At 68.6% G+C, this 57671-nt stretch carries 32 protein-coding genes (2 of these 32 cut by a window edge); 16 read left to right on the forward strand and 16 right to left on the reverse strand.

Annotated elements, in window-relative coordinates; translation table 11 throughout:
- Together ABZS29_RS28860 and ABZS29_RS28865 are read right to left on the reverse strand one after the other, a co-directional pair.
- A protein-coding gene (locus tag ABZS29_RS28860; protein ID WP_355466438.1) for a flavin monoamine oxidase family protein crosses the window boundary here: on the reverse strand, nt 1–1393 show its 5' portion. The gene continues 191 nt to the left of window position 1, outside the view; 1393 of the gene's 1584 nt are visible here — the first part of the coding sequence; the start codon lies at nt 1391–1393; the stop codon falls past the left edge of the window.
- Nucleotides 1394–1507: 114 nt separating this feature from the next.
- Nucleotides 1508–2284 carry a serine protease gene (locus ABZS29_RS28865; protein WP_355466440.1) on the reverse strand — a complete coding sequence of 259 codons (777 nt, stop codon included), beginning with the start codon at nt 2282–2284 and terminating at the stop codon, nt 1508–1510.
- 186 nt (nt 2285–2470) lie between these two features.
- On the opposite strand from ABZS29_RS28865, the gene ABZS29_RS28870 reads away from it, so the two are divergent.
- The 5 genes from ABZS29_RS28870 (at nt 2471) to ABZS29_RS28890 (ending at nt 19220) form a co-directional block, all read left to right on the forward strand.
- Nucleotides 2471–12565, forward strand: coding sequence for a calcium-binding protein (locus ABZS29_RS28870; RefSeq protein WP_355466441.1), 10095 nt, complete (start codon nt 2471–2473; stop codon nt 12563–12565).
- A 77-nt stretch (nt 12566–12642) separates the two neighbouring features.
- On the forward strand, nt 12643–14760 hold the full coding sequence (gene glgX, locus ABZS29_RS28875) for a glycogen debranching protein GlgX (RefSeq protein ID WP_355466443.1): 2118 nt from the start codon (nt 12643–12645) through the stop codon (nt 14758–14760).
- Entirely contained in the window at nt 14757–17162 is a 2406-nt protein-coding gene (treY, locus tag ABZS29_RS28880) for a malto-oligosyltrehalose synthase (RefSeq protein ID WP_355466445.1), read from the forward strand. The genes glgX and treY overlap by 4 nt, the downstream gene beginning before the upstream one ends.
- Before the next feature lie 4 nt (nt 17163–17166).
- On the forward strand, nt 17167–18891 hold the full coding sequence (treZ, locus tag ABZS29_RS28885; RefSeq protein WP_355466447.1) for a malto-oligosyltrehalose trehalohydrolase: 1725 nt from the start codon (nt 17167–17169) through the stop codon (nt 18889–18891).
- A 149-nt stretch (nt 18892–19040) separates the two neighbouring features.
- Entirely contained in the window at nt 19041–19220 is a 180-nt protein-coding gene (locus tag ABZS29_RS28890) for a hypothetical protein (RefSeq protein ID WP_355466449.1), read from the forward strand.
- Between the two features lie 48 nt (nt 19221–19268).
- On the opposite strand, the gene ABZS29_RS28895 is transcribed toward ABZS29_RS28890, so the two are convergent.
- The 6 genes from ABZS29_RS28895 to ABZS29_RS28920 all read right to left on the reverse strand — a co-directional run bounded on the left by ABZS29_RS28895 (nt 19269) and on the right by ABZS29_RS28920 (nt 27554).
- Nucleotides 19269–21398 (reverse strand): DUF3488 and transglutaminase-like domain-containing protein, encoded by a 2130-nt coding sequence (locus ABZS29_RS28895; protein ID WP_355466451.1) that lies wholly within the window; start codon nt 21396–21398, stop codon nt 19269–19271.
- The gene (locus tag ABZS29_RS28900; protein WP_355466453.1) at nt 21395–22531 is read right to left on the reverse strand and encodes a DUF58 domain-containing protein; all 1137 of its coding nucleotides are present in this window, start codon (nt 22529–22531) and stop codon (nt 21395–21397) included. The genes ABZS29_RS28895 and ABZS29_RS28900 overlap by 4 nt, the downstream gene beginning before the upstream one ends.
- A 7-nt stretch (nt 22532–22538) precedes the next feature.
- Complete coding sequence (locus tag ABZS29_RS28905; RefSeq protein WP_355466455.1) at nt 22539–24554, reverse strand: fibronectin type III domain-containing protein; 2016 nt, start codon at nt 24552–24554, stop codon at nt 22539–22541.
- A gap of 29 nt (nt 24555–24583) precedes the next feature.
- Nucleotides 24584–25546 carry a MoxR family ATPase gene (locus tag ABZS29_RS28910; RefSeq protein ID WP_355466456.1) on the reverse strand — a complete coding sequence of 321 codons (963 nt, stop codon included), beginning with the start codon at nt 25544–25546 and terminating at the stop codon, nt 24584–24586.
- A gap of 68 nt (nt 25547–25614) precedes the next feature.
- Nucleotides 25615–26892, reverse strand: coding sequence for a HAMP domain-containing sensor histidine kinase (locus tag ABZS29_RS28915; RefSeq protein ID WP_355466458.1), 1278 nt, complete (start codon nt 26890–26892; stop codon nt 25615–25617).
- Complete coding sequence (locus tag ABZS29_RS28920; protein ID WP_355466460.1) at nt 26889–27554, reverse strand: response regulator transcription factor; 666 nt, start codon at nt 27552–27554, stop codon at nt 26889–26891. The genes ABZS29_RS28915 and ABZS29_RS28920 overlap by 4 nt, the downstream gene beginning before the upstream one ends.
- A gap of 62 nt (nt 27555–27616) precedes the next feature.
- Between ABZS29_RS28920 and ABZS29_RS28925 the strand changes: the two genes are divergently transcribed.
- From ABZS29_RS28925 to ABZS29_RS28940, 4 genes are all read left to right on the forward strand, one after another.
- A complete protein-coding gene (locus tag ABZS29_RS28925) occupies nt 27617–28888 on the forward strand; it encodes a hypothetical protein (protein WP_355466462.1) in 1272 nt (423 codons plus the stop codon).
- Nucleotides 28885–29532 carry a helix-turn-helix transcriptional regulator gene (locus ABZS29_RS28930; protein WP_355466464.1) on the forward strand — a complete coding sequence of 216 codons (648 nt, stop codon included), beginning with the start codon at nt 28885–28887 and terminating at the stop codon, nt 29530–29532. The genes ABZS29_RS28925 and ABZS29_RS28930 overlap by 4 nt, the downstream gene beginning before the upstream one ends.
- Nucleotides 29532–31172, forward strand: coding sequence for an AAA family ATPase (locus ABZS29_RS28935; RefSeq protein ID WP_355466466.1), 1641 nt, complete (start codon nt 29532–29534; stop codon nt 31170–31172). Before ABZS29_RS28930 ends, ABZS29_RS28935 begins: the two co-directional genes overlap by 1 nt.
- Nucleotides 31173–31268: 96 nt before the next feature.
- Nucleotides 31269–32078 (forward strand): SAM-dependent methyltransferase, encoded by an 810-nt coding sequence (locus ABZS29_RS28940; protein WP_355466468.1) that lies wholly within the window; start codon nt 31269–31271, stop codon nt 32076–32078.
- Between the two features lie 29 nt (nt 32079–32107).
- Here ABZS29_RS28940 and ABZS29_RS28945 read toward each other — a convergent pair whose 3' ends face one another.
- Genes ABZS29_RS28945 through ABZS29_RS28960 form a run of 4 tightly spaced genes read right to left on the reverse strand, consistent with a single transcriptional unit; the run spans nt 32108 to nt 36931 of the window.
- On the reverse strand, nt 32108–34315 hold the full coding sequence (locus ABZS29_RS28945) for a fibronectin type III domain-containing protein (RefSeq protein WP_355466470.1): 2208 nt from the start codon (nt 34313–34315) through the stop codon (nt 32108–32110).
- 55 nt (nt 34316–34370) lie between these two features.
- Entirely contained in the window at nt 34371–35690 is a 1320-nt protein-coding gene (locus ABZS29_RS28950) for a protein kinase (RefSeq protein WP_355466472.1), read from the reverse strand.
- Between the two features lie 30 nt (nt 35691–35720).
- Nucleotides 35721–36317, reverse strand: coding sequence for a hypothetical protein (locus ABZS29_RS28955; protein ID WP_355466474.1), 597 nt, complete (start codon nt 36315–36317; stop codon nt 35721–35723).
- The gene (locus ABZS29_RS28960) at nt 36317–36931 is read right to left on the reverse strand and encodes a hypothetical protein (RefSeq protein ID WP_355466475.1); all 615 of its coding nucleotides are present in this window, start codon (nt 36929–36931) and stop codon (nt 36317–36319) included. Before ABZS29_RS28960 ends, ABZS29_RS28955 begins: the two co-directional genes overlap by 1 nt.
- 199 nt (nt 36932–37130) lie before the next feature.
- Between ABZS29_RS28960 and eccD the strand changes: the two genes are divergently transcribed.
- Complete coding sequence (eccD, locus tag ABZS29_RS28965; RefSeq protein ID WP_355466477.1) at nt 37131–38513, forward strand: type VII secretion integral membrane protein EccD; 1383 nt, start codon at nt 37131–37133, stop codon at nt 38511–38513.
- Nucleotide 38514: 1 nt separating this feature from the next.
- On the forward strand, nt 38515–39939 hold the full coding sequence (gene eccB / locus ABZS29_RS28970; protein WP_355466479.1) for a type VII secretion protein EccB: 1425 nt from the start codon (nt 38515–38517) through the stop codon (nt 39937–39939).
- 66 nt (nt 39940–40005) lie between these two features.
- On the opposite strand, the gene ABZS29_RS28975 is transcribed toward eccB, so the two are convergent.
- Genes ABZS29_RS28975 through eccCa form a run of 3 tightly spaced genes read right to left on the reverse strand, consistent with a single transcriptional unit; the run spans nt 40006 to nt 45920 of the window.
- Complete coding sequence (locus tag ABZS29_RS28975; protein ID WP_355466481.1) at nt 40006–41487, reverse strand: hypothetical protein; 1482 nt, start codon at nt 41485–41487, stop codon at nt 40006–40008.
- Complete coding sequence (locus tag ABZS29_RS28980) at nt 41487–41900, reverse strand: hypothetical protein (RefSeq protein ID WP_355466483.1); 414 nt, start codon at nt 41898–41900, stop codon at nt 41487–41489. The genes ABZS29_RS28975 and ABZS29_RS28980 overlap by 1 nt, the downstream gene beginning before the upstream one ends.
- Nucleotides 41901–41960: 60 nt before the next feature.
- On the reverse strand, nt 41961–45920 hold the full coding sequence (gene eccCa, locus ABZS29_RS28985) for a type VII secretion protein EccCa (RefSeq protein ID WP_355466485.1): 3960 nt from the start codon (nt 45918–45920) through the stop codon (nt 41961–41963).
- Nucleotides 45921–46074: 154 nt separating this feature from the next.
- Here eccCa and ABZS29_RS28990 point away from each other — a divergent pair, with 154 nt between their 5' ends.
- On the forward strand, nt 46075–46380 hold the full coding sequence (locus tag ABZS29_RS28990) for a hypothetical protein (protein ID WP_355466487.1): 306 nt from the start codon (nt 46075–46077) through the stop codon (nt 46378–46380).
- 27 nt (nt 46381–46407) lie between these two features.
- Nucleotides 46408–46719 carry a hypothetical protein gene (locus ABZS29_RS28995; protein ID WP_355466489.1) on the forward strand — a complete coding sequence of 104 codons (312 nt, stop codon included), beginning with the start codon at nt 46408–46410 and terminating at the stop codon, nt 46717–46719.
- A 50-nt stretch (nt 46720–46769) separates the two neighbouring features.
- On the opposite strand, the gene mycP is transcribed toward ABZS29_RS28995, so the two are convergent.
- Complete coding sequence (gene mycP, locus ABZS29_RS29000; RefSeq protein WP_355466491.1) at nt 46770–48065, reverse strand: type VII secretion-associated serine protease mycosin; 1296 nt, start codon at nt 48063–48065, stop codon at nt 46770–46772.
- 119 nt (nt 48066–48184) lie between these two features.
- On the opposite strand from mycP, the gene ABZS29_RS29005 reads away from it, so the two are divergent.
- The 3 genes in view from ABZS29_RS29005 to ABZS29_RS29015 are tightly spaced (each overlapping or abutting the next) and all read left to right on the forward strand, a layout consistent with a single transcriptional unit that may run on beyond the window.
- Nucleotides 48185–48598, forward strand: coding sequence for a YbaB/EbfC family nucleoid-associated protein (locus tag ABZS29_RS29005; protein WP_355466493.1), 414 nt, complete (start codon nt 48185–48187; stop codon nt 48596–48598).
- On the forward strand, nt 48598–48948 hold the full coding sequence (locus tag ABZS29_RS29010; protein ID WP_355466494.1) for a hypothetical protein: 351 nt from the start codon (nt 48598–48600) through the stop codon (nt 48946–48948). Before ABZS29_RS29005 ends, ABZS29_RS29010 begins: the two co-directional genes overlap by 1 nt.
- On the forward strand, nt 48945–57671 hold the 5' portion of the coding sequence (locus tag ABZS29_RS29015) for a hypothetical protein (protein WP_355466496.1). Its footprint extends 48 nt past the window's final position; only the first 8727 of its 8775 coding nucleotides appear in the window; its start codon is at nt 48945–48947; the stop codon falls past the right edge of the window. The genes ABZS29_RS29010 and ABZS29_RS29015 overlap by 4 nt, the downstream gene beginning before the upstream one ends.

Raw genomic sequence — 57671 nt, forward strand, 5'->3', positions numbered from 1 at the left:
ACTTCGTGCCGGCCCAGTTCACCGAGAACGCCGCCTCGATCTCCTGGCCGTACACGGGTCCGTGCATCTTGGTGCCTTGGGCAACGGCTCGCTCGAGCCGGGCCGCGGGTGAAAGGGCGCCGTACGTGTTCGCGTTCGTGCCGGTGTTGTAGTAGCCGATCACCGTGCCGCGGGGACCGTGGAAACCGGTCGACGGATACCACGTGTTGCCGGTGTCGAGGCTGCTGTTGGTGATGCCGCCGTAGATGCGCAGGTCCTCTTCCCACCACCGGCGGCGGTACTCGATCCCGATCTTTCCGGCGTTGCTCGGCCGGGCGTACTTCAGGGCGTCGACGACGGGCGTCGGCAGGTTGGACGGGATCTTCGCGGCGATGTGCGGTGGCAGCGAACAGATCGCGAAGTCGGCCGTGAGGACCCGCGGCCGGGACCCGGTCGTGTAGGTGACCTGGACGCCGGTGCTGGTGTTGCGCAGTCCCAGCACCTCGGCGCCGTACTGGATCTTCTCCCGGCCGATCGCCCGCTCGAAGGCGTACGGGATCCGGTCCATCCCGCCGACCGGCTGGAACATCATCATCGCCTGGTCCCAGCCGAACTCGAACGAGAAGTAGTTCCCGACGCCGCTCGCGAAGACATCACTCAGCGCGTACGGCGATTCCGTCGTACCGGCTTCGGTCCCGGCGCCCGGCTCGACGGTGTAGCCGCGACGGCCGTCGGTCCCGGTGTACTTGAAGCCGCCGGCCTTGTCCGAGATCGAGCCGAAGCTGGTCAGGAAGCCGATCAGCGCCTGCTTGTCGGTGCTGGTCAGGTAAGAGTCGAGGGCGCCTTGATCGGTCGCCTTCGCGAGCAGTTCGGAGACGTAGCCGTAGACATCGGCCTTGGCGGTGCGGTGCCGGATCGGCTTGTTGGACAGGGCTGTCGTGCCCTCGCGGTAGAGATAGGCGTCGGCGTTCTGGTTGACGAACGGCTCGATTGCGACGCCGAGTTCGCGGCAGTAGTCGAGTGTCACGTGGTGCTGGGGGATCCGTCCCGGACCAGCGTTCATGTACTGCCCGGGCGAGAACCGCGCGCGCTGGGTCGTGCCGGTCAGGTCGGTCTCGGACGTCCCGCCGCGGACGGTCCAGTTCCGGCCGCCCGGTCGTTGCCGGGCTTCGAGCAGAGTCACCCGGTAGCCGGCCTTCAGGAGTTCGTACGCCGAGGTCAGGCCGGAGATTCCGGCCCCGAGAATCACGACGTGTTTGCGTGGCCGGCCGTTCAGATCGGCTCGCGTCGGGGCGGCGAACGCGGGGGTCTCGGCCAGTCCGGTCAGACCGAGGGCGGACATCGTCGAATAGAGCACACCGGCACCACCGGTCATGCCGACCTGTTGCAGGAACTGACGTCTGGTCTGCGCCATGCCTTCTCCTCACCGGGCAACGGGGTTGTTGACCAGAAAGGTAAGGACAAAGTGTTGTCGCGCTGTGTCCGAGCGATGACGTCCTGACGCCGGTACTGACAGGTATGTTTCGCCTTAACGAACCTGTTCCAGCAGCGTCTTGGCGACCGGTGCGATCTCCGCATAAACCCCGGGATACCGCGGTTCGGCGCAGCCCTTGCCCCAGGAGACGAGGCCGAGCAGGCGCCCGTTCAGCACGAGCGGTCCGCCGGAGTCGCCTTGGCAGGCGTCGCCGGTGCCGTCCAGGAAGCCCGCGCAGATGTTCGCGGCCGCGGTGTACCCGTTCTCGGTGTAGCCGTCGATGCCCGCGCAGGTCGCGTCCCCGAGGTCCGGTACGGCGAGCTTCTGCAGCGTGTCCTCCGGCCCGGTCCCGGAGGTATTGCCCCAGCCGTACACCGTCGGTACGACGCCGCGCCGGTCCGCCTTCGCGCTCGTCTCCAACCCCAGCACCGGTACGCCGGTCATCGGCTTCGCCAACGTCAGTACGGCGAAGTCGTTGCGGTTGTTCTCCGTGTCGTACTTCGGGTGAACCCAGACCTTGCTGACCGCGGAGAACCGCCCGACCTCGAGATCGGTCAGGGAAGCCCGCCCCTGAATCACGCCGTACGACGATGCTGCTTGGCCGGCGCAGTGTGCCGCGGTCAGCACCTTGTCCGGGGCAACGAGGACCCCGCCGCACCAGCGCTTGGACTCACGTACCGCGGCCTTGTTGGTGAGCACCACGGCCCACGGCGCCTCGGCCGCACTCGCTAGCGTCCCGCCGACCACGAGCGGCTTGATGCGCTCCGCGGCCGCGGTCCCCGTCGTACTCAGCAACAACACCGCGATCAGTGCGACAGCCCGCTTCACCATGACGGCGAATCTACTCCATGTGACGAGACGGCCACGGTAAGTGGTGACCTGATGCCTGCCCCAAAGGGCACTTGAAGTATTGCCAGGATCAATTCAGCCGCTTACGGTCAGTAGGCGGCTGGGGGGTCGCCCACTGCGCGACCTAGGGGGAAGCGCGGATCCAAGGGCCGCGGGGGTGCACAAAACATGGGGATGTTCCGTCGTGCTCGTTTGCTCGTCCAATCCCGGCTGACGGCGCTCCTTGCCGCGTTCAGCCTGCTGATCGGGATGATCGTCTACACGCCGTTGCCGGCCCGCGCGGCCGAGGCCGGGGTCGACGACCTCCTGGCGATGCTCGGCTCCGGCGGTGAGGCGAACAGCCTGGCCGCCTGGACCTCCGGACTGGCCGGAGTCGACAAGCTCAAGGCGCAACTGCCGCTGGTGGGCGCGAGTCCCGGTGGACTGCTCGGGCTGAACGACTTGGTTGCCAAGGGCATCGCGGACGAGCTGAAGACCGCGACCGACTTCGGCGACCTCGAGGTCGATCGGCCGATCACCATCGACGGTGATCGCAGCGGCCGGCTGAAGACCTCGGTCAGCGACCTCGGCGACGGCAAGCGACTCGACATCGTCGCGACGGTGGATCGCACCGTGACCAAGCAGGATCTGCGGGTCAGCAGTGCCACGCCGAAGGTCGAGCTGGCGGTGTCGGACGGCATCACGGTCAGCCTGAAGTCCCGCTTCGCGCTCAGCGTGGTCTGGACCGGCGTCGCCGACGACAAGGTCTACCTGGTTCGGTCGAGCAGCACCCCGCGACTCGACGTGGACGCGCACGCGACGATCGACAACGCGACCGCGGCGGCCGCGATCGGCATCCTCGGGGTCTCGCTCACCGGCTCGTCACTCGATGTCGACGCCCACTTCGCGGGCACGGTCGGGGACCCGGACAACGACGGCAAGCTGTTCTTCGGCGCCACCGGCGAGCTCGGTCAGCAGGGCTCACTCGACGGCCTGTTCAGCATCGGCCTGGACTCGCTGGGCTCGCAGCCGATCGACAACTCCGACGAGAACACCCGCGGTTCCGTGCACGCCGAGTTCAAGCTCGGCGCCGCGGCCACCGCGCTCCCCGCCATACCGCTGCCCACCACCATCAGTACGACGATCAAGGTCGACTGGAACGACATCGGAACCGGCGCTCCGGTCGTCGACGCACCGGATCTCGCCGCCACCGTCGGCCGCTTCCAGAACATGAGTCTGAAGGACCTGGCCGAGGGGCTCGCGCAACTTGTCGCGACGATCACCGCCGTGCAGAAGGCGAAGTTCGACCCGGACAAGGACGGCGACCTGCCGACCGTCGGCGACCTGGACCTGCCGTTCATGAAGGGCACGCTGTCCGACGCGATCCAGGCCAACCAGGTGCTCAAGGACTTCCTGGCGGCGAACACTGTGCCGTCGCCTGGCCAGAAGGGCTTCGTCGAAGGGGTCACCGACCCCGCGCAGGCCGGTCAGCCGACGTTCACCTCGCTCCAGGACCTCTTGCACAAGCTCGACACCGCGACCGGTATCGACCTGAGCGACCTGGACTGGGACGCGGCAGCGAGCAAGCTGGCCATGACCCTGAGCATGTCCGACTCGAAGCCGCAGACCGCCCTGGACGCGATCAGTGTCCTTGCCTCGGGCAACAAGGCGACCTACGACACCAAGACGTTGACGGTGACGGGTGCCGGCTGGGAGCCGGACCAGTGGCTGGGCCGCCGCGTGGTGGCCGGTACGTCGGCCGGTGAGGTGGCGAGCAACGACGCGAGCACGATCACGCTGAAGCAGGACTGGATCGGCGGCAAGCCGCTCAAGGACACGCCGTACGTGATCGCGGGGATGGAGCCGCACACCGGTGCGGTGAGCTTCGCGAACAAGGTCGACGAGGGCGGGAAGGGGATCGTCAACGCCAACGCGGACCAGACGTTCGCCAAGGTCACGCCGTCGTACCGCACGAAGCTGACCGTCGTGCTGGATCTGCAGGACCCGCGGACCGGCCAGGCCTGTGTCGGCTTCCTGGGCAGCACCAAGCCGTGCCCGTTCACCCAGGAGAGCGGTCCGCTGAAGACCGTCGTACCGGCGTTGCCGCTGAACACGGATCGGGTGCTGATCCGGACCGGCTCGGAGCTGTTGTCGGCCGACTTCCCGATCGACACCGCGGTCGACCTGAGTGCGAACGCAGGCTTCTTCAAGGTGCTGCTCAAGGGTCAGCTGAAGGTCTGCAACTCGTCGCTGCCGGCAACGTGTTCAGGCGGTACGGCGACCGGCAGCATGCTCACCATCGGCCTCAAGAACCAAGGCGACCTGCGGATCTCCGAACTGTTCAAACAGCTCGTCGACTCGCCCGCCACGCTGCTGGATGTCGATGTGAACGTCCGCGCGTACGGCGATGTCGCGGTGACCGTGCCGGGGGCCGAGCAGTTCCTGCCCGCCGGTGCGACCACGACGTTCAAGGCCACCTGGACGGACCTGACCAAGCCGAACACCATGTCCATCGACACGAGCGACCTCAGCGAACTCTTCACGCTGGACTTCGACGCGGCCGACCCGAAGGCGCTCTTCACCGCACTGATCAAGACGCTGCAGACGCTGTCGCAGCAACTCGCGCAGGCCAACACCACGGCGGGCTCGGGCGTGTACGACAAGGAGATTCCTGGCCTCGGCAAGTCGCTGCGCGACCTGCTGGTCAGCGACGAATCGAACGCAGGATCGGGCGTTTCGTACGGCGCGAACACGCTGACCGACGCGACGCGCAAGGACGCCGAGGTGTTCCCGCAGTCGCTGGTCGGCCGGTCGATCGTGGCCGGTTCCCAGGTCGCGATCGTGCAGTCGGTCTCCGATGACGGCAAGACGCTGACGATGACGAAGCCCTGGGCGCCCGCGCCCGCCGCCGGTACGGCGTACATGATGCGCTCGGCGTTGGACGACGTCACGGACCAGCTGCTGGCGAACACGCCGGACAGCCTGCAGGACGCGGTCGAGCTGCTGAACAAGGCACTGGGTACCGACAGCGTGAAGTTCCGCTACCTGGAGTCGAACAACGAGCCGAACCTGGTTCTCGACGTGGACTGGAAGCGGAAGTACCGCGCGGGCTCGCCGATCAGGTTGGCGCTGGGTTCGCTGGGCCAGACCTTCGCCGGTGCCCAGGCCAGCGGCCTGGCTCAGGTGGAGGTCGACGGCCGGGTCAAGGTCGGTCTGGTGATGCCGTTGAAGGCCGGTGAAGGTCCGGCCGACGCCGCGTCGCTGAAGGTGCTCGAGGACTCGAGCATCAGCCTTGGTGCCAAGGCGAAACTCGAGAACGGCGTCGTCCAGGGCGTGATCGGTCCGCTGACGATTGCCCTCGGCAACCCGGCCGTCGATGCGCCGGCGAATGAGAAGGCGCAGGCCAGGGCCGACCTGAGCGTCGCGCTGGCCAAGAGCGGCGCGGCCGCGGACACTCCAGTCTCGTTCAGCGCCTTCATGACCGCGGTCGGCGTGAACTTCAACGCCTCCAACGGCACGGTGAACTGCGGCGAAACGCTCACGACCCCGCTGATGGTCTGCGGCAACCTGCCGATCTACCTGAACAACACCGGCACCGACGCGGGCTGGACGGCGATCGGCCAGATCGCGCTGCGGGTTCCTGACTCGACCGACCCGGCGACGCTCGCCGACCTGACCGGCACGCTGCCCGCGCCCGATGACGCCAAGCAGAAGCTGGAGTTCCCGACCGATCTGGGCGACCGGATCGGCGCGGCCCTCCTGGACTTCAAGAACTTCGGTGACGGGATCGAGGGCTACCTGGCCGCGGTCGAGCAGGCCTTCCGGACCGCGAGCCTGGAGGGCAAGCTGCCGCTGGTCGGCGACGACCTGCAGCAGGGCGCCAACTTCATCGGCGACCTGCGCGCGAAGCTGCGCGCGTCGATCTGGAACGAACTTCCGGGTGGTGGCCGGCCGGCCAACTCCAAGGAGTTTGCGGACTTCATCAACACCAAGCTGGCGACGGCGCTCGCCGAGGTGAACATCGCGGCGGCCGACGTCAAGGTGACGTTCGACTGCTCCGAGGCGCTCGCGGTCTGCCCGCTGGACAAGATCACCGGCGCCTACCTGGAGTTCACCGCACAGCGTGGAAAGGTCAGTCAGGACCTGGGCTGTGTGGACGACGGTGCGCCCAAGCCCTGCTTCAAGACCGACATCCCGCTGGACATCGGCGTACCGGGTCTGGCGCTGCGCCAAGGCAAGGAAGGCACGAAGGGGATCAGCGTCGCAGCCGGCTTCGCGCTGCACGTCCGCCTCGGCCTGACCAGGCAGGACGGGTTCTTCATCAACACCCACGACGGCTGGGGCCCGGACAAGAAGGCGATGCCCGAGCTGCAGGTCGGGCTGGCCTTCGATCTGCCGGAGTCCATGGTCGCAGAGCTCGCCTTCATCAAGATCAACGTCGCCAAGGCCGAGGGCGAGGGACACACCCCCGAGAAGCCGTTGTTCGCCGGGGCGTTCCAGGTCGACCTGAAGGCTCCCGGCGACACCAGCTGCTTCAAGGGTGACGAGCCGGCCTGTACGCCGACGGACAACAAACTGAAGTTCGCCGACCTGGGGAAGACCGACGGGCTGTTCGGGACCGCGATCAAGGGCACCTTCGATCTGGACTGGAACCTCGAGGCGGACGTGCACTCCGCGTTCCCGGGGATCAGGGCGAACTTCCAGCTCAAGTGGGTCTTCGACAATCAGGCGGCGGATGCGTTGCCGACGCCATACATCGCGTTCAAGGACGTGGGAATCAGCGCGGGCAGCTTCTTCGAGGGTCTGCTCGGTGACGTGGTCAAGGAGATGAAGCGGGTCACCGGGCCGCTGCAGCCGGTGATGGACACGCTGTACGCGCCGATTCCGGTGCTGTCCGACCTGAGCCGGATGGCCGGCGGTGACGACGTCACGCTGATGACGCTGGCGAAGGCCTTCAGTACCTTGGCAGACGGCCCGAAGCTGGAGTTCGTCGACACGATCAAGGCGGTGGTCGAGTTCATCAACCGGCTGCCGAAGTGCAGTCCGAACAAGGACAACGACTGCTACGTCCCGCTCGGTGACTTCGAGATCGCCGGGGACAAGGCACTCACCACCAGCAGTTCACCGACCACCGCGGACAAGATGTACGCGAAGGTGACCGAGAAGTCGCCGACCGACATCAAGACCGCGCTGAACACCAAGAACCAGAACCCGGACGCGGCCGGTCACAAGATCTTCGGTGGCGCGGGCCTGGCTCCGGAGAAGGGTGACGCGGAGAAGTCCGGCATCAAGTTCCCGATCCTCGAGAAGCCGCAGAACGCGTTCAACCTGCTGATGGGCGGTGACGTCACGCTGGTCGAGTTCGACTCCGGTCCGCTGACGCTCGGCTTCAGCTGGCGGCAGTCGTTCGGCCCGGTCTACGCACCGCCGCCGGTCTTCGTCACGCTGGCCGGTTCGGCGTCGGTGAGTCTGCGGATCGTCGCTGGCCTGGACACCTACGGCATCCGCAAGGCGGTCGAGGCGCAGCAGAACGGCGCTCCGGTCGAGGCTGTCGACGTACTGGACGGGCTGTTCTTCAAGACCGTCGACGACTCCGGCGCACCGCTGCCGGTGGTGCAGCTGACCGGTGAGATCGCGGCCGGTGCCGCGGTCAGCGCGGTGATCATCACCGTCGGCATCGAAGGTGGTCTGCGCCTGACCATCGGCTTCTCCTGGAACGATCCGAACAAGGACGGCAAGTTCCGGGTCAGCGAGTTCCTGCACGCGGCGCTGAACAACCCGCTGTGTCTGTTCACGGTCAGCGGCCGGTTGTCGCTGTTCCTGCGGGTCTACATCACCATCGGCGTCAGTATCTTCTCGGTCTCGTTCAGCTTCACGCTGGCCGACGTGACGTTGCTCGACTTCTCGGTGGCGCCGGACTGTGAGCCGCCACCGCCGCGACTCGGCGGAACAACTGACGACGGCACCCTCGTGGTCTTCGCCGGCCGCTGGGGCAAGGACGCGCAGCGCGGCAAGCCCTGGACCAACGACGCGAAGGCGGTCGAGAAAGACACCGTCAAGGTCATCTCGCTGCACTACGCGCAGACCAAGGCCGACCCGACCGGTGCCGACGGAGGCTTCGACGGCTTCGCCGTTCAGATGCTCGGCGAGCAGCGTGAGTACCTGAACCCGAACCTGAAACGGGTCGTGGTCGACGGTGAGGGCTACAACAAGCCGATGGCGATCACGTTCATCGGTGACGGCAAGAAGACCACCGACGAGAACGCCGGCAAGACTCCGGCGGTCTTCGACAAGGACGCGGTCGTGATCGGCGGCAAGCAGGCCGATGTGATCACCACCGGACGCGGCCTCTCGTACGTCGACGGCCGGGAAGGCGACGACATCATCGTCACCGGGGACACCGGCGGTACGGCGTCCAAGGCCGTGGTCGCGGGTGGTCCGGGCAAGGACACCATCACGGTCGGGAACGGCGACGACAAGGTGGCCGGCGACGCGTCGCTCGGCACGGCGCGCTTCGAGAAGGACGTCAAGCACAACGAGCAGGACGGCAACGGGACGAGCAAGCTGGGCGACGTGATCAACTGGAACACGATCGCGACGGTCGACCCGACCGCACCCGCGGCAGCCGACGGTCCGGAGCCGGGCGACGACTCGATCGGCCTCGGCCTGGGCACGAACCGGGTCCGCGGCAACGCCGGTGCGGACAAGGTCGCGGTCGCGGCCGACGCGCCGGACGGTTCGCGCAAGGCCGGGATCAACACGCTGATCGGTGACGACGGCAGCGACCGGCTCACCGGCGGTTCGAACGCGGACCGGATCTTCACCGCGGCCGAGGGCGAGTTCGACCACGACACGGCCGGCCCGCCCGACCTCAACGCGATCAACACCGTCGACACCGGCACCGGCAACGACCAGGTCTGGGGCAGCGCCGCGGTCGAGACCGTGACGAGTCACTCGCTGGGCGATCAGGGCGCGACGATCCGGGGCGGCGGCAACAACGACGTACTGACCGGCGGCTACGGCACCGACACCGTGTACGGCGGTCCCGGTGACGACTACGTGATCGCGGAGCCGGCAACCGTCGGCGACGTGACCGGCGTCGACAAGGTGAACGGCGTCGAGTTCGGCCCGCTCCGCCAGGTCGGCAAGCAGCCGTTCCCGCCTAGCGTCCAATCGAACAGCAAGACGCTGGTCGGTGGCCTGGGCAACGACCACATCATTGGTGGCGACGGGCCGGCGACGATCTTCGGTGACACCCGGATCGACGCCGAGAAGTGTGCTCCAGGTGCGTCGGTCGCGTCCGATCCGGTGGCTGAGAAGACCAAGTCCGCGACGGGTGACGGTAACGACCGGATCCTCGGCGGTGCGGCCGTCGACACGGTCTCGGCGGGCGGTGCCGACGACCTCGCTGAGGTTGCCGGAGGCAACGATCTTGTCTGCGGCCAGGAAGGCAAGGACACCTTGCGCGGCGGCGACGACGCCGACCAGCTGTGGGGTGGCTCGGACGCCGACATCCTGTACGGCGACGCCGGGGCCGACCAGGTCTTCGGCAACATCGGCGACGACGTCGAGTACGGCGGCCTGGACGCCGACGTGGTCGAGGGCAACAACGGCAAGGACTGGATCACTGGCGGCGCCGGCAACGACGTCCTGTACGGCGGAACCCGGGCCGCGGGCCGCACCGACACCGGCGACGACGACCTGTACGGCGATCTCGGCAACGACCGGCTGATCGGCGACAACGGCACCGTGGGTGAGCTCGCCGTACCGCTCGACCTCGACGGCGCGACCCCGGCCGCCGGAACCGGTGACCGGATCCGCGGTGGTGACGGCGACGACACGGCGTATGGCGGTCTGGGCAGCGACATCGTCGACGGCAACGGCGACAACGACCACCTGGAGGGCAACAACGCCTCTGACGTGGTGCACGGCAACGCCGGTGAGGACGCGATCGCGGGCGGCTCGTTCGAACAGGCCTCGGCCGGCGTCGGACGTCCCGACGAGGGGGACCTGCTCTTCGGTGACGACGGAGCTGACCTGCTGACCGGTGACAACGCGATCCTCGCGCTGACCACCGACCCGGCGGCGACGACTCCGGTGACTCGGCAGCGTGGGTTCGCACTGGGCCACGTGGTGACGCTGCTCGACCTGGGGCTGACTCCGGCGGCCAACACCTCCGGAAACGACCAGATGTCCGGTGGCGGCGGTCAGGACGTGCTCTACGGCCAGGGCGGTGCTGACCGGGCCAAGGGCGACGGTGAGGACGACTACGTAGAGGGTGGTCAGGCAAGCGACTGGATCGAGGGTGATCTGGCCGACGACGACCTGGTCGGCGGTAGCTCGACGCCACTGGCCGGTGCGACCGGTCAGCTCGACACGGCGGACGCCATCTTCGGTGGTCCGGGCGACGATGTGGTCTCCGGTGACAACGCCGCCGTACTGCGTCCTGCTGCCGGTCAGACGCCGACTCGGGTCACTGTGCGACTCGGCTCAGCCGGTACGCCGATGACGCCGCGGATCGTGAACCGGCTCGACCTGTCGGCACTACCGCCGGCAGACCGGTTCGGCGCGGACCGGATGTCCGGTGGCGACGGTGTGGATGTTCTGTACGGCCAGGACGGTGGTGACTTCGTCTCTGGTGGTGCACGGGCGGACTACGCCGAGGGCAACGGCGGTGCGGACGTCCTGCGCGGCGACCTGTCGCTGGCCGGGGACTCGCCGTTCACTACCGTCCAGCCGCTCGCGGACCCGGGCTGGCCGGGCAGTGCGAGTGCGGCGGCACTACTCGAGGGGGCGCTGGCACCTGACGGTCAGGACGACCTGATCGGTGGCAGCTCGGCCAAGGGCTTCCGGGACACCGGGGACACGGTCGAGGCCGACGGCGCGGACGACGTCGTACTGGGTGACAACGGATCGCTGATCCGCACCATCACCGGCGCGACCGAGCGCGTCTATGCGGATCGGTACCCGAACGGCACACCGCCGGCCGGTGCGACCGTGGCCCGGACGCACGATCCGGACCTGGGCGAACCGAGCACGCGATTCTGCACCGAGGCGCAGGCGACCTGTGAGGTCGCAGGAGCCTTCGGAAACGACACCCTGTACGGCGAGGCCGGTGACGACGGAGTCTGGGGTCAGGACGGTAACGACACCATCTTCGGCGGCGCGGACGACGACGACCTGTACGGCGAACTGGGTGACGACACCGTCTCCGGTGAGGCTGGTGAGGACGCGATCCTCGGCGACCGCGGCGGCGTGGTGAACCAGTACCTCGACACCGGCGACAGCCCGGCGCAGTTCACCTTCACGATGAACTCGCCGCCGGCCGAGACCTACGTCGGCTTCCGGCGCGCGGCGTACGACCGCCGGGTCGACCTGGAGCACGACGTCGACGGCGACCAGTGGATCGGCGCCTCGACCGCCGCCGAGATGCCGCACGACGGCATCACGGTGGGTGGCCGGGACCGGCTCCGCGGTGGCTCTGGTGCGGACAACATCCACGCCGGGTACGGCGACGACCTCGCCAACGGGGACAGCGGCGGCGACCAGGTGTTCGGCGCCGACGGTGAGGACGTGCTGTGGGGCGGTAAGGGCTGTGACCCGGTCCTCGACGCGGCCACGCCGGACTGCCAGAAGAATGGCGTGTTCGACCCGGATGCGCGCGGGACGAACGACCGGTTCGTCGACCACATCTTCGGTGGGGTCGGGGAGTCGGACGCGGCGAAGAAGGATGTGGTCGGGTCGGACATCCTCGACTTCAACCCGCGCGGCGCCTTCCCGGGCAACTGCGCGCCGGGCGACTGGCCGGTCACGACCGGCAAGGTGACGGTCGACCCGTGCCTGTGGTTCCAGTGGACCGGCAAGGACGACGACACAGCCGATCCGGCCACGCTGGTGAACAACAACCACCACCAGGGCACGGACTGGATCTACGGCGGCTGGGACCGCGACGTGATGCAGGCCGACGTCGCGGAGAACGGGCCGAACCCGGGTGACCGCCTGATCGACTGGAACGGCGCCTACAACCTGTTCACGCACTGCAACGCTGCGTACGGCGGCTTCAACGACATCCGGCAGCACTCCCCGGCGATGCAGGACTACCTGACCCTGCTGGCCTGGGGCTCGGGCGCCGGTCGCGCGGCCACCGACGTCACCACGGCCGGCACCTCGGCGTACCGGGAACTGGCCTTCGCCTACAACCCCGACTACGGCGGCCACGCCGTCGGACCCGCCTATCCGGGCACTCCGGGTCACTTCGACGACCCGGTGGCCTGCTCGGACTGAGTGCGACTGAGTGAACCTTTGGCGCAAATCACCCCCGGCATGCGTGTAAGCAGGCCGGGGGTGGCTACTGTCTCTAGGTGCAGAAATGGCCTGGTCGTCCTTATCCCCTCGGAGCCACGTACGACGGCTCCGGGACCAACTTCGCGCTGTTCTCGGAGGTGGCCGAACGCGTTGATCTGGCGCTGATCGGTGACGACGGCTCCGAGCAGCTGGTGCAGCTGACCGAGGTGGACGGGTTCGTCCACCACGCGTACCTGCCGGCGGTGCAGCCGGGCCAGCGGTACGGCTTCCGCGTGCACGGCCCGTTCAACCCGGCCGAGGGGCATCGGTGCAACCCGTCGAAGCTGTTGCTGGACCCGTACGCGAAGGCGATCGACGGGCAGGTCGACGGCGACGAGTCGCTGTTCAGCTACCGGTTCGGCAACCCCGGTGAGCTGAACACGATGGACAACCGGGAGCACACGATGCTCTCGGTGGTGACGAACCCGTTCTTCGACTGGGGCAACGACCGCCCGCCGGGGCACGCGTACCACGAGACCGTGATCTACGAGGCGCACGTGAAGGGTCTGACCAAGACCCACCCGGGGCTGCCGGAGGAGATCCGCGGCACGTACGCCGGGATCGGGCACCCGGCGCTGATCGAGCACCTCAAGCAGCTCGGGGTGACCGCGATCGAGCTGATGCCGGTGCACCAGTTCGCCCAGGACGGGCACCTGCAGGAGCGCGGGCTGACCAACTACTGGGGTTACAACACGATCGGCTTCTTCGCTCCGCACAACGCCTACTCGTCGCTCGGCAGCCGCGGTCAGCAGGTGACCGAGTTCAAGACGATGGTGCAGGCGCTGCACGAGGCGAACATCGAAGTGATCCTCGACGTCGTTTACAACCACACCGCCGAGGGCAATGAGATGGGCCCGACCCTGTCGTTCAAGGGCATCGACAACGCGGCGTACTACCGGCTGGTGGACGAGGACAAGTCGCACTACTACGACACCACCGGCACCGGTAACAGCCTGTTGATGCGCCACCCGCACGTGCTGCAGCTGATCATGGACTCGCTGCGGTACTGGGTGACCGAGATGCATGTGGACGGGTTCCGGTTCGACCTGGCCTCGACGCTGGCGCGTCAGTTCCACGAGGTCGACCGGCTGTCCGCGTTCTTCGATCTGGTGCAGCAGGATCCGGTGGTGAGTCAGGTGAAGTTGATCGCCGAGCCGTGGGACGTCGGCGACGGTGGTTATCAGGTGGGCAACTTCCCGCCGCTGTGGACGGAGTGGAACGGCAAGTACCGCGACACCGTCCGCGACTTCTGGCGGGGTGAGAAGTACACGCTGGCCGAGTTCGGCTCGCGGCTGACCGGTTCGTCGGACCTGTACCGCGACGACAGCCGGCGACCGCTGGCGAGTATCAACTTCATCACCGCGCACGACGGTTTCACCCTGCGCGACCTGGTCTCGTACAACGAGAAGCACAACGAGGCGAACGGTGAGGGTGGCGCCGACGGCGAGGGCCACAACCGCTCCTGGAACTGTGGCGCCGAGGGGCCGACCGACGATCCCGGCGTGCGCAAGTTGCGGGCCAAGCAGCAGCGCAACTTCCTCACCACGTTGCTGATCTCGCAGGGCGTTCCGATGCTCGCGCACGGCGACGAGCTGGGCCGGTCCCAGAGCGGCAACAACAACGTCTACTGCCAGGACAACGAGCTGGCCTGGGTGAACTGGGACCTCGACGAGGAGCAGCAGGACCTGCTGGAGTTCACCGGCGACCTGGTCCGGCTGCGCAACGAGCACCCGGTCTTCCGGCGCCGCCGGTTCTTCCACGGCGACCAGGGCGTCGACGGGCTCGGCGACCTGGTCTGGTTCACGCCGGAGGGCAAGGAGATGCAGGACGGTGACTGGAGCCGCGACGACGCCCGGGCGGTGGCCGTCTTCCTCAACGGGGACGCGATCTCCGAGCCGGATCCGCGCGGCGAGCCGGTGGTCGACGACTCGTTCCTGATCCTGCTGAACAGCAACCACGAGCCGGAGGAGTTCCTGCTGCCCGGTGCCGAGTACGGCGAGACCTGGTCGGTGGTGGTGGACACGGTCCGGCCGACCGGCCGCGCCGAGGAGGGTGAGCATCCGGCCGGCAGCACGATCCGTCTCGAGGACCACGGCATGCTGGTGCTGACCCGGCCGCGACGGACCGACGGATGAGCGGGATCCCCCAAGCGACCTACCGGTTCCAGTTGCGGGCCGAGTTCGGGTTCGAGGACGCGGCCGAGATGGTCCCGTACCTGAGCAGCCTCGGGATCTCGCACGCGTACCTGTCGCCGATCCTGCAGGCGGCACCCGGCTCCACCCATGGGTACGACGTCGTCGACCACAGCCGGTTGTCGGAAGAGATGGGTGGTCGGCCGGCGTTCGAGCGGCTCTCGGCCCGGCTCGCCGAGCACCGGATGGGCGCGATCGCCGATGTGGTCCCGAACCACGTCGCCGTTCCGACGCCGGCTCGGCTGAACAAGGCGCTGTGGTCGGTGCTGCGGGACGGCCCGGGTTCGCCGTACGCGGAGTGGTTCGACGTGGACTGGGGTTCGGGGAACCAGCCGCTGCTGATGGCGGTGCTGGGGCAGCGATTGGGCAAGGTGCTCGCCGACGACGAGCTCTCGGTCGATGGCGACGTACTGCGGTACTACGACCACGAGTTCCCGCTGCGGCCGGGGACCGAGCACCTGCCGATCGCTGAACTGGTGACCGAGCAGTGGTACCGGCTGGCGCACTGGCGAGTCGCGGACGAAGAGCTGAACTATCGGCGCTTCTTCGACGTGGACACGCTGGCTGCGGTCCGGGTGGAGACGCAGGACGTCTTCGAAGCCACGCATGCCTTGCTCTTTGAGCTCCTGCAGTCCGGGAAGCTGAACGGCTTCCGCATCGACCACCCGGACGGTCTGGCTGACCCGCGCGGCTACCTGCGCCGGCTGGCCGAGCGGACCGGTGGTGCGTGGGTTGTGGTGGAGAAGATCCTCGAAGGTGATGAGGAGTTGCCGCCGGACTGGCCCTGCGCGGGCACGACTGGTTATGACGCGCTGCTGCGCGTGGGCGGCCTGTTCGTCGACCCAGCCGGCGCAGCGCCCCTTGCTGCACTGCACTCCGAGCTCACCGGTGAGCCGGCCGACTTCACCCCGGTAGTGACTGAGGCGAAGCGAGAGATCGTCAAACACGGCCAGTACGCCGAGGTGCACCGCCTGGTCGAGTTGCTGGCTCGCATCTGCCAGGACGACGTCAGACTGCGTGATCACACCCGGCGGGCGTTCCACGAGGTTGTGGCCGAGCTGCTCGTCCACTTCGACATCTACCGCGCGTACGTCGTACCGGGGGAGCAGCCGGCGCGGACCGCCGTACGGGCGCTGGAACGCGTTGCGGCCAAGGCGCGCGAGCATCTGGACGAGGATCGGCAGGAGACGCTGGAGGTCGTGCTCGACCTGCTGCTCGGTCGCGAGACCGGTACGGCGAGCCGGATCGACGAGCATGCACGTCATGAGCTGATCGTGCGGTTCCAGCAGACCTGTGGTCCGGTGATGGCCAAGGGCGTCGAGGACACCGCGTTCTACCGCTGGTTCCGGCTCTCGTCGCTCAACGAGGTCGGTGGTGATCCGGAGCACTTCGGAGTGACGCCGGAGGAGTTCCACGCGTTCTCCGCGCAGCTGAACCGGCGCTGGCCGCGGACCATGACGACGCTGTCCACCCATGACACCAAGCGTTCCGAGGACGTGCGGGCGCGGCTGGGTGTGCTGTCCGAGCAGCCTGCCGCGTGGGCCGAGGCCGTGCGGGAGTGGCGGCGGCTGTCCGAGGACCACCGCAGTCCGCTGCTCGACGGGAGCACTGAGTACCTGTTCTGGCAGACCCTCTTCGGCACGTGGGACAACGGACCGATCGCGGTCGACCGTATGCAGGCCTATCTGCAGAAGGCGATCCGCGAAGCCAAACGGCACACCACCTGGACCGAGAACGACGAAGAGTACGAGCAGGCCGTCGCAGACTTCGCGACCGCGGTCCTCACCGATGATGCAGTGCTCGAGTCCGTACGGCGCTTTGCGGCGAAGCAGACCGAGTTTGTCCGCGCGGCGACGCTCGGCCAGAAGCTCGTGCAGCTGACGATGCCCGGCGTACCGGATGTGTACCAGGGCACCGAGCTGGTGGACCTGTCGCTGGTCGACCCGGACAACCGGCGCCCGGTCGACTACGAGCACCGGATCGAGCGGTTGCGCAGGTTGGACGAGGGCGCCAAGCCGGAGGACCTGTCCGACGAGAAGCTGCTCGTGACCGCACGGGCGCTGCGACTGCGGCGGCAGTACCCGGAGGCGTTTGCCGGTGGTTACACCCCACTGCCCACGTCGAACGGGCACGCGGTCGCGTTCGCTCGTGGCGACGAGGTCATCACCATCGCCACCCGGCTGCCGGCCGCTCTGCACCGGCTGGGCGGTTGGGGCGACAGCACCGTCGTACTGCCGAGTGGGCAGTGGAAGAACGTGTTGACCGGACGAGACGTGGGTAACGGAGCAGCTCGGATTCAGGAGCTGCTGGAGGATCTCCCGGTAGCGCTGCTCGTGAGGAGCTGAGCACTTGCACACCTTCACCGTTTGGGCGCCGGAGGCAACCTCCAGCGTCGACCTGGTTCTGCGAGACGGCGTACTGCCGATGCACTCCGGCGGCGACGGCTGGTGGTCGCGTGAGGTGGTCGAAGCACACCACGGCACGGACTACGCGTTCTCGGTCGACGCTAGTGAGCCTCTGCCGGATCCACGCAGCCCTTGGCAGCCCGACGGTGTCCACGGCTTCAGCCGAGTCTTCGACGCAGACCGCTTCCAGTGGACGGACAGCGAGTGGTCCGGGCGTGATGTGCGCGGAGCGGTCTTCTACGAGCTCCACATCGGCACCTTTACTCCCGAGGGCACGCTGGCCGCGGCAACCGAGCACCTGGACTACCTGGTGCTGCTCGGTGTCGAGGTCGTCTCGCTGATGCCAGTGGCCGCGTTCCCCGGCCGCCACGGCTGGGGCTACGACGGTGTCGACCTGTACGCCGTCCACGAGCCGTACGGCGGTCCGGAAGCGCTGCAGGCGTTCGTGAATCGCTGTCACGAGGTCGGACTGGCCGTCTGTCTGGACGTGGTCTACAACCACCTCGGACCGAGCGGGAACTACCTTGACTCGTTCGGTCCGTACTTCACCGATCGCCACACCACGCCGTGGGGCCCGGCGGTCAATCTCGACGACACGGGCAGCAACGAAGTTCGCCGGTTCATCTGTGACAACGCGCTTCGGTGGTTCCGTGACTTCCACATCGATGCACTGCGGCTCGACGCGGTACATGCGTTGCTGGACGAGAGTCCGACGCACCTGCTGGCGCAGCTGTCGACCGAAACCGCCAGTCTGTCCGAGGAGCTCGGCCGGCCGCTCGGACTGGTAGCGGAGTCCGATCTGAACGACCCACAGATGGTGGACCCGGTCTCCGAAGGCGGCCGGGGGATGACCGCGCAGTGGAACGACGACTTCCACCATGGGCTGCACGCGCTGCTGACCGGTGAGAGCGCCGGGTACTACGCCGACTTCGCCGAGCCCGGCGTGTTCGCGAAGGTGCTGACGCAGGTGTTCCTGCATGACGGCGCCTATTCGTCCTTCCGTGGGAAGGACTGGGGGCGTCCGGTCGACCCGGCCCGGCATCGCGGCGGCCAGTTCCTCGCCTACACGTCCGACCACGACCAGATCGGCAACCGGGCGCTCGGTGATCGGCCCGCACTGACACCGGGTCAGTACGCGATCGGGGCCGCGCTGGTGCTCACATCGCCGTACACGCCGATGTTGTTCATGGGGGAGGAGTGGGGTGCGTCCACGCCGTGGCGCTACTTCACCGACCACGAGGAGCCGCAGCTGGCGGAGGCCGTCCGGACCGGCCGGCGGCAGGAGTTCGCGGCCTTCGGCTGGGACGCCGAGGAGATCCCGGACCCACAGGATCCGGCCACCTGGCGCAGCTCGGTCCTGAACTGGTCCGAGGTGGACGAGTCGCCACATCGCGAGCTGCTGACCTGGTACCGCGACCTGCTGGCGCTGCGGGCCCGGACGCCGGAGCTGAAGGACGACAGCCTCGGCTCGGTGAGTGTCGTCGAGGGTCCGGAGTGGCTGGTGGTCAGCCGCGGCGACCTGCGGATCGCGGTCAACCTCGCCGCGGCGGAGGCCGTCGTACCGGTGGAAGGGGCGTCGTATTCGCTGCTGTCCTTCGGTACGCCGGAGCTGCTCGGCGACGCGGTCAAACTGCCGGGGCATTCGGTAGCGATCGTTCTGATCCGCTGAATCTCTCGTATTTGCTGCCGAAACGAACAGAAGACCGCGTTCGAGTTTGTTCTTCGGTGTCGATTTCCGGAATCGCTTGTGTCCGGACTCTCCGTGTCGGAGTGTTGAATTCGCCAGCAGCGCAAGCGGGGGGCGACGGGAGGACACAGATGACAGTCGGAGGCGTCGACACCTACTACGACTACGACGAGAAACAGTGGAAGAGCCGAAGGCTCGGCGGCGGCCCGGTGGCCCGCGGCCCCGTCTGCCCGGCACCACGGAGCACCGATGCGGCAGCGGCCCAGCACGATCGCCGGCCAGCCGCCCACGACAAACCCAAACGCAGCTGAACAATCTCTGAGGGTGGCACGGCCCGCCAGACCAGGTCACTCCAACAGCTATTTCTGACGCGGCCCTGGAAGCAGGGTGCGAAGTTCGAGTGCGGCCTGGAACCGATCCAGCCACGGCCGGGAGCGGAGTGCCCGGCGGACGGCGTGGACACCGGTCCAGGCCTGCCCGGCCACGTCTGGCGTGGTCGGGCCACCTGACCAAAGAGCGTGATCGACGGCGTGCGCGATGGTCGCGATTCCCGGACCGGTGTCCGGGAGGTCCCGGGCCGCGTGCGCGAGATCCCGAACCGTCATCCCGGCCGTCACCGGGATGCCGTGGGCGCGCAGGCGGTCCCGGGCCTCGGCCCAGGCGCCGACCACCGCAGCACTGCCCACGCGTCGGCGACGCCGGAGCGCCCGCATCTGCTTGAGCAGCGGTACACCGAGCAGCCAGAGCAGCAGTAGCACCGCCGAGCCCGCGAACACCGTGGCCAGCGGGAGCTGGAAGTCGCCGGAGTTGGCCGCATCCGTCTCGTCGCCGGGCGGCGGCGTCGTCTCGGGATCCTGAATCTCCTGGATCTTCGGGACGGACTTGCGCGCCTGCTCGGTGATCGACGCCGTCGACCCGGAGGAGTCCGAGCTGCCGGTCTTCGCGCCGACCGCCGGGTCGAGCGGCCACCAGCCGACACCGGCGACCGCGACCTCGGGCCAGGCGTAGGCGTCCTTGTTGGTCACCGTGTACCAGCCGGCCGCGTCGGGTTTCGCGGGTGCCCGGAAACCGACCACGAGCCGGGCCGGAATCGAGTTCTGCCGGGCCAGAGTGACGTACGCGGCGGCGAACTGTTCGCTGCTGCCGACGGTCCCGGGCTTGTCCAGGAACTCCTTCAGCCGCGGCCAGCTGTAGCCGGTCGGCGGTGTGCCGGAGTCGTCCGCGAGCTTGTAGCGGTCCCGGAAGTACTTCTCCAGGGCGATCGCCGTCTCCATCGTGGCGCGCTTGCCGGCCAACGGGTTGCGGTCGGCGATCTCGGGCGGGATCGGGCCCATGTCGTTCAGTCCGCCGGGGGCGGTGCTGTCGACACCCGCCCTGGTCAGGTAGTTCGCGTCGATCTCTGGTTCGGCCCAGGTGAGGTTGTAGTAGTCGGGTCGTTCCGGCACGACCAGCGTGCTCCCGATCGGTTCCACCTGCGGGTCGGTGGCGTTGCCGACGGTCTCGGGCAGCAGCTGGCCTGGCAGCCAGGGCCCGTCCAAGGCCTCGTCCGGACGAATCAACGCGCGGCGCGGCATCGTGTTCACCCGTACCTCGGGACCTGGGGCGAGTTGGGCGCCCATTCGCAGCAGCGGGTGGTCGGTCGTCCAGTTGACGCCGTCGAAGCTGTCCAGCGCGACCAGCCGCCAGCGGTCGACAGGCTCGGACGTCTGGTACCTGAATACCACCTTGTCCCGGGCGTCCGGACTGAGCCGACGCGCAAGCTCGTCGAGCGGACTGGCCTGCCGGCTCGCCGGAGCGGTCGCCGACTGCACCCGCTGCAGCGAGTACGGCGTCCGCCCGTGCGGATCGATCGTGCTCACGACGAACCCACAGACGATCGCCGCCAGCGTGACGGCGGCCGTCGTCGCCCACGGGGTGAGTCGGCGGTACTCGAAGTGGTCGGGGATCAGGACGGCGATCACGAGCAGGCCGAACCCGATCGCGATCAAGACCGCGGTCAGGCCTTCGGCGGCGACGTACAGCTGGCTGACGCCGACGACCCCGAGCGCGGGCAGCAGCGCGACGAGCGGCGGCGCGCGGTCCAGCAGCTCGACGGTGAGCACGCAGGCCACCAACGCGAGCAGGGGAACGAAGATCAGCAGTTCCGGGTCGGGCCGAGCCGGCCAGGTCGACTCGAGCGTCAGTCGCCACGCGGTGAGCCCGGTACCGAGCGCGCGGAGCGACGAGAGGGTCGGAAGACCAGCCAAGGTGGTTGCTCGAAGCACCGATTCGATGATGGCGAGTAGACCGGCCACGAGGACCAGCAGTGGCCGCCAGTTGAGCAGGCCAGGTCGCCGCCGACAAATCTCGGCGACGATGAAGGTGACGAGGCAGACCAAACCAACCGGAAGCCAGAGATGCCGCAGGCCGAAAACCGGGACAAAGCAAAGTCCGCCGAGCACGATCCCCGCCAAAGCCGCGACAGCCCGCCGCGTGCCGGCGGGGCTCATCGGAGGACCCCTGTCCATTGCGTCAGGGCTTCGCGGGCTGTTCCGGCTAGGACTACCTGCGCGCCGAGGATCGGTGCTACTCCTTGGGCGGGGCCGAGGCCGATGGCGGTGACTGACGAATAGCGGGTCAGCAGGGGAGCGAGGTCGGCGGCGGAACCGCGGGCGCCGGTGACGACCACGATCGCGCCGCCGGCCGACGTACCGGTGGTGAGCACGGGCGGGACCAGCGGCGACCTCTCGTCGCGTTGGTGCACGATGCACAGCTCGTCCAGGAACATCCGCGACGCCACCGCGCCGCCCGGAGCGGCGAAGTCGGCGCCGGCGGTGGTGACGAACCGGCAGCGGTGCCCGGCGGTGGAGGCGGCGAACAGGATCGACGCCGCCACCTCGACAGCCTCCTCGAAGGTTGCCTCTGGCATCGGTTCGGTCCGGGTGTCGAGCAGGACCGTGAGCCGTGGCTGGTCCGGGTCGGCGTAGTCGCGGACCATCAGTTGGCCGGTCCGCGCGGTCGCCTTCCAGTGCAGGTGGCGCACCTCGTCACCGACGACGTACGGCCGGACATCGCGCAGGTCAGCCGAACCGCGGAGCGAGTCGTCCGCCGTCCGGCCGACGTGGTGGTGCCGTGGTCGTCCGGCGACGACGGTCTTGGTCGGGTGCCGACGCGGATGCACCCACAGCGTGCCGACCTCACCGGTCGCCTTGCTGTTGCGGGTCAGACCGAGCGGGTCCCGGCGTTCCAGAGTCAGCGGCCCGACCTCGATCCGGCCACGACGCGAGGTCGGCAGCTCATACCGGTACGTCGCCTCGATCCCAGGGCCGAGTTGGCGAACCCGAACCTCCTTCCAGGCCGAGCCGGCCGAGTCCCGAGCCGAGAACGACGCCTGCCGGCGGGTGCCCTCGTTGCGCACCCGCAGCGTCGCCAGCGCCGGTCGCCCACGCTCGACCCGATCCGGCGTCAGCACCCGGTGGACTGCAACCTGCGGCTGCCGCACCGTCAGTACGACGGCCGCGAGCAGCGCGCCGAACCCGATCCCGGCCAGCGCTCGAAACAGCGCATACCCGGCCAGTTCACCCAGTCCGAACAGCACGATCGAGCCCAGCAGTACGGCGATTCCACGCCCAGTCAGTCTCATCGCCGTCCTACCAGGTCACTCGGTTGGACTCGACGGTCTTGCCCTGACCGACCGCGGTCACCCAGACCTGGCCGCCCTTGTCGTCGTTGTAGAACTTGTTGACGGTCACTGCCCCGCTCGAATTGGTGGTAAGGGTGTCGTTGTGCAGCTCGCCGTAGTTCGACGTGTATCCATAGAACCGGTACGTCGTGTTCGGCTTGAAGCCGCGCGCGACGATGTGGATCAAGTAGCAGTAACTCGTGTCGTCACACGGATCCGCGCCGTCGTACAGCGGGCCCTTGGTGATGCGGATCGTCGGAGTGGCGGCCGTGGTCGAGGCGGAGACCGTCGCGGCCGCGCCGGTCAGCGTCTTGCCGTTGGCGTCGCGAGTGACCGTGCGGACCTGGAACGTGTACCGCGTCCCGTTCTGCAGGCCGGTGGACGTGTAGCGGGTCGACGTCGTCGTACTGGACCCGCCGTCGCTCACGCGGACGACGTTGTAGCGCACGAACGTGCCGCCGTTCAGGCTGGGCCGGGTCCAGGTCAGTGTCACTCGGCCGTTGCCGCCGGTCGCGCGGAGGGAACGCGGTGCGGCGGCGGGCGTCGCCACCAGAGGAGGTGGCGGCTTCGGCGTCGGTGGCTGGGTCGTGCGCGGCGGATCTGTCGGGCGGCGAGTCGGTTCGGTACGGCGTGGTGGGTCGGCCTGGCGTGGTGGTGTGCGCGTGGGCCGATCGCCGGGGTTTGTCGTGCGCTGGGGCGGCACGCTCGGATCCGACCGCGGCGGCACACTCGGGTCCGGCACCGGCGGCTTGCTGGTGGTCGAGGGCGGCGGAGTGGTTGACGGCTTGACCGGGACGGTCGGCGTCTTGGTCGGTCCCGAGACCGGGATCGGCTGCGAGACCGAGCCGTCCCGATCCACGACCAGCGCCTGCTCGCCACCCACACTGTCGACGTACAGGCGCTGGTCGGCGCCGCGGACGAGCAACGGCCGATCGTCCTTGGCCTGCTTGACCTTCCCGGACGGCTTCGGAATCGGTCGATTCGCCTTTTGGTTGCCATCGGCATCCAGTGTCAGGAGTTTCGTGCCCGCCTCGTCGACCAGTGCGAGGTTGTGGCCGGAGGAAGCGATCTGGGTGAACTTGCCGGCCGGCAAGGGTTTCTCGATCGCGACCGGACCGTTGGCAGCCCCGGCATCGACCAGATGCAGCCGCGACTTGTCCGGCTCCACGATCGCGATCCGGCCGTCGACATCGTTCGGTGCGACGATCGACTGCGGCGACAACGCCAGACCGGGAACGTTCTGCGGGCGGCCGAGCCCGGAAGCGGAAACAGTACGAAGCTGGCTCGCGGTCGTGTCGACGAACATGACCTGGTCGCCGACCACAGTCAGCGAGCCGATGTTGCCGCGTGGCAGCTCGGCCGGGCAGGTCAGTTGATCGGCCTGGGCCGCCAAGTAACACAGCTCGCGAGTGAGCAGCCGATGCACCCACAACGTCCCGTCCGGAGCCACCGCCGACTGGCCGAGAGCGCCGTTGTCGGACAACGTCCGGTCGACCGGGCCGAGGCGAACGATCGATCCGGCAGCGCGATAGACGGCGTACGCGACACCGGCGGCCGCGAGACCGACCGGCACTTCGTCCGACGGCGAGACCTTCGGTGCATCGACCTGCAGTGTGGACTTCTCGAACGACGTGATGCTGCCGCGGGCCAGCACGAAGCCTTCGGTATCGCTCTGTACGGCCTGCGTGCCTGGAGCGAGTCCCGGGACGGGGACCAGGCCGTCGGTCTGCTTGGCTCCGCCGTCGATGTGGAAGACGGCGCCCACGGTGCTGTTGTAGATCAGGTGCCCGGACTGGAGGAACTTCTGGCCGGACGAATTCGCGCCGGCCGTGGTCACGGCAAGGGTCGTCGCGACGACGCAGACTGCCACCACGCCGGCCAGCGCGGCACGCGAACGCCACTGCGTGATGGTGACGGGATCGCGGGTGGTCGGGCCGTCCTTCGTGGCCGCCGTCCGGCGGCGGATGATCTGGGCGAGCTGCATCTGCCGGCCTTTCCGTTCGCCTGGAAGTGTCAGCCTGCGTTGACACCCGCGGTCGGCGCCGGCGTCGCGGCGAGGACCTCGTCGACCACCGACGCCGGCGGACGCTGGCTCAGCTCGGCATCCGGAGTGAGGACGAGGCGGTGCGCGAGGACCGGTTGGGCGACCTGCTTGACGTCGTCCGGCGTCGTGAACGTCCGTCCATCCGTCGCCGCATAAGCCCGAGCCGCGCGAACCAGCGCGATGCTGCCGCGCGGACTGGCGCCGTACCGGACCGCGGTGTGCTCGCGCGTCGCGGCGGCCAGCTTGACGGCGTACGAGCTGATCGCCGGGTCGACGTGGACCGAGCGGACCGCCTCGATCGCGTTCCGCAGCGCCGGTACGTCGATCACCGGGCTGAGCGAGTCCGGGCCGATCCGGCCGGTGTCGCCGAGCACAATCCGGACCTCGGCGTCATGGTCGGGGTACCCGATCTCGATCCGCATCAGGAACCGGTCGAGCTGTGCCTCCGGCAGCCGGTACGTGCCTTCCATCTCGATCGGGTTCTGGGTGCCGATCACCAGGAACGGATCCGGCACCGCGCGGGTGGTGGAGTCGACCGTCACCCGGCGCTCGGCCATCACCTCGAGCAGCGCGGACTGCGTCTTCGGCGTACCGCGGTTGATCTCGTCGGCGACCACCACGTTGGCGAAGATGCCGCCCGGGTGGAACTCGAAGGTCTCGTTGCCCTGGTGGTAGACCATGACGCCGGTGATGTCACCCGGGAGCAGGTCCGGGGTGAACTGGATCCGGTTCCAGGTCGCGTCGATGCTGCGGGCGATACACCGTGCCAGCGTGGTCTTGCCCAGGCCCGGCACGTCCTCGATCAGCAGGTGCCCCTCGGCGAACAGTGCCGTCAGCGCCAGCCGGATCACCTCCGGCTTGCCGTGGATCACCTGGCCCAGATTGTCGGCGACCAAGCGGTAGGCCTCACCCGGCGGAATCGTCGCACTCATCATCGGTCTCCCGTCAGCATCCCGCCGAGACTAACGGTTTCCGGTCCGACCTCGGTCTCGATGTCCGGTTACTGCCGTTCTGCCGGCAGTTGGAACTCGAAGATCGCGCCACCTTCGTCGCCGTTGTAGACCTTGAGGTCGCCGCCGTGGGACAGCGCGACCCAGCGCACGATCGACAACCCGAGCCCGCTCGATCCGCCGCCACTGGTGAACCGATCGAACAGGTCCTCGCCGATCTCGGGGGAGATGCCAGGCCCTTGGTCGGCCACAGTGATCCGCCCATCCGCAACGGTCACGGTGATGATCGCCTCGGCGGCGCCGGGCAGCCGGCCGTGCCGAAGTGCGTTGTCCAGAAGGTTTCCGACGGCTCGCTGCAGCAGCGTCGGGTCGGCACGCACCATGCTCGGCGCGGTCACCAGTGAGATCCGCGCACCCTCGGCCGGGAAGTCCTCGACCACGCCGGCCACCAGTTGGTCCAGCCACACCGGCTGTACGGCGAGCTGCTCAACGCCGGCCGCGAGTCGTGCCCGCACGAGCAGACCGTCGATGATGTCGCCCATCCGCCCGGCCAGTCGCACCGTACGCGGCAGCAGCTCGGCGCGCTGGTTCGGATCCCGTACGGCGGTCTCCGCCAGTGCACGTAGTGCGGCCACCGGCGTACGGAGGTCGTGCGCAGTCTCCGCGAGCAACGTCTCCTGCTGCTCCAAGGCGTCCATCGCCGGCCGAATCGCGCGCCCCGACAACCAGTAGCTGCCCGCTGCGGCCGCGCCGATCAAGCCTGCACACAAGGCGAGCACCCACCACACCAGCTTCTGATGTGAGTCAGCCTGGGGCTGCACGTCCTCCCAGGCCAGCACCGCGCCGCCGGGCTCGTTGCTGTCGCTGAACCTGTAGGCCTCCGCCTTGATCCGCACCGGGTGACCGTTCTTCGCTCTCACGTTGGCGAACACGACGCCTTTCTCGTCGACGGTCGCTCGAACGGCCACCTCGTTGAGTACGGACTGGTCGACGGGGGTGCAGTTCTGGATGCTTTGTGCCGCCGGGGGTGGAGGGGTGTCCCCAGCGGCTCCACCGGACAGGAGCGCGAAGTCCGGACACCTCCGGTACAGCGGATCCTGGACGACCGCGGCCACGTTGGTGGTGCCGCTCGAGCTTCCGGTGGCCAGCCGCAGTACCGGCGCGGTGACCATGCCCAGCTTGGCGTCCACCGCCGCGGCGTCGCGCTCGGCGTCCTGCCGGATGACGACCGGGGCCAGGATCAACAGGCCGACGGTGTTGGCGATCGTGAAGACCGCGGTGAGCCACCAGCGGAGGCGGCGGAGGCGGTCGGCGGCGGGGCCCTTCACGGGGCGATCAGCCGGTAGCCGCGGCCACGCACGGCCTGGATGAGATCCGGACCGCCGCGCAGGCGGGCGCGGAGCCGGGTGATGGTGACATCGACGACGTTCGACATCGGGTCGGCCGCGGAGTCCCAGCAGTGCTCGATCAGGTCGGTCCGGGAGACGGTCTGCTCGGGCCGGCTCATCAGGAACTCCAGCACGGAGAACTCCTTCGCTCGCAGGGTGACCAGGACTCCGGCTCGGCGGACCTCGCGGCGACCGGTGTCGAGCTCGACGTCGGCGTACCGCAGGATCGGCGGCCGGATGGTCGGGCCGCGCCGGCTCAGGCTGAGCACCCGGACGATCAGCTCCTCGACCGCGAACGGTTTGACCAGGTAGTCGTCACCGCCGTGCTCGAAGCCGTCCACCCGGTCGGCCAGCTGGTCCATCGCGGTCAGGAACAGCACCGGGACCGCCCAGCCGTCCCGCCGACGGCTGCGAACGTACCGGATCGAGTCGCCGTCGGGCAGCATCCGGTCGAAGACCACACAGTCGTACGCGTTCACGAACAGTGCCTCGTCGGCGCTCGCGATGTCACCGGCCAGGTCGACCGCAAGCGCCGCGGAGCGGAGCGCGGCCGGTACGGCGACCTGCAGCTCCGGGTCGTCCTCGACCACCAATACCCGCACGGGGACCCCTCACCGATCGCTGTGTCATCGAAATGTCATCGTCACTCCGGATCGTATGTGTCATGAACGGTCACTCAGCGCACCTACCGGCCCTGTCACCGGTGATCGAGCGGCAAGCGGAGGCCACGCCTGCTGCTGCTCGGACTCCGCAGGCGACGGCTGTCGGCGCTCCGCTGGCTCGGCCTTCGGTGAAGGCGCCGCCGGCCGCGGCGCCCGCGGTTGCCCCGGCATCGGGGCCGGTGGCGCGCTCGGCGGTCGTCGTACCGGGGGCGCCGGAGATTGTCGTTGATGCGGTCGAGCGGCCGGACCGGGCGATCCGGGTCGGGCAGATCGTGTGCTGGCAGCTTGCGCTGGTTCTGGTCGCCGCCGCGACCACGGGATCGCGGACCGTGCTGGTTTTGACGTCGGTGGCCGCGGTGTCGCTGGTGCTGCTCACGGCGCTTCGGGTTCGCGGGCTGTGGCTGTACCGGTGGATCGGTGTGCTGCTGCTGTTCGCACTGCGGCGGCGCCGGATCGACCTCGGCGACAGCGTGGCGATCAACCTGGTCAGCGCGTTTCTCGGCCGGACGTCGACCGATGTCGTGACCGTGCGAGAGCAGCCGTACGGCGTACTCAGCCGACCGGCCGGTATCAGTGTCGCGCTGCGGCTCGGACCGGATGCGCCGTACCGGTTGTTGCCGCAGTTGGCTTCGCTTGCCGAGGCGGCCGACGAGCAGCCGGTCGGTGTCGGACTGCAACTGATCCTGCACGCCGGTCTGAAGCAGAACCAGAAGCCGCGGACCTGGATCGCCGTCGCCGCCGAGCGGACGCCGGACATCGCCACCGACGAGCAGTTGCGGCAGGTGATCGCCAACACCGTGCGCCGGCTGGTCCGCCGGTTCGACCGGGAGCAGGTCGAGTACCTAGCCCTGGACGAGGCCGATGTGCTTGCGTCGATCGGTGCTCTCGCGCACGCCAATGCCAGCCGTGGTCAGCTTCAGGAACGCTGGTCTGCCTGGGCTTGCGGACCGGTCCAGCAACTAACCATCCGGTTGGTCGGCTCGGCATCGTTGCCTGTGGCAACACTCGAAGCGTTGGTCGGCACGCTGCTCGGCACCGGAACCGGCGCCGCGCAGACCATCGGGATCACCGTGACCGCGGCCGCCGAAAACACCACCCCGACCCGTCACGACGTCGTCCTCCGCTTGGCCGCGGCGCATCCCGCCACGCTCGACTCCGCGACGTCCGTCCTCACCAGCCTGGCCCGATCCTTCGGCATCGAGCCCGAACTACTCAACGGCCGGCACGCCACCGGCGCCGCCGCAACGCTACCTCTGGGGGTCCCCTTCTCATGACTGTCACGCTGATCAACCGGCCGACCGGTTTCCACCAGGTTCCCGCCCACGGTGCGATCGCCGAACTGCTGGCGGGCGCCAAGGACGAGGTCATTGCCCTGAGCAACCTCACGCCGGCCGGGCCGGCGTTCGGGCCCCGGGACGTCAAGCACGGCGTCCGGTACCGCGCGATCTACCCCGACACCGCCCGGACGACGCCGAACCTGTGCCGGCACCTCGGGGCGATGTCGATGGCCGGTACGGCGGTTCGCACGATGCCGCTGGTCCCGATGAACGCGCTGGTGATCGACGGTCAGGTCGCCGTACTGCCGGCGGATGCAGCCAACGGGAGCGTCGCCGTACTGCGGCTGTCCAGCGTGGTGATCACGGTGGCCGAACTGTTCGAGCGGGTCTGGCCGGACGCCGTACCGCTGGCTGCCGACGATCTTCCGGACGACACCGACCTGTCGCTGCGTGAGCGCGAAATGCTGCGCCTGCTGGCGCTTGGCGCCACCGACGAGGCGGCCGCGGCGCAGCTCGGTATCTCGGTGCGGACCGTACGGCGGATGGTCGCGCAGATCATGAATCGGCTCGGAGCGCGCAGCCGCTTCCAGGCCGGCATGAAGGCGGCCGACCGCGGCTGGCTGCTGGAACGGGCGAGTTGATGTCCCGCATCCTGACCGTCGCGGCCGATCGTCCGGGCGCCTACCCGACGATCGGCGCAGCCCTGCTCGACGCACCGGACGGCGCAACGGTTGTGATCGCGGCCGGCACGTACGCCGAGACGCTCGAACTGACCGGTCGTTCGATCGCGCTGGGCGCCGAGGGCAGCGCGGAGGTGGTGATCGACGGGTCGGGCGCGGACTGGCCGACGATCCGGGCGGTCGACGGGTCGCTTTCGCTGACTGGCCTCGTTGTTCGCGCGGCCGACAATGTGGCGGTGTCGACGGAGCGAACGGCGCTCAGTCTGACGAAGTGCACGATCACCGGTCGATCGCGGCCGGCCGTCAGCGTGCACGCGGGTTCCGGGCTGCGAATCGACCAGTGCACGGTGACCGGCGCGGCGACCGGGATCATCGTCGAGGGGGTCGGCGGCGAGATCACCGAGACCGCCGTACGGGAGGTGTCCGGGGACGGCATCGTCTTTGCGCTGGGCGCGGATCCGACGATCACCGGCGGTGTGGTCAGCGGGTGCGGCGGTCGCGGGGTCTACGTCTATCAGTACAGCCGGCCTTCGTTGATCGACCTTGAGATCGCGAACACCGGCGCGGAGGGAATCGGCGTCGCCCACGGCAGCAACCCGGTGATCCGGCGCATCAACGTGCACGACACCCGCGGACCGGCGGTCACCGTGGGACCCGGATGCGGCGGGACGATCGAGGGCTTGCGCCCGTCGAACACGGCGGAACCCGCGCTGCAGATCGCGGCCGGTGCGACGGTCGAGGTGATCGAGGCGAGTCCGCTGACCGCGACCTCGAGCGGTCCCATAGACGAGCTGTTGGAGGACCTCGACACGATGGTCGGGTTGCCCGGGGTGAAGGCGGAGGTTCGCGCGCTGGTCGACGAGATCCAGGTCAACGAATGGCGCCGTACGGCGGGGTTGTCGGTAGGCGCGGTCAGCCACCACCTGATCTTCGCCGGGGCGCCGGGAACCGGGAAGACGACCGTGGCGCGGCTGTACGGAAAGCTGCTGAAGGCGCTCGGCGTGCTGCCGGATGGCGGGTTCACCGAGGTATCCCGGCGGGACCTGGTCGGGCAGTACATCGGGCACACCGCAGAGAAGACCTCGCAGGTGTTCGAGAAATCGCTGGGCGGCGTGCTGTTCATCGACGAGGCGTACACGCTGTCCCGCTCGGCCGGGAACGGCGGCGACTTCGGTCAGGAGGCGATCGACGTACTGGTGAAGTTGATGGAGGACCGCCGCGACGAGATCGCGATCATCGTCGCCGGGTACACCGTCGAGATGACCGACTTCCTGGCCGCGAACCCCGGTCTGGCATCCCGGTTCTCGAAGACGATCGAGTTCGAGAACTACAGCGCCGAGGAGCTGCTGCTGATCACCGACCGAATGGTCGCCGGCGGCGACTACCTGCTCGACCCGGCCGCCGGCGCGCCGCTGACGTCGTACTTCGACCGGATCGCCGACGGACCCAACTTCGGCAACGCCCGCGAAGCCCGCCGCCTGGTCGAAGGCATGCGCAAAGCCCAGTCCCAGCGCCTCCGCCTCCTCGGCCGAATGCCCACCACCGACGAACTCCGCGCCCTCCTGCCCGACGACGTCCTGGCAGCCGCCGGCATCGCGTAAAACGGACACCGCTCCGCGGCGACAGACGCGGCGTACTGGCGGCTGCTGGGATCGCATAGAGTAGTTCCCTCGCTACCGGAGGGGAAGGACCGCGCGATGGCCGACGCAGACGAGCAGGCGAGGTTTCCTGGGTTCGACGTCACGAAGCCGAGTATCGCCCGGACCTACGACTACCTCCTGGGCGGTAAGGACAACTTCGCCGTCGACCGGGCCTTCGGGGACAAGTTCATCCACGATCTGCCCGGGTCGAACCAGATCGCGCTCGACAACCGCGGCGCGCTGATCCGGGCGATCGGCGAGCTCGTGACGACGGCCGGGATCCGTCAGTTCGTCGACCTCGGTAGTGGCCTGCCGACCGCGGACAACGTGCACCAGGTCGCCCAGCGGTTCGCGCCCGAGGCCAAGGTCGTCTACGTCGACAACGACCCGATCGTGCTCGCCCACGGCCGCGCCATCCTCGCCGAGAACGACAACACCGCCGTCATCCAGGCCGACCTCCGCGAGCCCAAAACCATCGTCGAGAACCCTGAGACACAACGTTTGATCGACTTCACCGAGCCGGTCGCCGTCATCTTCAGCGCCACCCTGCACCACGTCAACGACGACGAGGACCCGGCCGGCCTGGTCCGCTTCTGGCACGACCGGATCGTTGCCGGCAGCCACGTCTTCATCAGCCACTTCCGCAGCGAGAACGACCCCCGCAGCGAAGAGCTCCAGCACCTCCTCCAAGGCTCGCTGGGCCGCGGCCGCTGGCGCACCGACGACGAGATCCGCGCCCTCTTCGGCGAGGGCTTCACCCTGCAGCCCCCCGGCCTGGTCCCCGCCGCCCTCTGGCGCCACCCCGACCCCGAAGACCTCACCGACTACCAACGCCTGATCGCCGCAGCCCTGGCCATCAAAAACTAGGACACCGCTCCACGGCGACAACCCCGGCCCTACCCGGACTTCCAGGTGAACGTGTTGGACTTGTAGGGCCCGCCCGGTCCGGTCACCAGGACATACACCTGGTGACCGACCATGTTGCACGGGAACCGGTCGTCGACCAGCAGATGCCCCTCGCTGTTGGTCGTCAGCCTCGCGCCGGTGTTGAACTTCTTGCCGTCGACGTAGGGCACGATGTCGTACGCGGTGTTCGGCCGCAGGTTCTCGATCCGGACCTGGATGAACGCGCACTTCGGCGGCTTGCAGGTGTCTCCGTATTCGGTGCCGGCGCCGCGCGAGGCGACCACGCGGGGGGTGGGCTGTTCGTGGTCCACCGACGTGGCGGACAGACTCGTCCACTTGCCGCTCAAGAGGTCGCCATTGGGTGCCTTGGTGATCGCCCGGACGTAGAACAGGTACTTCGTCCCGTCCTTCAAGCCCTTGATCGTCGCCTTGGTGGTCGTGGTCGACACCCGCGGGGTGGCGGACGCGGACCCGATGCTGACGGTGTACTTCACGAACGTCCCGTCACCCATCGTCGGCCGGTCCCAGGCGAGCGTGAGCTGTCCCGAGATGCCGTCGTCATCGACCACGATCTCCCGCGGCGACTCGGCCTCGGCGTACTGCTTCTTGATCTGACCGGTCCGTACGGCGGGTCCGACGCCGACGCGGTTCCGCGCGCGGATCGTCACGTAGTACCCGCTCTTGCCCGCGAGCTGAGTGATCAGCGTCGACCGCGTGCTCCCGCTGACCGTCTTCGAACCGCCCGTCCAGGACAGCTCGTACGCCGTCACCGGGGCGCCGTTCGCCGAGGCCGCTCGCCACGACACAGTCGGCCCGTCGGTCCCGTACTTTGCGCCCACCCCGGTCGGCACCCCCGGGACGCCGGCCTGGACCGCGGGCCTCTCCGGCGGCGGCTTGGGCTTCTCCTTCTTCGGCGGCTCCGACTTCTCCGGTACCTCGGGCTCCGGCGGATCCTTCTTCTCCGGTGGGTCCTGAGTGTGCACCGGCGGGACCGGCTTCTCCGGTTGCTCGGGCTTGTGCGACGGCGGCGGCGACTTCGGCGTCGATGGCGGGGTCGATGGCGGGGTCGAGGGCTTGTGAGGCGTCCCGTCGTCCTCGCTGCCGATCTCCACGGCCTCGCTGCGGCCCTGATCGTCGACGACCACCACCCGGTCGCCCTTACCGCTCTGGACGTAGACCTGCGAGTCGTCACCGCGGAACAGGTTCGGCGAGTGCTTGACCGAATCCTTCTCGTCCGTGCGCTCGATCTTCTGGTAGTCCACCGTGCCGTCGCGGTCGACGGTGACCAGATCGGACTGTTGCCGGTCGAGCAGCGCGAGCCCGTGCCCGGACGAGGCGACCTTGTCGTAGTTGCCCTTCCGCAGCTGCTTGGTGATCGGTGGTTCCGCCTTCTGCCCAGGCTTGGCCGGCAGCCCGATCAGCTGCACCTCGCTCCGCTCGCGATCCACTACCGCGAGCCGCCCGTCGACGTCGTTCGCCGCGACCAGCGCCGACTCCGGTACGTCGTTGCTCAGATCTACATGCTGACCGAATCCGTCCGACGTCAGGTCGTACACCCGGTCGGCGGTGAGGTCGACGAACACCGCCTTGCTGCCGATCGCGGTCAGCGCACCCTTGTGCCCCTTCTGAATCGTGGCCGGGCACGTCATCCGGTCCGCGGTCAGCGGCAGCAGACACAGGTCGTTCTGATCCACTCGATGCACCCACAGCGTGCCGTCCGGCGTCACCGCCGGATCCCCGAGCCGACTGCCCGGGTACGCCGTCGCCGGGTGCTTGCCGAGGCGAATCACCCGGCCGTCCTGCTGGTAGATCGCGAAGGCGGCACCGCCGGCCTCCAGCCCGATCGCCGGTTCCTTCGGCGCCTCGAGCGGGTCCGCCACGGTCAGATCGGACTTGCCGAACTTGTCGATCCGCGACTGCGACAGCACATACGCGTCGGTGTCGGTCTGCACGACCTGAGCTCCCGGCGTACCGGTCGTCAACGGGACCTGGGCGTCGATCTTCCGGGTCGCGCTGTCCAGGTGGAAGACCCGCCCGATCGCGCTGTTGTAGACCCAGTGACCGGACTGGGTGAACTTGAACCCGGAGTTCGGATCACCGGCGCCGGTCAGCACGACCACGCTCGTCAGGGCCACGCAGCCGGCCACGACAGCAGCCAGCCCGGCGCGTCCCTTCCGGCCTTCCGACGTGCGCTTCATCGAGGGTCGCCTCACCTTCACAGAATAAGCGGGAGTGGTTCCAGACAGCAGTCCACTAGCTCTTACACGTGGCACCCCGGATGCTGCGCGGCGTGCTGTAGAAGACCTCGCGGCCATCGGTGCCCTGAACCTCGAAGCAGTACTTCAGTCCCTGACTCACCTGCACGGTCAGGGTGGTCCCACTCCCGCGGTACGTCGATCGCGGCGTCTTCGCGCCTTGTTCCGCAACGAACACGGCGTACGTCAGTGGCTTGCCGAACGACCACTTCAGCACCACTGTCGTCCCCTTGTCCTGCGGTTGCTCGAGTTTGATCAGCGGCGCCTCGGTCGCCGGCGGCGCTTGTGAGGCAGGCGGTGCCGCCGGTACAGATGGTTGCCCCGTCGCCGTATTTTCGTTGCCCGGTCGCAGCAAGATCGGCACCGCGACAGCCAGCGCCACGGCCGCCACGATCCCGACCAGCACCTCTTTCCTCGGTGCCTTCCGTCGCGGCTTCGCCTTCGCCGACGCGATCGCCACCGGCACACTGCTCCGCCCGGCCGCCAGCTCGTCCTGGAAGTCGTCGAAATCCAGCTCGTCCGCGGCATCCGCCGTACCGCGCAACAACGTCTCGAACTCCCGCACCACCGCCGCCGCATCCGGCCGCGTCCCCGCGTCCTTGGCGAGCATCCGCCGTACCAACGCAGTCAACGCCGGCGGCACATCCCGCCCCGACACCTCCGGCGCCGGCTCCCGCAACACCCGCAGTACGACGTCGTCCGGCGTCTCCCCGGTCCGCGCCGGAAACGGCGCCTGCCCGGTCAACGCCAGGTACAACACCGCGCCGAGTCCATAAACGTCGGCCTCTTCCGACAACTCGCCGTCCCGCAACACCTCCGGCGCCGTGTACGCCGCCGCCCCCGTCAGATCCCGCGGAAACCGCAACCGCAACGCCATCCCGAAATCCGCCAACGCCGGCTGCCCGTTCGCCCGCTCCAGCACATTCCCCGGCGTCACCCCACCATGCACCAGCCCACTCTCATGCGCCTCCGCCAGCACAGACCCCAAGATCTGCCCCAGCACCACCACATCCCCGATCGGCAACCCACGCCCACCCGCCAGCTCCACCAGCGACTGCGGACAAAACTCCATCCGCACCCCGGTCCGCCCGTCCGGCAGCTCCTCAACGCCCTCAGCCAGCAGTACCGAAGAAGCCACCCGCAACCCAGCCAGCTTCGCCTGCTCAACCTCCACCGCATTGAACGTCCGCCGATCCAGCCCCCGCGGATAGACCTTCAGCACCCCCAGCGCCCGCTCACCCACCGGCGGCACCAGGTACACCGAGGCCACCGGCCCCTCGGCCCGCAGCACCAGCGACTCAGCAGAGATCTCAGCCATCACCGTCATCTTCGCACCGATCCAGGTCCGCTACTGCTCGTCGGCAACGTCGACGTACGCGCACCCGTGGGCCAACAGAAACCGCAGGTCGCCGAGCACGCCGGCGAGTGTCTCGGCCGGCTCGACCGGCCGGTCCAGCTCGGCGAGCACGGAGGCGCGGACCTGGCAGCTGTGCCACAGCGTCGGGGCCAGCGAGCCCCACTGCCACAGCTCGTAGGTCTCCGGGTCCACCACAGCCGCCGGGCCGAGCCCGGGCAGACCGATGGCGAACCGGTCCGGATGGTTCGGGCTGTTGCCGAGCCCGACGAACTGCACATCCATCCGATGCTTCTTCGCGAACTCCTCTGGCGCCCGGGCGACGTCGATGAACAGACCGAGCTCCTGCAGGCCGGCCAGGTGACTGCGAACCGCCGGGATCCCGGCGGCCTCGGCCGCGCCGATCAGATCGCTCGCCGTCCACGGACCTTTCCCGGTCTCGGCAGATCCGTGACCGAGGAGCCAGGTCCCGAACATATCGTCGGACAGCCTGTGCAGCTTCCAGCCGATCCGGACCGAATGCGTCGGCCGCCCGTCGTCTCCCGGCCGCTGCCCGGCGTAGTGGCCGACCGGGAGCGGGGTCGCGGTCATCACGTCGTCCGCCGATCGAGGTAAGCGGCCCGCAGCGACAGCAGGCCGTGCACGGATCGGAGCATGCCGCTCAGAATTTGGCGTGGATCGGTTTCCTCCGCATTCATCACGCCGGCTGTCCGAGCGACCTCCGCGGCGTCATGACAGCCGGCCCACAGATGCGGCGTGAGATGTGTCCACGTCCACACGTCGTACACGGGCGCCGACACCTGGACGACGGGCTGCCCCAGCAGACCGATCGAACAGAACCCCGGCTGCTCGGCGTCCGGCCCGAGCCCGGCCAGCAACGGAATCAGCTGGTGCCGCTCGGCGAACTCGACCGCGGCGCCCCCATCCGGATCGATCGACACCAGCAACCGATCCTCGAGCAGCCGCTCGACGATCGCGTTCACCGCCGGCGCCTCGAGCCCGAACCGGTCCGCGCTCCGGAGCACCGACGCCCGGGTCGGCCGGTCTCGATCATCGATGCCATGGGCAAGCATCCAGACCGCGAACTCCGCCTCGGCCAGCTCGGCCACGTCGATCCCCGCCCGCACCTGCTGACGACGCGGGGCGCCGTCACCGCCGTACAGGGCGCCGAGATCATGGCCGATCGGCAGCAGCAATGCGTCCACCGGATTCCTCCTAGCTTCCGTCTCCGACTGCAGATTAGGCACGGCCGGCCCGCCACCGCGGCGAGCGGCAGGAACAGGACGCGACGGCTCACCGGCATGACCGTTAGCTGCCAGTACGCCGTCGCCCGCACTCGCGCGCGGCACGGTGGATCGGCATCACTCCGTGGCCGCGCGACGGCACCCAGCAAGGAAGATTCCCATGAACATCACCGGATTGCTCAGGGTCACGGTCGCCGCCCCCCAGCGGCGCCTCGACCTCGCCCTCCCCGAACAGGCCTCGGTCGCCGAGGTCCTCCCCGGCCTCCTCACCAAAGCCGGCGAACACCTCGCCGACCAGGCCGCCCCCGACGGCGGCTGGGTCCTCCGCCGCGCCGACGGCGCCGAACTCACCCTCGGCCGCACCCTCGGCTCCCACCGCATCCGCGACGGCGAGATCCTCCACCTCGTCCCCCGCGAACTCGACTGGCCCGAACTCGAGTACGACGACCTGGTCGACGCCGTCGCCTCCGGCGCAGGCAAACTCGGCGCCATCTGGACGGCCCGGCACACGCGGTTGGCCGGGCTGACCGGTGCCGCGCTCGCGCTGCTCGTCGGACTGACCACGATCCTGCGCCACGCTTCGCCGTGGGCCGAGACTGCGACCTGGTTGCTGCTGAGCGCACTGCTACTGATCGGCGCCGGCGTCTGCCTGGCGCGGGTCGTCGGTGATGCCGGCGCCGGTGCCCTGGTATCCGGACTCGGCCTGCTCTTCGCGGGGCTTGGAGGCCTGCTGTTGCTGGCTGGTTCAGACAAGTGGCCCGCGATCGGGGCGCCTCAGGTGCTCGCCGGCGGGACCGCCCTGATGCTGGCCGGAACCGCTTGCTATCTGGGGGTAGTGGACAAGGCCACCTTGTTCGCCGGCGCCACGACCACCGGTCTGTTCGCCCTGCTGGCCGGCTGGCTCGGTACGGCGGAGTCGCTGGACGGCCCCGATGTCGCGGCGATCGTCGGTTCGGCGGTCTTCGCGTTCTCGCCGTTCTACAGTCAGCTCTGCCTGCGCCTCGGCCGGTTGCCGATGCCGATCCTGCCGCGGACGACGGCCGATCTGGTCCGTGACGATCCACAACCCGCCCGACGCGAGGTGTACGGCGCGGTCCTGCGAGCGGACGGACTCCTCACCGGCATGCTGATCGGGATGGCCCTGACCGTGGCGACCAGCCTGGTCCTCCTGACCTTCGATCACAGCGCCCCGGCGACCATCCTGATCGGTCTGCTCTCGGGCGGATGTTTGCTGAGGGCAAGGATCTATCCGGTGCTGAAACACCGGCTGCTGTTCCTGATCGCCGGGCTGGTCGGGCTCGCGTGTCTGACGCTCGGGCCGCTCAGCCGGAGCACCGCCGATCCGATCACCGTGGTCGTACCGCTCGTCGTCCTCTTCGCGGCCGCCGCAATCTTCTTCGGACTGCGCTACAGCAGCAAGCTCCCGAGCCCCTACTTCAGCCGGTACGCCGAACCTCTCGAAGTACTCGTCACGCTGGCGCTGCTCCCGCTCGCTTGTTCGGTCCTCGGCCTGTACGCCGTCGTCCGCGGCTGGGGAGGCTGACATGGCGACCAGGAAGGATCAACTCCAGTCGCACCAGTTCTCCGTCCAGCGGATGGTGTCGGCACTGGTCACCCGGGAGACCGATCCGGAGACGCCGCCCTTCAAGCGAGTGGGCTATGCGGCCATTTGGAGTGTCGGCATCATGGTGCTGGCACTCGTCTGCGTTTGGGTCTACGGGTTGGTCGTGCCCGGCGGCAGCAAGGTCTGGAGCAAGGGCGACGGCGTGATCGTCGAGAAGGAGACCGGCACCCGCTACGTCTACCTTGATCAGCACCTGCACCCGGTCACTAACTACGTCTCCGCACTGCTTGCCATTGGCAAGAAAGGCGAGACCCGGCGGGTGTCACAGAAGTCCTTGGCGGGCGTCCCACGCGGACCGCGGATCGGCATCCAGGACGCCCCTGACGCGTTGCCAGCAGCGAAGAAGCTGCTCACCGGCGGCTGGACCCTCTGCTCGCAACCCGCCCTCGACCTGACCGGCACCCGCAGTAGCGAATCCGTGCTGATGATCGGGCAGCAGCCGAGCGGCGGCCAGAATCTCGGGGATTCCGTGATGCTGGTCGAGGTCATCGGCAGTGGCGACCGCTACCTGATCCGCAACGGCTATCGCCACCGCATCGTCAAGGCCGACGCCGTGTCCGTCGGTCTCGCCCTCAACTCCAAGCCGTGGGCGACCGTGGGTTCGGCCTTCGTCGATGCGCTGCCGGACGGCGAGCCGCTCGCTCCGATGAAGTTCAGCGATGTCGGAAAGCCGTCGATCGCTGTACCGGGCCGAAAGGGAACTCTGGTTGGACAGCTCTTCGTCGTCCGGACCTCCGGTGGCGGCGTCCAGCACTACTTGGCTGCCGAGAAGCGGCTGCTCGCGATCTCCGAACTGCAGTTCGACATCCAGACCGAGTACCCGGGGACAGCGGCGGCGTACCGGGGCAAGCGGCCCGTGCCGATCGCGCTCAATCTCGCGCAGGCCGGTAGTGCGGACGACCAAAGCCCTGCCGTCGAAGAAGGTATGGCTCCGCGCAGCCGGCCGGACTTCATCGCGCCTCGCGACGGGCTCGGTACTGTCTGCGCCACCTTCGCTCCCGGCACCAAACCACCCACCGTCGTCATCGACTCCGTGCTGCCTCCTCGCGACCGGATGACCGTCACGCCGAAGATCGGTCGTCGCGGCACCGGGCTCGCGGACCGCATCCTGATCACACCCGGGACCGCCGCCGTGGTCGTCTCGCGCCAGTCCGATCAGGCCCCCAGCGGGACCGTGTCCGTCATCACCGACATGGCCCGTTCCTACCCCCTCGCCGACCCGGAACTCCTGTCCACACTCGGCTATGGCGGCGTCATGCCGGTACCGATCCCGGCCGCCCTCGTCGCGCGGATTCCCCAGGGCCCCGGCCTGGATCCGAAAGCCGCGATGCAACCCGCACCCTGATCACCCGCACACCGAAAGACCCGGCTCGGATCTCCGAGCCGGGTCTTTCAGCCTGTACGGCGATGGTCAGTTGCTGAGTCGTGGAGTCGCCTGCGGTGCGGTCGCCTCCGTCTCGTCCACCTGCCACAGCTCCTCGTCGAGCAGTTGCAACGTCTCGGCCGACGGACCGCTGTCCTGCCGACGACGAGTATTGGCCGGAACCGCCGGGAACGCGCCCGGTAGATCCTTACCGGCCCGGCCACGCAGACCGACCGGTACGCCGGGAGTGTCCTCGTCCCGCCGTTCCCGTCGCCGTCCGACCGGCCGGAGGGGCGACCCCTTGCCGTTCCGGCCACCGCCGCCGGCCCCAGCGCCACCCATCGGCGGCATCATCGGCGGCATGCCGCCGCCCGTAGCCCCCGCCCCAGCCCCAGACCCGCTAGTCAACCCACTAGGCGCGACTGGCGCCTGCCCACCGCTAGGAGCCGGCGCCGCCGACACCTGCTGACCAGCCCGCGGAATCTGCTGGAACCCGTTCCCGGTCTTCAGACCGCCGCCGCCCTTCACCGGGCCGCCGCCGATCCCGCCACCGATACCACCCGGCCCGCCGCCACCGATCCTGCCGATCCCGCGCGCACCGGTACCAGGCCGGACCGGCAACGGAGCGATCGGCGGAATCGCCACCGGTGGCGGCATACCCGGCAGGTGCGGTGTCTGCAGCGGCGGCAACTTCACCGGTGGTGGCATAGTCGGCGGCGGTGCCGTTGGCGGCATCCCAGCCAGCCCGGTATCACCCCCAGGCATCTCCCCTCCAGCGCCTGGTGTCTGACCAGGATCAGCCCCAGTCCCGGCACCCTGCGCCGGAGGAGCGCCGGTGTCGGTAGGCGTCCCACCAGGGACACCGCCGGGGACGCCGCCAGGAGTGACGCCGGGTGCTGTTCCCTGAGCGTTCGCAGTCGTCCCGGCGCCCGGACCGGCCCAGCGCAAGCTGCCCGACAGCTCGGTGATCGTCTGTCCAAACTGCTGCAGGGACGTTCCCAGCTGATTGAGCAGACCACCGGCGCGGACAACGTTGGGCTTGTGGAACTCGAACAAGACCTGCTCGTGCCCCGTTCCAGCGGCCCCCATGGTCGAGTTTCCCACCGGCCCGTACGTGGCCACGTGGTTCTGGACGTCCTGAGCGAAGGCGGCACGGATCGCCTCGACGCTGTCGGCAGCCCACTTGAGGTTCCGCCCGGCGTTCTCGATCTGCCGGGTGATGCCGCCGGTGCGACCGCCGCCGATAGCCTCGCCCGCGACTTCGAGCGCCGTCTGGGTCGCCCGAACGGCCGTTGCGTACTCCTGGGCGTCACCGGTACTTCTATAGACCGACATGAGGCCCTGATTGGCCTCGAGGAATCGGTCGCTGTAGGTGTTGATGCCCTCCCCGGCAGCGTTCCACATCTGGATCGAGGTGGACAACGGTTCGAGCAGATTCAGGCCGGACTGTGCTTTGTCGCTGATGTCCTGCATCGCCGAGATGAGCATCGTCAGGTCCATCGCATCGGTCGCGATCTGGGAGTAGTCCATCAGTTGCCTCCAGGTACGGGGGGATCGACGAACTGCGGGTTGAGCGGGAACTCCCGCTCGTGGTTCGCCTGGTACTCCAGGGCGTTGCGCCAGTCGTCGAAGGCCGGGCGGATGACGACCGGTCCGTCGAACTGCTTCGTCAATGCCCGGATCCGGGCCACGCTGATGTTGTTGTGGTCCGTGTAAGCCCTGGTGATCTCAGTGACCGCGGCCACGTAACCACCAGCTCCGTCGGAGACTCGCGTCATGTACTCGCCGAGGTCGTTGCGCGCCGTGCGCTCATCGGCCATGAACTTATTGGCTTCCTCCAGTTGCGTGGTGGCTGCCGGGGACGCCGAAGCCTTCCCGGCCGCGGTCAGTTTCGAGTCGAAAGCGGTCTTGGCTCGCTCGAGCTGTCCGCGCGCGGTCTCCATGGGCACGGTATCGGTTTCCAGTGTTTCGCCGGCCATTGATTCCTCCTGTCGTGGTGACTGTCAGACGGCCGGATGGTCGTCCGACGGTGGGTGGGTGAGCTGGATCAGCTGGGTACCGCCTTGGCGGCTGATGAACCAGCCGCGGCCGGGGGGCATCTGCTGGGCCCGTAGGCCGCCGAGAAGAGGTCCTTCGTCGCGGCTTCCGGACATCAGCAGGCCAGGTGAACCCACTTCCTTCATCCGAGCCAGAACCGGCTCGAACAGACCGCGCATCGCACCGCCGGTGCGGCGCGCGGCGTACAGGCGCAGGCCGATGTCCGCGGCTTGTGCGATGAACGGGTGCAGTGGCATCAACGGGTGGTTCTCCGTCGACGCCACGAGGTCGTAGTCGTCGACCAGCAGGAAGATGTCCGGGCCCTGCCACCACGAGCGATCACGCAGTTGCTCAGGCGTCACATCGGATCCAGGGAGTCGTTGCTGGAGGAGGGTCACCAGGCCCTTGATCAACTCGGTGGTGGCGGCATGGTTGGCGCCGTACCCGAGCAGGTGGTCGCCTTCCACGCGGCCGAGCAACGTCCGTCGATGGTCGATGACCATCAGGCGCGCCTCCTCCGGCGTGTAGGTCTCCTGGATCCGGGAAGCCAGCGTGCGCAGGAATCCGGTCTTGCCGGTTTCGGTGTCACCGAGCAGCAAGAACGTCGGACTGACCTTCGGGTCGAGCAGAACCGGTTGCAACGAGCGCTCGGCGACGCCGATCGCGAGACCGTGTTCCTTCGAGCTCGCGCCGTCGCAGACGTCGTACGCGACATCGTTGGGCAGCAGGCGGATCGGCGGTGCACCTTGCCCGGGCCAGGCTTGCTTGACCACGTCCACCAACTCGGCCAGGGCGACCGAGGTCCGGTCGTCGCCGCTGTGCAGCCGCGGTTCGGCGATCAGGAAGTGATGCTTGCTCGCGATGAGACCGCGGCCCGGCGCCTTGTCGGGAACCAAGGTCGCGGTTCGGCGGTCGATCATCGAGTCGATCGGATCGCCGAGCCGCAGTTCGAGCTTGGTCCCGCACAGGTCACGGACGTTGGTCCGCAGATCGAACCAGCGCGGCACACTGATCATCAGATGGACGCCGTAGGCGAGACCGCGGGTCGCGATATCGCCGAGCACCTGCTCCAGGTCCTCGAAGTCACTGCGGATCGTCTGCCAGCCGTCGAGCACCAAGAACACGTCGCCGTACGGCGAGCCCAGGTCGTCACCGGCCCTCCGCCGGGCCCGGAACTCCGCCATCGAGTCGATCCCGGCCGCGGCGAACGCCCGCTCGCGTTCGGCGATGATCCCGTGCACCTCGATGACAGTGCGCCGTACGGCGTTGACGTCCTGGCGACCGGCGATCCCGCCGACGTGGGGCAGATCGCGCAGACCGGTCAGCACGCCGCCACCGAAATCGAGGCAGTAGAACTGGACCTCTTCGGGGGTGTGGGTCAGTGCCAGACCCGCCACCACGCTGACCAGGGCAGTGCTCTTACCGCTCTGCGGACTGCCCGCGATGGCTAGATGGCCGCCGCTGCCGGCCAGGTCGATCAGGAGCGGATCGCGGCGCTGATCCAACGGCCGGTCGACCACGCCGGCGATACAGACGAGCTGACCCGGCTGGAACCGGCTCTGCTCGTCCGAGGTCGCGGAGTCGGGTAGTAGCTCGCCGAGTGCGGGCGACTCCTCCAGGGGCGGCAGCCAGATCTGGTGCGCCGGTTTGCCCTTGCCCTCGAAGCGATCGACCAGAATGTCCAGCAGGGTCTCACCGACAGCCTCGTCGAACACGCCGTCGGGATCCGTGGGTTCCGCGGTGTCGTCCTCCTCGGTGGGCGGAGCGACGTACGTGCTCGCGTAGTCGACGAGCTCGATCGAGTTGTCCGGTGCGATCTGCAGGCCACCGAGCTCCGGACGACGATGGACACCGGAGACGTACGCCGAGCGGAACCGGTCCATCTGCTCGGTACCGACTCGGAGGAACCCGTGGCCAGGAGCCCGCGGCAGGTGGAACGCGTCGTTGACCCCGAGCACTGTCCGGCTGTCGATGTCGGAGAAGGTCCGCAGGCCGATCCGGAACGACAGGTGGGTCTCCAGACCACGCAGACGCCCTTCTTCGAGTCGCTGGCTGGCCAGCAACAGGTGGACGCCGAGCGAGCGCCCGACCCGGCCGATCTGGACGAACATGTCGATGAAGTCCGGACGCGCGGTCAGCAGCTCACTGAACTCGTCACAGATGACGAGAAGCGTCGGGACCTCTTCCAGCGGTGCGCCGGCCGCGCGCGCCTTCTCGTAGTCGCGCAACGACGAAAAGTTGCCTGCGGCCCGTAATAGCTCCTGGCGCCGGAGCAGCTCGCCGTTGATGGCGTCCGTCATCCGGTCGACCAGGTGCAACTCCTCGGCCAGGTTGGTGATCGTCGCACTGGTGTGCGGAAGCTTGTCGAGTCGTGCGAAGGTCGCTCCGCCCTTGAAGTCCACGAGGGCGAAGTTCAGCGAGCGTGGCGGGTGCGTGACCGCGAGTGCCAGCACCAAGGTCCGCAGCAGCTCGGACTTGCCGGATCCGGTCGCACCGATCAGCAGACCGTGCGGACCCATCCCTTCCTGCGCGGACTCCTTCAGATCGAGTTCGATCGGGTGCCCGTCGGCGCGCAGCCCGAACCGCACCCGCAGCCGGTCGCGGCTCGGTCGTGGCAGCCAGGTGTTCTCGGGATCGAAGTCGTACGGATCGCCGAGGTCCAGCAGTTCGGCCAGTCCGAGATCGGCGCTCAGCGGTTGGTCCCCCTGAGCGCCGGCGGTGAGCCGCAGCGGGGCCAGTTGCCGGGCCAGGCCTTCCAGCGTTGCAATGTCCAGTCCGTCGGCGGTGCCGAGCTCCTCGTCGCCTTCCATCGTCTCGGCACTCAGGTGGCCGTCCGCGTCGACGTTCAGGATGATCGAGGTCGAGTCGATGACGTGCGGCGGGCGGAGCGTCAGGTCCAGGACCGTGACCCCCTCGAGGCCCGCTCCCGCGAGCAGGTGGTCGGATCCCTCGACCGTGGCACCGTCCAGCACGACCACGAGATGCGGTCCGGTCACCCGTCCGGCGACGTCCGGATCGAAGCGTGGCCGGTCGCCGAGGACGTCGTCGAGCATCGCCTCGATCGCCGTGACGGACGGGGCGATCAACCGGATCGGACCGAGCGCGTCGAGCCGCTCCGGGTGCAGTGCGTGCGGCAGCCACTTGGCCCACTCCCAGGTCTCCCGGTTGCCGGACGCCGTGCAGATCGCGATGCGCAGGTTGTCCGGAGCCTGCAGGACGGTCAGTTGGGCGAGCATCGCGCGGACCAGAGCCAGCGATCGTTCCCGGTCGCCCGGCAGATAGATCCGGCTGAACCCGGTGACGGCGATCGCGAGCGGCAATCCCGGCACGGAGGCGTACGTCGTGACGAAACGCCGCAAGGCCAACGCGGACAGGGGTTCCAGACGTTCGAGCGGCGGGGTGTCCGGTGGCACCACACTGGTGGCCGGGCCCTGCCGGCCGACGCCGATCCTGGTCACGCCGAAGTCGCCGTCGTCCTGCCGTCGTTCCCACAACCGATAGCTGCCGGCCAACGACCACAGCGACTCCGGGTCCGGATGGTGATAGGTCAGGGCGCTGCGTTGGTCGTCGATCGAGCGTCCCAGTCGTAAGCGCTGCTGGGACAGGTGCCGCAGATAGGTACGGCGAGCCTGGGCCATCTCCGCCTTGCCCGATCCCCGGCCGGTGAGCGCTGACATGACGATCATGCCGATCATCGCCGCACCGAACAGCCCGAAAATCACGTACCGCAGTCCACCGGCCATGCTGCCGGAGAACATCAGCATCATCGCGCCCATCATCGCGACCATCGGCAGCATCATCAGCATCTGCGCCCACTGCCGCCCACCGGGCTCGGGCACCTCGGGCGGTGCCTCCAGCAACAATTCGCCGGCGGGCAGTTCCGGGGCAGCGCGGCGCATCGGCCGCCGGACCATCATCGTCGCCATCGTCGAACACCTTCCTCGTGACCTCTGCGTCGATCGTGACGCGGAGAATCCGGCCGTGGCAGGCGATGGCAGGAAGGTGTCGGTCCGGTCCGGGGCTCAGCTCGGCGACCTACTTTCGGTCGAAAGCACTACCACCTTGGGAAAGGAGTGTTCGATGGATCCGCTCATCGAAGCCAACACACCGAACATGATGCATTACGTCAACCAGATCAGGATGCACAGCGAAGGGCAGAGCCAGCAGGGCCGGCTCGCGTCCAACCAGGGCACCGACCTGCTCTTCTCGCTCGGCGGTGATGTCGGGAACGTGGAGTACAACGTCAACGAGAGTTGGGTGGGCAGGCACAACCGGGCGGCTGTCATCGCAGGTGGTCACGCCGACGGTGGTCAGCAGGCCAACAACCATCTCGAAACCCTCAGCGAGAACGGGATGTCCGCCCTCGGGCGGCACCTGATCGCCTGACCCGACCGACGAAAGGATCGAGGATCAATGGCAATCATTCATCAGCAGATCGAAGGCATGTTCCAGGGTGCGGCAGACAAGCGCGCCGGTGCCCAGGCCATCCGCACCGACGGTGAGGACATGATGAGCTTCGACAAGCTCGTCATGCCGAACGGCGACTGGGTCGGAGCGGGCCAGAGCGAGTTCTTCCAGGCCCGGTACATGAACCTGATGGACATCGACGACTCTGCCGCTCGGCGGGACGCACACGCCGGGGAGCTGGACAACGTCACGCACTCCGCCGTTCAGACGTCGGCGCAGTGCCGAGCGATCGCGGTGGCCTGTCAGATGAACGTCTGATCTGTTCCATGCAGTGAGCCCCAGCGAAATCGCTGGGGCTCACTGTTGTGTCAGGCCTCGTCGGGGCGCCGCGCGAACAGGAACTCGGGCGGTAGCTCGTCCGCGTGGCCGGTCTGGCGTCCGGATGCGTGCCGAGTGACCGCCCAGCGACGTCGGCGGCCGACGATCAGTAATGAGCACACGAGAATCGCGGTAGCCGTTCCGCTGCCTGCCAGGAGTGCGACGCGACGTGCTTGCGTGCCTTGTGACTGCCACCAGGCGGCGATGGCCAGTTGTTGCAGGTCGGGCTTCGCCGCCGTGGCGGCAGGCATGCCCGCGGGTTTGCCGGCCGGCAGGCCTTCGGTCACCGCGCGATACGGGTCGACGATGCCGGCGCCGTACTCAGTGCTGTTCGTGCCGCCGGGCGCCGGGGCCGCGGTTGCCATCAAGCGTCGCGACACCTGATCAGCGGTCAGCTTCGGCCAGGCTGCCCGCACCAGTGCGGCGGTCCCGGCGACGAACGGTGTCGCGAAGCTGGTACCGCTCTGGTAGGCGTGACCGCCGGCGCGTGTGGTGGTCAGGACCGACTCGCCTGGTGCGACGAGGTCGACGTACCGGCCGACCTGCGACGCGGCGACGCGGACACCGGAGTTGTTGATCGCGCCGACACCGATCACGCCGGGGTAATCCGCGGGATACGACGGCAGTCCGGAAGCGTTCGCGGTCTGCTGATTGCCGGCCGCGGCCACCACGACGACATCGTGTGCGACCGCGTAGGCGACAGCATTCCGGACGGATGGGTGGTCCTGGGTGCCGGCTACCGAAAGGTTGATCACGCGTGCGCCCTGGTCGACAGCCCATCGGATGCCCTTGGCAAGGATGTTCTGATCGATCGCCTGGGTCTGCCCGTTGTCGTTGAGCTCGCGCTCGCTGATCCGAACCGGCAGGATCCGCGCACCCGGGGCGATGCCCTCGAAGCCGATCCGGTCGGCGCCGTCGGCGGCGATGATGCCGGCCACCCCGGTGCCGTGCGAGACGCAGTCGTACGTGCCGGGATATCTGCCGCGTAGATAGAAGTCGTGGCCCGCCAGGACCTTTCCCGGGCGGCCCAACTGTGGGTTGTCGGTGTCGACGCCGGAATCCACCACAGCGACGAGAACGCCGCCGCCGGTCGTGAACCGCCACGCCCGCTGGGGCATCAACTGTTGCTGTGCCCAGGGCAGCAGGCGGACGACCGGATGAGCGGGTTCGGCGTTCCGGCACTCGCCGCGCGGCGGCTTGGCGACAGCGGTCGGCGCCACGATGCCGACTGACAGTACGCCGGCGGTCAGCGCGGCGCAGATCCGTTTGCTCGCAGGTGCTTTCACCCTGCGAGCGTGCGCGCCCACGATCCGCCGTACGGGCCGGTGGCCGGAAGTTGTCACCCCGGTACGACGTCCTCGTGGCGGCCCGAGACTGCGAGAAGTACGTCGATCGAGGAGGCAGGATGAGCGTCGAGGATGCAGCGCGCAGCAAGGTCGAACGCACCGGCGCCGAGGCCCGGCTGGGGCAGCTCGAGGACCTGGAACGCGAGACCCGGCGGCTGCGGAGCGCGGTCACCAGCACCACCGGATTCGCGGAGTCGTCCGACGGCCTGATCGAGGCGACGGTCGGCGTGTACGGCGAACTGGTCGAGCTGGTGATCGACCCGCTGGTCTTCCGGTTCCAGGACGCCGAGGCGCTCGCCAAGGAGATCCGCGGCGCGGTGAACCGGGCGCAGGACGAGGCACAGCAGAAGATCCGCCGGGAGGTCGTCGAATACCTGCCGCCGCGTCCGTCCTCCGGACCCGTCGATGCCGCCGATCTCGCGTTCGGGCCGCTGCTCGGCCTGCTGCGGCCCACTCGGAACGGGGGCCGGTGATGGCGGCACCTGGACCGATCCGGGCGGGTGGCGTCGGCGACATCGTGATGTATCCGATGGAGACCAATGCCGCGATGGTTCAGCTGTCCGAGGCGGGCAAGGCGTTCGGGGACATGTGGCGGACCGTCGGACCGCTGCTGGCTGCGGACGAGGCGAAGGTCGGCACCGGCTTCGACGAGCTCAGCGCGCAGTTTCGCAAGTCCTACAACGACATCGGCACGAAGCTGAAGGAGCTGTCCGGTGAGGTGGAGCAGAACCTCAAGGCAATGGGGGCCGCTGGCAATCAAATAGTCCATCAGAAGGTGGAGCTGAGTCAGCAACAGACCGCCTACCTACGGCAGATCGTGTGATCCCCGAACCGACCACCGAGCTGTGGCTGTGGTTGCGCACGTTCTGGGACACCAACATCTGGCCACAGACGGATGAGGACGCGGCGCAGCGGATGGGAGATAACTGGCATCAGCTGTCGATCGCCCTCCAGGCCAGTGTCGATCAAGGAAATGCCGCCAACGCGGCGGCCGCCGCGGTCTGGCTGGACACGGACGGCGAGATCTTTCACGAGGCTGTCGACGAGAACCTGAACCAGGGCTACGCGGAAGCGGTCGCGTCCTTCGAGGACGTGGCCAAGATGTGCTGGGACCTGGCGCGTACGGTCGCGCAGACGAAGGACCAGATCTACTCCGAGCTGATCATGAACGCCGTCTTCTTCGCGCTGACGTTCCTCGCGCCGCCGGGGATCGGCGACCTGCTGCGGATCCGGCTGCTGGTCTCGCTGGGCAACCGGTTCGCCGGCATGATCCGCGCCGCGGCGGGGCTGATGGAGCACGCGGCCGCGTCCGCGCCGCGTGCCCTCGGCCGGGTGCTCGGGGAGATGGCGTGGGAGGGAATCGAGGAGGCCGGAACGGAGATCCTCGCCCAGTCGATCGACATGTCCCGGGGCTACCGCGAGGGATTCGACGGGAAGCAGATCGCCGTCGCCGCGGGTGCGGGCTTCATCGGCGACCCGCTCGGCCGGGGGCTGAACCGGGTCGGCCGGATCGGACGCTCGCCGGCTGTCCCGCCGCCGAACCCGTCGCGGGGACGGCTGGTCCTGCGGCAGAGCGGGCAGACGTTCGTCGTCAACGGGATCAGTTCTCCGGTCTCCAGCGTCATCGCCCAATCGATTGCTGATGGCAACTACGCCAATCTGGTCAACCCCCTGGTGTACGGCGAGGCGATCGTGGCCGGCGGCCTGACCGCCGGAACGCTCGGTGCCGGCCGGATCGTCTCGGTGCATGCCGGTGACGTCAGCGGGCAGTTCGTCAACGGTCACGTTCGGACCGTCCTCGGGATGGAGCAGTACTCTCCTTCATCGATCAATCCCCCTGGTGGTGGCCCGAACGGCCCGACTCCAGCCGTCCCCGACGCTTCCGGCGTCGGCACCGTCGGCGCCAGTGCAGCGGCTCCGGGAACCGCCGCGGCCGCTGGGAGCCAACTCGGTGGTCCCACCGGCGCCGGCTCGGTCGGTGCTGGTGGTTCGCTCGCCGGCGCTGGGCAGGCCGGCGGTGGATCCGGCCACCTGACGACGACACATGGTCCCGGGAGCGGGAACGGCGCCGTCGCCGATCCGCACGCACCGCACGCGCGACAGGACATCGGCGGGCACGGCCAGGGCGATCACAGTGAGCCCGGCACCCGTCAGAACGCCGACCAGAACGACGACTCCGGACACCGCGGCACTGATCACGTCGAGGAGGCGACGGCCGAGACGCCGTACCAGGAGGTGTCCGGCGCGGACCCGCAGCTGGACCCGGCCGGCAACCCGACGGCCGACCCCGACGTACAGCCGGTGTCGGGCCAGGCGGAGGCAGCTGTCCCGCAGGGGGATACGCCGGGGGTGACCGACCTGAGCAATGGAGCGGACGTCCAGTCCCTCGACCACTCGGGCGTGACACAACAGAATGCGGATCAAGGCGGTCCGGTCGTCGTTCCGCAGCAGCCCGTGATCGTTGCGGACAGCGGTCCGCACCCGTCGGCGCGGGCCGGCGTACCCGCTCGGAGCGGCCCGCACAGCAGCGACTCCGAGGTGACCATCGAACCTGCCCATACCAGCGTCGAGACGTCCGAGGCGGCGGCCGGCAACGATGCCGGCGTCGAGCCGGGTGGCTCCGCCGAGACTGAGACCGAGACTACGGACGCCGGCTCCGAGGGCGCGGGTGCCGGGACTGAGAATGCAACCGGCCAGGGGCTCGCGGTGGCTGAGACCGGCGGTGGTGATCACGGGAACCTGCTGGCGGCTGATGAGGCACTGCAGGTCTCGAAGGCGTCCAGCGAGGGCAAGCCCGAGCCTGGGGCCAAGATGCCGGTCAAGCAAGCGTTGCGGGAGTTCGCGGGCGGCATCGCAGACGCGTGGGGCTGGACGGGGCATGATGCTGGAAGCACCGCGGCGGCCGATGGGAATGCTGCCCAGCTGGACGACTTCGTTGCCGACGGCCCGGTTCGGGATCGCCAGGTGGTGCTGCCGAAGATCAGGGCGATTCTGGCGTCGTCGGGTCTCCGGGTGTTCGCCGACGTCGTGTCGATCGGGCCCGTCACGGTCGATCCACAGTCGGGTGGTCTGCTGGTCGAGGTCCGGACGACCGCGTCGGCTGATCCGATCGTGCTGCGCTTCGCGGTCGGGCCGGTCCCCGGCGGGCATCCTGCGGAGTTCCACCTGACCAAGGACGGCCCGGTGGGGGCTGTGGTCACAATCTCGGAGCAGATCAAGGACGCCGATGTCGGACGTGCCGTGGTCCACGAGATCCGTGAGCTGAGCCACCTTGCTGATCCGCGGTCGGGCTTTACCGCGCATGAGCAGGGGCGGCTCGGCGAGTTGTTGTTGATGCATGACGAGGCGGGTCGGGTGGTGAGCGACTACGCGGCTCAGCGGGCGGCTTATGCGGCGAAGATGCGGGCGGTGGTGGTCGACGCCGGGCTGGGGCGGTCGGACGAGGCCCAGCGGCTCGAGTCGCTGGGGGACAAGGATCGAGTGGCGGTACGGCGGGCGCTGGCGTTCGCTGCGGATCCTACGGTGATGCCGGCGCCGGTGAGTGAGGTCGCGGAGGAGCCGTTCGGGTGGTTCAACGAGGACTCCCCGGTGGTCGAGGAGCAGGACACCGGGCCGACAGCTGAGGTAACGCCATGGGTGCCCAGTGGGACGCCGGAGAATCCGGACGAAGTGGGGCCCAACTGGGTGCGGTGGGTGATCGACAAGCTCACGGGGGCGCCGCGGATCGCGGAGGCGCGGTTGTTCGCGGACTTCGGGGACAGACCGCGGCCGTCGGCGGACCAGACCGAGCGGGATGCGGCGACCGCACGGGGAGCGCAGGAGCCGGGGGCGGGCAACGACGAGGGCGGGCATGCGATCGCCTGGCGGTTCTTCCAGAGGGTCGCGGCGGTGATGAACTACTTCCCGCAGGCGGCGAGTTTCAACCGGGGTGCGTTCTTGAGTATGGAGAACGAGGTCGGCGCCTGGCTGAAGAACGGCTGGCGGGTGGACCTGAAGGTGTTCTTCCCGCCGAACGAGCCACGGCCGAGTTCGGTCACGGTCGTGTACGTCGTCTCCGATCCGGCCGACCCCGAGCGCGGGATCTGGACCGGTGCGCGGACGTGGGACAACGCCGGCGTACCGCATCGGGCCGAGTTGACCGGACCGGGTGGGACTCGGCGGCCGGTGCCGGCCGGACGACCTCCGGGGGCGCAGAAGCAGACCAAGGCGCAGTATCAGCGGTTCCAGAAGAAGCGCATCGAGGCATTCGATCCGGACCGCGGCAATCTGTTCGAGCCTGCTGCAGGCGATCCGGGTCCGCCGGGGCCAACGCCGCCGGGGCCGGTGGTTCCGGTGGTCATGGGGGCGGGAGCCGCGATGGCTCCGGACGGGTCGAACCAGGTGAAGTGGTCGACGCAGTCGCCAGGCGGTCCGGCGTACCTGGAGCTGGAGATCGTCAAGCTCCGTACGGCGGAGGGTACGGCGCCGTTCGAGTGGGTGGTCGGTCGTCGGCTGGACTCGTTGATGCCGGACGGGATCGAGTTCAGCACGGCCGAGCTTGCGGCGCTCGAGCAGCAGGTCGCGGCGTTGATTGCCCAGGGCACCGAGGTCAAGGTGCGGTTCTCGTTGGTGGCGAACGAGCCGCGGGTGACGGTCATGGCGGCGGATGCGAGGGGCGGGCCGGTCACGCTCGAACAACTGCCGATCGCCGAGGCGATCCGTGCGCTGGCGAATCACGGGGCCGTGGTGCAGGGCAGCCGGGTCGTGGACGGCGTACTGGAGTTGCCTGCGCTGAACACGGCGGATCCGGAGTTCGTGCAGAAGGCGACGGTGGAATTCATGGCCAAGCTGAACGAGCAGACGCCCGACGGGCGACTGACGGAGGACGCCGTCGCGCTCCGTTCGGCGTACTACAAGACGCCGAACGGTCTGGCGGCCGGCGAACCGACCGGAATCGTGCAGCACCGGGACGACGTGAAGACCTTCTCGGTGCGGGCAGGGAACGAGCTGACGACCGTGCCTTTGCCGGGAGTGAAATTCGTCGACGGGACGTTCGTGGCGGACGCTCTGGTTCGAGCGCGTCCGCTCGGGCCACCGCAGTTGATTCCGTTCTCCGGGCTGAGTGGCCGCGGGATGTCACGACAACTTCTGCGTGGACTGCAACGGATTCTCGATCTGTGGATGGGAGGGCGTGGTCGGCCGCAGGAGCTGGCCGTGACGCCCTGGCACGACCTGATCGAACAGATGATGGCTGACGCGACGCCGGAAGAGCTTGCCCGGCTGGAACTGAACGTTGAGCAGCAGGAGGTGCTGGACCCGGATGCCGGTCGTCCGATCTCGGAGATCGGCGAGGAGCTGGGTGAGGAGTTCGGTCAGTCGGTCCTGTTCCATCTGCGCGAGGTGTACGCCGGCGAGGAGGTGCAGCGGATCACCCTCGAGCTGGGTGGTGCCAACACCTTCGATCAGCTGTATGTACGGCTCGAACCCGGTACCGGCAAGATCCTCGGGTTCGTGGTGGTCGAGGCGAAGAGCGTCGGCGGGGTGATCGGCTTTCGCCTGGGGCGGGGCAAGGTGCGGTACGAGCAGGGACATGGGGAGTACGTCCTGAGCATCATCCAGACGATGCTCAACCGGCAGGAGCGAGCGGTCGTCGTCGACACCTTCGCCCGCGAGACGGTGGAGATGGGCGGCCGTGAGCGGGAGGCGCCGCTGCGGGTGCAGATCGACGGTGATCTGTCCACGGGGGCGGCGGTCGCTGCCGAGCTGCTGAAGGCGCTGCAGGCGGGAAATCTTCAGTACTTCGTGGTCCGAGCCAAGATCGAGAGCACGCCGGAAGGGGCGGTTCCGCTGGGTTTGGCGGTGACGGAGTACGACATGTCATTGCCTTCGGCCCCTATGGTGATCGGCAATGCGGAGCGGCTCGGGGATTTCGCGGCGCTTGGTGAGGTGAAAGATCACCAGAAGCTCTGGGCGCGGATCGCTGCCGAGCTGGGCTTTCCGAAGCTCGCGCAGTTCGTCGACGCGCAGTGGATCCAGATCGCGCCGGACGGCCGGTCGCTGCTGGTGAAGCCGTGGATCGGTGACCCGGTGGTGGTGGAGCTCAGGCTGGGCGAGGTGCCCGACGGCCATCCCGCCGAGGTGCGGATGCGGATGGGGCATCGCCGCGCGGTGGTCACCATCTCGGAGCAGATCGAGTTCGCCGATGTCGGGCGGGCTCTCGTTCATGAGCTCCGCGAGGCCGGCCATGCGTTCGGTGGCCGTCCGACCGGCGGGCAGCAGTTCTCCGATCACCAGCAGGGCAGAGTTGGCGAGTTGCTGTACCTGGACTATCAGCGCTGGCTGGCCGAAACCTCCGGTCGCACGCTGGAGAGTGCCTGGTACGCCGCTCGCATGCGCGAACTGCTCCAGGATCTGGGGATCCAGCGCGCAGAGAGCGACGGACGAGTCGATCGCCTGGAACGCCAGCACGACCGAATCGCCGTACGACGTGCCGCCGCCGCGGCCGAGGCCCCGACCGCCCCGATTCCTGTGGACCAGCCGACGGTGCCTGCTCCTGTCGATCCGCCGACGGTGGAGTTCGTCCGGGGTTCGGTGAAGTCGTTGCTGTTCCTGGACGGGGCACGGCGCTTCTTCGCGGCGAAGGACGCGGTCGAGTATCAGGCGATGCTGGCGATGACCGACCACCGGGTCTGGGAGGCCGCCGGGATTGCGCACGTGCAGCGGATCGGGACCAACCTCTACGAGGTCCGCACCGCGCGGGGCGAGACGTTCCAGGTGATCCTCACGGCGGATCAGCTGACCGACGGGACAGCGGGTACGTTCGTCGCCTTTCTGAACGACTCGGCCCCGGCGACGATGACGGTGTCGAGCCGGGCACCGGATGCGATTGTCGAGCGAATCGTGGCGAACCTGCTGCATCAGTTGTCCCGGGCTGCCGAGCCGGTCGTCCCCAACGTGCTCGAGCCGGGCAGCGAGGTACGACGGCCGTCGCGGTTGAGCCGGGAGGACGGCGGCCGGCTGGCCGAGGCGCGGCTGCTGAACGGGCGGATGGGCGAGACTCGGGTCTACGAAGCCGTACGGCGGATGAACCTGCGGAACGCGATGCGTGCGCTGCTGGAGAGTATGGCGATCGTCTCCGGTCAGGACGAGGCCGAGTACCGGCGGGCTTCGTTGCCCAGGTCGGTAGCTCCGATGATCGAGTGGCACCTGCAGGGCTGGAGCAAGCACGACGACCGCGTCCGGCTGCGGGTGTATCTCGCCAGAGAGGTGACGTTCAGCGCGTTGCCGCTCACGCTGGGAGCGTCGGCGGCGATCGCGATCGTCAGCGGCAATATCCTCCAGGCCCTCGGCCTGGCGCTGCCGGCCTTGGCCGCCGCCACGGTGAACGCCTTCGGGCAGCGCTGGCTCGACGGCGAGAAGAAGGCGGTCAAGGGCGAGGCGTCGAAGCTCCGGCTCGGCGAAGTCCGCAAGCGACTGCCCAGCGTGCAGAACCGGATCGAGGCCGATCCGCACGGCGTCGCCGGTCAACCGCTCGGCCCGATCGTTCGGGCATCGCTGGTCCCGGCCGGCTGGCGGTACGTCGTGAAGGCGGCCGCGCCGTCGTTCGCCGCCATCGGAACCGCGCTCCTGCTGTCTCCGCTCGGGGTATCGGTGGCCGGAGTGATGGTCGCGTACTCGGCGATGGCGGTGCTGAAGCCGTTCGCCGAGCGGTACGTCGATGGGCGGAAGGCAGAGTCGTCGATCCGGCGGGCCGTGGAGCTGGAGATCCGGCACGCGCTGGACCCGACGTCGTACCGGTCCCAGTTGCTCGAAGCGCTCGATGTTCTTCGCGCGCGGATCAATGGTGGGCTCGCGGCGGCCGGCTCCGAGCGGGGGGATCACCGGCTGCCGTGGCTCGGGCCGGACGAGTCCATCGGTAGCGAGCTGGCGGATCAGATCCCGTTGTTCGCTCGGCGAACGGTGGTTGGGCCGTCCGGCCCGCCGGGTACGGATCCGACTCCGCTGTCCGAGCAGCTGAGCGCCTATGCGGAGCTGCTGGTCTTCGGGGCGATCAGCGGTGTAGCCGGCGGACTCGTCGCCGGTGCGGTCGAGGCGACGGTCCAGCGCCTGAGCGACGGCGCCGACCTGGCGGTGAGCAACTACTACTTGAAGGCCACCAGCGATCAGCAGGCGGCCGAACTCCATGCGGTGTTCGCCGCGGTGCTCGATCAGCTCGGTGAAGTCGCCGATCTCGCCGAACGGCTCCGCAACGGCGCGACGCTGCCCGATCGGCTGGCGGATCGGGCGATGGACCAGCTGCGCGCCCGATTGTCGGTGCTCGGCGGACCGGCGGAGAGCCCGCCGAGCGGTGAGATGACGGCCTGGGCGCATTCGCTGCACCTGGCCGGACCGGCGGTCACTGTGGGTGTGGTCGCGATGATCAACGACATGCTCGGGCTCGGTCCGGCCGACGTCGCCGCCGCACTCGCGACCGCGGCCGTTCAGGCGCTGGCGATTCCCGCGATGAAGTGGTGGACCGAGCACCAGAACGCGCGGAACCGCGAGCACGAGAGGTTCGCAGCCAACAAGGAGGCGATCAACCGGACCGAGCTCGCCGATCAGATGACGGCCATGCGGTACGTCCTCGACCGGATCGGCCGCGATGCCGGCGCCGTGATCGGGTCCTCGGCCCCGACCGTACCGCTGTCGAGTGGGGACCTGTCGGTCGTCACCGATCGCGTGCGGGCGGCGGTGCGGGAGGCACGGCTGGCCGTCGTACCGAAGCAGGCGCGGCCTGCCGAGCCGACGGACACGTTCCAGGAGCGGCAGGACCTGCATCGGCTGCTGGACGAGATCGAGCAGCAGGCGGATCTGGTCGACGAGTTGGGTACGGCGGCCGAGTCGGGGGAGCCCGGAGCAGCGGACAGACTGCCAGAGGCCGGACGGCGGCTCACGAGGTTGCTCGGGGAGAACGCTGTCCATCCGGACCAGCGGGTGCGGTTGCCCGGGCCTGACACCGTCGACCCGGCGAACGGGCGGCGGCTGAGCGGGGACCTGTTGACGCGCGCGAAGGGCCTGGCTGCTGAGGCCTGGCGACGGATGGTCGCCGAGCCGGAAGCCACTCCGAACCGCTCCGAGCGGGTGATCGCATTGGGCCGGCTTCGCCATGCGCTGGACACACTCGAACACCAACTCGCGCTGACCGAGGCCGACGGCGACCGCCGGAGCCTTGGGGTCAAGCTCGCGCTGACCGACGTCGCGCAGACGATCGAGGCCTTCGAACTCCTGCAGCGCGAGGCGGGAGTAGCCGGCGAGCTGCGACTCGACCCGGCCGAGCTCGCGCAGTACGTCGACGACCGGCTACTGGCTCGCACCCCGGACGCCCTGGCCACCGCGAACACCCGCGAGCTCCCCTTGGCGGCGCCACACCAACCGACCGTCGAACTGCCGGTGCAGCCGGCAGACCTCGAGCCGACCACTACCGTCGTACGGCGCCAGGTCCCCGAACCCCCAGTGAGCCAAGGCGAACATCCGGCCCCCGGCCGCCCGCAGACCAAGGCGCAGCGGTTAGGGCCGGATGAATATCAG

Origin of the sequence: Kribbella sp. NPDC005582, assembly GCF_040605415.1 — a bacterium.
Lineage (GTDB): Bacteria > Actinomycetota > Actinomycetes > Propionibacteriales > Kribbellaceae > Kribbella.

What these genes read in the sequence shown, in the direction of transcription:
- ABZS29_RS28900 (WP_355466453.1), bottom strand. Translation starts at nt 22,531, where the DNA reads ATGAGACTGACTGGGCGTGGAATCGCCGTACTGCTGGGCTCGATCGTG.
- ABZS29_RS29010 (WP_355466494.1), top strand. Translation starts at nt 48,598, where the DNA reads ATGGCGGCACCTGGACCGATCCGGGCGGGTGGCGTCGGCGACATCGTG.
- ABZS29_RS28930 (WP_355466464.1), top strand. Translation starts at nt 28,885, where the DNA reads ATGACTGTCACGCTGATCAACCGGCCGACCGGTTTCCACCAGGTTCCC.
- ABZS29_RS28935 (WP_355466466.1), top strand. Translation starts at nt 29,532, where the DNA reads ATGTCCCGCATCCTGACCGTCGCGGCCGATCGTCCGGGCGCCTACCCG.
- ABZS29_RS28950 (WP_355466472.1), bottom strand. Translation starts at nt 35,690, where the DNA reads ATGGCTGAGATCTCTGCTGAGTCGCTGGTGCTGCGGGCCGAGGGGCCG.
- ABZS29_RS28910 (WP_355466456.1), bottom strand. Translation starts at nt 25,546, where the DNA reads ATGAGTGCGACGATTCCGCCGGGTGAGGCCTACCGCTTGGTCGCCGAC.
- ABZS29_RS28980 (WP_355466483.1), bottom strand. Translation starts at nt 41,900, where the DNA reads ATGGAGACCGCGCGCGGACAGCTCGAGCGAGCCAAGACCGCTTTCGAC.
- ABZS29_RS28925 (WP_355466462.1), top strand. Translation starts at nt 27,617, where the DNA reads ATGAACGGTCACTCAGCGCACCTACCGGCCCTGTCACCGGTGATCGAG.
- ABZS29_RS29005 (WP_355466493.1), top strand. Translation starts at nt 48,185, where the DNA reads ATGAGCGTCGAGGATGCAGCGCGCAGCAAGGTCGAACGCACCGGCGCC.
- ABZS29_RS28870 (WP_355466441.1), top strand. Translation starts at nt 2,471, where the DNA reads ATGGGGATGTTCCGTCGTGCTCGTTTGCTCGTCCAATCCCGGCTGACG.
- ABZS29_RS28865 (WP_355466440.1), bottom strand. Translation starts at nt 2,284, where the DNA reads ATGGTGAAGCGGGCTGTCGCACTGATCGCGGTGTTGTTGCTGAGTACG.
- ABZS29_RS28995 (WP_355466489.1), top strand. Translation starts at nt 46,408, where the DNA reads ATGGCAATCATTCATCAGCAGATCGAAGGCATGTTCCAGGGTGCGGCA.
- ABZS29_RS28940 (WP_355466468.1), top strand. Translation starts at nt 31,269, where the DNA reads ATGGCCGACGCAGACGAGCAGGCGAGGTTTCCTGGGTTCGACGTCACG.
- ABZS29_RS28975 (WP_355466481.1), bottom strand. Translation starts at nt 41,487, where the DNA reads ATGGACTACTCCCAGATCGCGACCGATGCGATGGACCTGACGATGCTC.
- eccD (WP_355466477.1), top strand. Translation starts at nt 37,131, where the DNA reads ATGAACATCACCGGATTGCTCAGGGTCACGGTCGCCGCCCCCCAGCGG.
- eccCa (WP_355466485.1), bottom strand. Translation starts at nt 45,920, where the DNA reads ATGGCGACGATGATGGTCCGGCGGCCGATGCGCCGCGCTGCCCCGGAA.
- ABZS29_RS28955 (WP_355466474.1), bottom strand. Translation starts at nt 36,317, where the DNA reads ATGACCGCGACCCCGCTCCCGGTCGGCCACTACGCCGGGCAGCGGCCG.
- ABZS29_RS28895 (WP_355466451.1), bottom strand. Translation starts at nt 21,398, where the DNA reads ATGAGCCCCGCCGGCACGCGGCGGGCTGTCGCGGCTTTGGCGGGGATC.
- eccB (WP_355466479.1), top strand. Translation starts at nt 38,515, where the DNA reads ATGGCGACCAGGAAGGATCAACTCCAGTCGCACCAGTTCTCCGTCCAG.
- ABZS29_RS28990 (WP_355466487.1), top strand. Translation starts at nt 46,075, where the DNA reads ATGGATCCGCTCATCGAAGCCAACACACCGAACATGATGCATTACGTC.
- ABZS29_RS28905 (WP_355466455.1), bottom strand. Translation starts at nt 24,554, where the DNA reads ATGCAGCTCGCCCAGATCATCCGCCGCCGGACGGCGGCCACGAAGGAC.
- ABZS29_RS28890 (WP_355466449.1), top strand. Translation starts at nt 19,041, where the DNA reads ATGACAGTCGGAGGCGTCGACACCTACTACGACTACGACGAGAAACAG.
- treY (WP_355466445.1), top strand. Translation starts at nt 14,757, where the DNA reads ATGAGCGGGATCCCCCAAGCGACCTACCGGTTCCAGTTGCGGGCCGAG.
- ABZS29_RS28945 (WP_355466470.1), bottom strand. Translation starts at nt 34,315, where the DNA reads ATGAAGCGCACGTCGGAAGGCCGGAAGGGACGCGCCGGGCTGGCTGCT.